General features: G+C 65.2%; 52 protein-coding genes, 1 tRNA gene, 1 pseudogene and 1 riboswitch (2 of these 55 running past the window's edge). Of the genes and pseudogenes, 22 read left to right on the top strand and 32 right to left on the bottom strand.

Features of this window, described 5'->3' with window-relative positions; genetic code table 11:
• The 12 genes in view from ACO056_RS18765 to ACO056_RS18710 are tightly spaced (at most 20 nt apart) and all read right to left on the bottom strand, a layout consistent with a single transcriptional unit that may run on beyond the window.
• On the bottom strand, window positions 1-123 hold the start of the coding sequence (locus ACO056_RS18765; protein WP_421849918.1) for a histidine phosphatase family protein. The gene continues 429 nt to the left of window position 1, outside the view; 123 of the gene's 552 nt are visible here — the first part of the coding sequence; it begins with the start codon at window positions 121-123; its stop codon lies off the left edge, out of view.
• Window positions 108-890, bottom strand: a complete 783-nt coding sequence (locus ACO056_RS18760) for an adenosylcobinamide-GDP ribazoletransferase (protein ID WP_421849915.1) — start codon at window positions 888-890, stop codon at window positions 108-110. Before ACO056_RS18760 ends, ACO056_RS18765 begins: the two co-directional genes overlap by 16 nt.
• Window positions 887-1,900, bottom strand: coding sequence for a nicotinate-nucleotide--dimethylbenzimidazole phosphoribosyltransferase (gene cobT / locus ACO056_RS18755; RefSeq protein WP_421849913.1), 1,014 nt, complete (start codon window positions 1,898-1,900; stop codon window positions 887-889). Before cobT ends, ACO056_RS18760 begins: the two co-directional genes overlap by 4 nt.
• Window positions 1,897-2,535 carry a 5,6-dimethylbenzimidazole synthase gene (gene bluB / locus ACO056_RS18750; protein ID WP_421849910.1) on the bottom strand — a complete coding sequence of 213 codons (639 nt, stop codon included), beginning with the start codon at window positions 2,533-2,535 and terminating at the stop codon, window positions 1,897-1,899. Before bluB ends, cobT begins: the two co-directional genes overlap by 4 nt.
• Complete coding sequence (locus ACO056_RS18745) at window positions 2,532-3,977, bottom strand: cobyric acid synthase (protein ID WP_421849907.1); 1,446 nt, start codon at window positions 3,975-3,977, stop codon at window positions 2,532-2,534. The genes bluB and ACO056_RS18745 overlap by 4 nt, the downstream gene beginning before the upstream one ends.
• Window positions 3,965-4,888 carry an adenosylcobinamide-phosphate synthase CbiB gene (gene cbiB / locus ACO056_RS18740; RefSeq protein ID WP_421849904.1) on the bottom strand — a complete coding sequence of 308 codons (924 nt, stop codon included), beginning with the start codon at window positions 4,886-4,888 and terminating at the stop codon, window positions 3,965-3,967. The genes ACO056_RS18745 and cbiB overlap by 13 nt, the downstream gene beginning before the upstream one ends.
• Window positions 4,885-5,637: an ABC transporter ATP-binding protein gene (locus ACO056_RS18735; protein WP_421849901.1), complete on the bottom strand. Its 753-nt coding sequence runs from the start codon at window positions 5,635-5,637 to the stop codon at window positions 4,885-4,887. Before ACO056_RS18735 ends, cbiB begins: the two co-directional genes overlap by 4 nt.
• A 20-nt stretch (window positions 5,638-5,657) precedes the next feature.
• Window positions 5,658-6,617: a FecCD family ABC transporter permease gene (locus ACO056_RS18730; RefSeq protein WP_421849898.1), complete on the bottom strand. Its 960-nt coding sequence runs from the start codon at window positions 6,615-6,617 to the stop codon at window positions 5,658-5,660.
• The gene (locus ACO056_RS18725) at window positions 6,614-7,477 is read right to left on the bottom strand and encodes an ABC transporter substrate-binding protein (RefSeq protein ID WP_421849895.1); all 864 of its coding nucleotides are present in this window, start codon (window positions 7,475-7,477) and stop codon (window positions 6,614-6,616) included. The genes ACO056_RS18730 and ACO056_RS18725 overlap by 4 nt, the downstream gene beginning before the upstream one ends.
• Window positions 7,474-8,097, bottom strand: coding sequence for a cob(I)yrinic acid a,c-diamide adenosyltransferase (cobO, locus tag ACO056_RS18720; RefSeq protein ID WP_421849892.1), 624 nt, complete (start codon window positions 8,095-8,097; stop codon window positions 7,474-7,476). The genes ACO056_RS18725 and cobO overlap by 4 nt, the downstream gene beginning before the upstream one ends.
• Window positions 8,094-9,068 (bottom strand): aminotransferase class I/II-fold pyridoxal phosphate-dependent enzyme, encoded by a 975-nt coding sequence (locus ACO056_RS18715; RefSeq protein WP_421849889.1) that lies wholly within the window; start codon window positions 9,066-9,068, stop codon window positions 8,094-8,096. The genes cobO and ACO056_RS18715 overlap by 4 nt, the downstream gene beginning before the upstream one ends.
• Before the next feature lie 14 nt (window positions 9,069-9,082).
• Window positions 9,083-10,972 carry a TonB-dependent receptor plug domain-containing protein gene (locus ACO056_RS18710; RefSeq protein ID WP_421849885.1) on the bottom strand — a complete coding sequence of 630 codons (1,890 nt, stop codon included), beginning with the start codon at window positions 10,970-10,972 and terminating at the stop codon, window positions 9,083-9,085.
• 141 nt (window positions 10,973-11,113) lie between these two features.
• Window positions 11,114-11,314, bottom strand: a riboswitch (cobalamin riboswitch).
• A 33-nt stretch (window positions 11,315-11,347) separates the two neighbouring features.
• Here ACO056_RS18710 and cobU point away from each other — a divergent pair.
• Window positions 11,348-11,860, top strand: coding sequence for a bifunctional adenosylcobinamide kinase/adenosylcobinamide-phosphate guanylyltransferase (cobU, locus tag ACO056_RS18705; RefSeq protein WP_421849882.1), 513 nt, complete (start codon window positions 11,348-11,350; stop codon window positions 11,858-11,860).
• A gap of 128 nt (window positions 11,861-11,988) precedes the next feature.
• Here cobU and ACO056_RS18700 read toward each other — a convergent pair.
• Window positions 11,989-12,063: transfer RNA gene (locus ACO056_RS18700), tRNA-Val, on the bottom strand.
• Between the two features lie 104 nt (window positions 12,064-12,167).
• On the opposite strand from ACO056_RS18700, the gene ACO056_RS18695 reads away from it, so the two are divergent.
• The gene (locus tag ACO056_RS18695; protein WP_421849879.1) at window positions 12,168-12,500 is read left to right on the top strand and encodes a DUF3297 family protein; all 333 of its coding nucleotides are present in this window, start codon (window positions 12,168-12,170) and stop codon (window positions 12,498-12,500) included.
• Between the two features lie 45 nt (window positions 12,501-12,545).
• On the opposite strand, the gene ACO056_RS18690 is transcribed toward ACO056_RS18695, so the two are convergent.
• Window positions 12,546-13,436: a LysR family transcriptional regulator gene (locus ACO056_RS18690; protein WP_421855590.1), complete on the bottom strand. Its 891-nt coding sequence runs from the start codon at window positions 13,434-13,436 to the stop codon at window positions 12,546-12,548.
• Window positions 13,437-13,528: 92 nt separating this feature from the next.
• Between ACO056_RS18690 and ACO056_RS18685 the strand changes: the two genes are divergently transcribed.
• Complete coding sequence (locus tag ACO056_RS18685; RefSeq protein ID WP_421849876.1) at window positions 13,529-15,025, top strand: CoA-acylating methylmalonate-semialdehyde dehydrogenase; 1,497 nt, start codon at window positions 13,529-13,531, stop codon at window positions 15,023-15,025.
• A 3-nt stretch (window positions 15,026-15,028) separates the two neighbouring features.
• Entirely contained in the window at window positions 15,029-15,412 is a 384-nt protein-coding gene (locus ACO056_RS18680; RefSeq protein ID WP_421849873.1) for a RidA family protein, read from the top strand.
• A 13-nt stretch (window positions 15,413-15,425) separates the two neighbouring features.
• Here the strand turns inward: ACO056_RS18680 and ACO056_RS18675 are convergent, their stop codons facing one another.
• Both ACO056_RS18675 and ACO056_RS18670 read right to left on the bottom strand, forming a co-directional pair.
• Entirely contained in the window at window positions 15,426-16,247 is an 822-nt protein-coding gene (locus ACO056_RS18675; protein ID WP_421849871.1) for a sterol desaturase family protein, read from the bottom strand.
• A 93-nt stretch (window positions 16,248-16,340) separates the two neighbouring features.
• Window positions 16,341-17,441 (bottom strand): helix-turn-helix domain-containing protein, encoded by a 1,101-nt coding sequence (locus ACO056_RS18670; RefSeq protein WP_421849868.1) that lies wholly within the window; start codon window positions 17,439-17,441, stop codon window positions 16,341-16,343.
• A gap of 101 nt (window positions 17,442-17,542) precedes the next feature.
• Between ACO056_RS18670 and ACO056_RS18665 the strand changes: the two genes are divergently transcribed.
• The 5 genes from ACO056_RS18665 to mmsB all read left to right on the top strand — a co-directional run bounded on the left by ACO056_RS18665 (window position 17,543) and on the right by mmsB (window position 21,945).
• Window positions 17,543-18,688, top strand: coding sequence for an acyl-CoA dehydrogenase family protein (locus ACO056_RS18665; protein WP_421849865.1), 1,146 nt, complete (start codon window positions 17,543-17,545; stop codon window positions 18,686-18,688).
• Complete coding sequence (locus ACO056_RS18660) at window positions 18,685-19,098, top strand: VOC family protein (protein WP_421849862.1); 414 nt, start codon at window positions 18,685-18,687, stop codon at window positions 19,096-19,098. Before ACO056_RS18665 ends, ACO056_RS18660 begins: the two co-directional genes overlap by 4 nt.
• Window positions 19,095-20,141, top strand: a complete 1,047-nt coding sequence (locus ACO056_RS18655) for an enoyl-CoA hydratase/isomerase family protein (protein WP_421849860.1) — start codon at window positions 19,095-19,097, stop codon at window positions 20,139-20,141. Before ACO056_RS18660 ends, ACO056_RS18655 begins: the two co-directional genes overlap by 4 nt.
• A complete protein-coding gene (locus tag ACO056_RS18650) occupies window positions 20,138-20,920 on the top strand; it encodes an enoyl-CoA hydratase-related protein (protein WP_421849857.1) in 783 nt (260 codons plus the stop codon). Before ACO056_RS18655 ends, ACO056_RS18650 begins: the two co-directional genes overlap by 4 nt.
• A gap of 155 nt (window positions 20,921-21,075) precedes the next feature.
• Window positions 21,076-21,945, top strand: coding sequence for a 3-hydroxyisobutyrate dehydrogenase (mmsB, locus tag ACO056_RS18645; RefSeq protein WP_421849854.1), 870 nt, complete (start codon window positions 21,076-21,078; stop codon window positions 21,943-21,945).
• A gap of 140 nt (window positions 21,946-22,085) precedes the next feature.
• Here mmsB and ACO056_RS18640 read toward each other — a convergent pair whose 3' ends face one another.
• Window positions 22,086-22,877, bottom strand: a complete 792-nt coding sequence (locus ACO056_RS18640) for a CHAP domain-containing protein (protein WP_421849851.1) — start codon at window positions 22,875-22,877, stop codon at window positions 22,086-22,088.
• Window positions 22,878-23,011: 134 nt separating this feature from the next.
• On the opposite strand from ACO056_RS18640, the gene der reads away from it, so the two are divergent.
• Together der and ACO056_RS18630 are read left to right on the top strand one after the other, a co-directional pair.
• Window positions 23,012-24,400, top strand: a complete 1,389-nt coding sequence (gene der, locus ACO056_RS18635; RefSeq protein WP_421849847.1) for a ribosome biogenesis GTPase Der — start codon at window positions 23,012-23,014, stop codon at window positions 24,398-24,400.
• Between the two features lie 8 nt (window positions 24,401-24,408).
• A complete protein-coding gene (locus ACO056_RS18630) occupies window positions 24,409-24,834 on the top strand; it encodes a DUF983 domain-containing protein (RefSeq protein ID WP_421849844.1) in 426 nt (141 codons plus the stop codon).
• 189 nt (window positions 24,835-25,023) lie between these two features.
• Here ACO056_RS18630 and ACO056_RS18625 read toward each other — a convergent pair whose 3' ends face one another.
• The 7 genes and pseudogenes from ACO056_RS18625 to ACO056_RS18595 all read right to left on the bottom strand — a co-directional run bounded on the left by ACO056_RS18625 (window position 25,024) and on the right by ACO056_RS18595 (window position 32,311).
• Window positions 25,024-25,434 (bottom strand): hypothetical protein, encoded by a 411-nt coding sequence (locus ACO056_RS18625; RefSeq protein ID WP_421849842.1) that lies wholly within the window; start codon window positions 25,432-25,434, stop codon window positions 25,024-25,026.
• Window positions 25,398-26,147: a hypothetical protein gene (locus tag ACO056_RS18620; protein WP_421849839.1), complete on the bottom strand. Its 750-nt coding sequence runs from the start codon at window positions 26,145-26,147 to the stop codon at window positions 25,398-25,400. Before ACO056_RS18620 ends, ACO056_RS18625 begins: the two co-directional genes overlap by 37 nt.
• 52 nt (window positions 26,148-26,199) lie before the next feature.
• Window positions 26,200-27,375, bottom strand: coding sequence for an acetyl-CoA C-acyltransferase (locus tag ACO056_RS18615; protein WP_421849836.1), 1,176 nt, complete (start codon window positions 27,373-27,375; stop codon window positions 26,200-26,202).
• A 21-nt stretch (window positions 27,376-27,396) separates the two neighbouring features.
• Complete coding sequence (locus ACO056_RS18610) at window positions 27,397-28,962, bottom strand: class I adenylate-forming enzyme family protein (protein ID WP_421849833.1); 1,566 nt, start codon at window positions 28,960-28,962, stop codon at window positions 27,397-27,399.
• Between the two features lie 13 nt (window positions 28,963-28,975).
• Window positions 28,976-30,217 (bottom strand): annotated as a pseudogene (locus ACO056_RS18605) (3-hydroxyacyl-CoA dehydrogenase NAD-binding domain-containing protein); the annotation flags it as partial.
• Window positions 30,218-30,254: 37 nt separating this feature from the next.
• Entirely contained in the window at window positions 30,255-31,481 is a 1,227-nt protein-coding gene (locus ACO056_RS18600; RefSeq protein ID WP_421849830.1) for a serine hydrolase domain-containing protein, read from the bottom strand.
• Window positions 31,478-32,311: a thioesterase family protein gene (locus ACO056_RS18595; protein ID WP_421849827.1), complete on the bottom strand. Its 834-nt coding sequence runs from the start codon at window positions 32,309-32,311 to the stop codon at window positions 31,478-31,480. The genes ACO056_RS18600 and ACO056_RS18595 overlap by 4 nt, the downstream gene beginning before the upstream one ends.
• 232 nt (window positions 32,312-32,543) lie before the next feature.
• Here ACO056_RS18595 and ACO056_RS18590 point away from each other — a divergent pair, with 232 nt between their 5' ends.
• The 4 genes from ACO056_RS18590 (at window position 32,544) to ACO056_RS18575 (ending at window position 37,228) form a co-directional block, all read left to right on the top strand.
• Complete coding sequence (locus ACO056_RS18590) at window positions 32,544-34,301, top strand: class I adenylate-forming enzyme family protein (RefSeq protein WP_421849824.1); 1,758 nt, start codon at window positions 32,544-32,546, stop codon at window positions 34,299-34,301.
• A gap of 57 nt (window positions 34,302-34,358) precedes the next feature.
• Window positions 34,359-34,787, top strand: coding sequence for a GFA family protein (locus ACO056_RS18585; protein WP_421849821.1), 429 nt, complete (start codon window positions 34,359-34,361; stop codon window positions 34,785-34,787).
• A gap of 210 nt (window positions 34,788-34,997) precedes the next feature.
• On the top strand, window positions 34,998-36,425 hold the full coding sequence (locus ACO056_RS18580; protein WP_421849818.1) for an aromatic ring-hydroxylating oxygenase subunit alpha: 1,428 nt from the start codon (window positions 34,998-35,000) through the stop codon (window positions 36,423-36,425).
• Entirely contained in the window at window positions 36,425-37,228 is an 804-nt protein-coding gene (locus ACO056_RS18575) for an SDR family NAD(P)-dependent oxidoreductase (protein ID WP_421849816.1), read from the top strand. The genes ACO056_RS18580 and ACO056_RS18575 overlap by 1 nt, the downstream gene beginning before the upstream one ends.
• Window positions 37,229-37,377: 149 nt before the next feature.
• Here ACO056_RS18575 and ACO056_RS18570 read toward each other — a convergent pair whose 3' ends face one another.
• The 4 genes from ACO056_RS18570 to ACO056_RS18555 all read right to left on the bottom strand — a co-directional run bounded on the left by ACO056_RS18570 (window position 37,378) and on the right by ACO056_RS18555 (window position 40,685).
• On the bottom strand, window positions 37,378-38,310 hold the full coding sequence (locus tag ACO056_RS18570) for an SDR family oxidoreductase (RefSeq protein ID WP_421849813.1): 933 nt from the start codon (window positions 38,308-38,310) through the stop codon (window positions 37,378-37,380).
• Window positions 38,311-38,376: 66 nt separating this feature from the next.
• Window positions 38,377-39,147, bottom strand: a complete 771-nt coding sequence (locus tag ACO056_RS18565) for an SDR family NAD(P)-dependent oxidoreductase (protein WP_421849809.1) — start codon at window positions 39,145-39,147, stop codon at window positions 38,377-38,379.
• A gap of 3 nt (window positions 39,148-39,150) precedes the next feature.
• Window positions 39,151-40,299 (bottom strand): thiolase family protein, encoded by a 1,149-nt coding sequence (locus ACO056_RS18560; protein ID WP_421849806.1) that lies wholly within the window; start codon window positions 40,297-40,299, stop codon window positions 39,151-39,153.
• Complete coding sequence (locus ACO056_RS18555) at window positions 40,296-40,685, bottom strand: Zn-ribbon domain-containing OB-fold protein (protein WP_421849803.1); 390 nt, start codon at window positions 40,683-40,685, stop codon at window positions 40,296-40,298. The genes ACO056_RS18560 and ACO056_RS18555 overlap by 4 nt, the downstream gene beginning before the upstream one ends.
• 185 nt (window positions 40,686-40,870) lie before the next feature.
• On the opposite strand from ACO056_RS18555, the gene ACO056_RS18550 reads away from it, so the two are divergent.
• From ACO056_RS18550 to ACO056_RS18540, 3 genes are all read left to right on the top strand, one after another.
• Window positions 40,871-42,160 (top strand): spinster family MFS transporter, encoded by a 1,290-nt coding sequence (locus ACO056_RS18550; protein ID WP_421849800.1) that lies wholly within the window; start codon window positions 40,871-40,873, stop codon window positions 42,158-42,160.
• A 31-nt stretch (window positions 42,161-42,191) separates the two neighbouring features.
• Entirely contained in the window at window positions 42,192-43,766 is a 1,575-nt protein-coding gene (locus tag ACO056_RS18545) for an aromatic ring-hydroxylating oxygenase subunit alpha (RefSeq protein WP_421849797.1), read from the top strand.
• A gap of 282 nt (window positions 43,767-44,048) precedes the next feature.
• A complete protein-coding gene (locus tag ACO056_RS18540) occupies window positions 44,049-46,589 on the top strand; it encodes a TonB-dependent receptor (RefSeq protein ID WP_421849794.1) in 2,541 nt (846 codons plus the stop codon).
• Window positions 46,590-46,943: 354 nt separating this feature from the next.
• On the opposite strand, the gene ACO056_RS18535 is transcribed toward ACO056_RS18540, so the two are convergent.
• On the bottom strand, window positions 46,944-49,097 hold the full coding sequence (locus tag ACO056_RS18535; protein WP_421849791.1) for a molybdopterin-containing oxidoreductase family protein: 2,154 nt from the start codon (window positions 49,095-49,097) through the stop codon (window positions 46,944-46,946).
• A gap of 61 nt (window positions 49,098-49,158) precedes the next feature.
• Between ACO056_RS18535 and ACO056_RS18530 the strand changes: the two genes are divergently transcribed.
• Both ACO056_RS18530 and ACO056_RS18525 read left to right on the top strand, forming a co-directional pair.
• On the top strand, window positions 49,159-50,262 hold the full coding sequence (locus ACO056_RS18530) for an NADP-dependent oxidoreductase (protein WP_421849788.1): 1,104 nt from the start codon (window positions 49,159-49,161) through the stop codon (window positions 50,260-50,262).
• A gap of 134 nt (window positions 50,263-50,396) precedes the next feature.
• On the top strand, window positions 50,397-51,998 hold the full coding sequence (locus tag ACO056_RS18525; protein WP_421849785.1) for a S10 family peptidase: 1,602 nt from the start codon (window positions 50,397-50,399) through the stop codon (window positions 51,996-51,998).
• A 140-nt stretch (window positions 51,999-52,138) separates the two neighbouring features.
• Here ACO056_RS18525 and ACO056_RS18520 read toward each other — a convergent pair whose 3' ends face one another.
• From ACO056_RS18520 to ACO056_RS18510, 3 genes are all read right to left on the bottom strand, one after another.
• A complete protein-coding gene (locus ACO056_RS18520; protein WP_421849782.1) occupies window positions 52,139-52,930 on the bottom strand; it encodes a sugar phosphate isomerase/epimerase family protein in 792 nt (263 codons plus the stop codon).
• A 14-nt stretch (window positions 52,931-52,944) separates the two neighbouring features.
• On the bottom strand, window positions 52,945-53,685 hold the full coding sequence (locus ACO056_RS18515) for a glucose 1-dehydrogenase (protein ID WP_421849779.1): 741 nt from the start codon (window positions 53,683-53,685) through the stop codon (window positions 52,945-52,947).
• 128 nt (window positions 53,686-53,813) lie between these two features.
• A complete protein-coding gene (locus ACO056_RS18510; RefSeq protein WP_421849777.1) occupies window positions 53,814-54,278 on the bottom strand; it encodes a nuclear transport factor 2 family protein in 465 nt (154 codons plus the stop codon).
• A gap of 89 nt (window positions 54,279-54,367) precedes the next feature.
• Between ACO056_RS18510 and ACO056_RS18505 the strand changes: the two genes are divergently transcribed.
• Both ACO056_RS18505 and ACO056_RS18500 read left to right on the top strand, forming a co-directional pair.
• Complete coding sequence (locus ACO056_RS18505; RefSeq protein WP_421849775.1) at window positions 54,368-55,141, top strand: SDR family oxidoreductase; 774 nt, start codon at window positions 54,368-54,370, stop codon at window positions 55,139-55,141.
• Window positions 55,142-55,193: 52 nt separating this feature from the next.
• Window positions 55,194-55,978, top strand: the 5' portion of a protein-coding gene (locus ACO056_RS18500; protein ID WP_421849772.1) for an aromatic ring-hydroxylating oxygenase subunit alpha. Its footprint extends 505 nt past the window's final position; the window shows 785 of its 1,290 coding nt (coding positions 1-785); its start codon is at window positions 55,194-55,196; its stop codon lies beyond the right edge, outside the window.

Raw genomic sequence — 55,978 nt, 5'->3', positions numbered from 1 at the left:
GACCAGCGCACGCGCCATCGCCTGCCCCGCGCGGGAGAGGCCCATGTCGCTCTGGCCATAACAGCGCCCGGCCCAGGCTCTTGCCACAGGCGGGTGGCGCACGAGGATCAGGCTGCGGGCCATGCAGCCGTCATGCAGAGCAGCACGATCAATTGCCCGACATAAACCGAGAAGCCCAGGCAATCGCCAGTAACCCCGCCCAGATGCCGGTCCAGGAAGCGGAAAAACCAGCCCATGAATGCGGCTGAAAGGGCGCATGCCAGCAACATCGCTTCGGGTCGTAGCCACAGGATCGGGAGGATGAACGGCATAAGCACACCAGTGGCGATGGCCAGTTCGCGGGTGCCGGTGCCTGAAACGATGTCACTCGCCATGCCGCGAATGCCGGGCGGGGATGACAGCAGGGCCTGCGGCACAACCGCATGCCAGCGGCCAAATGCCGCCGAACCGATCAGCGCGGGCACGACAAGCCCGGCGGGAACCGCACAGAGCAGCGCCGCGCGCAGGCCGATCGCCAGAATCAGCCCGACGCTGCCATAAGCACCGACCCGGCTGTCCTTCATGATTTCGTGAATGCGCTGAGCTGTCTGACCGCCCCCGAAACCGTCGCAAAAATCGGCGACAGCGTCTTCGTGGAAGGCCCCGGTCAACCGGGCTTCGACGATCAGGGTTATCAAGACAGCCACGCTGCGCGGCCAAAGGGCTTCGCTCAGCGTCAGGACGCCCGCGCTGACCATGCCGACAAGGCCGCCAGCCAGAGGATACCAGCCAGCAGACCGCACCATTCCAGCCGCAACATCATCGGCATGCAGCCTCGATAGGCCGGGCACGGGAATGCGCGTCATGAACTGGATCGCCAGCAGGGGCGGCATCCACCAGCGCAAGCTCATGCCGGCAGCTCGCCCATGATTTCGGCCAGCGTGGCCACATCGTTCAACAAGGCGGCGGCGCTATCGAGCAGCGGAAGCGCGGTAAGCGCTCCGCTGCCCTCGCCCAGCCGCATCCCCCAATCGAGCACCGGTTCCAGTCCGAGATGAGCAAGTGCGGCGCCGTGCCCCGGTTCGGCGGAGCGATGCGCCGCGATCATCCGGCGGCGCGTGCCCGGGGCAAGCTCTTCGGCAATCAACGCGGCAGCGGTCGTCACGTAGCCATCGAGGAGCAGCACCGCGCCCAGCGCCGCGCCTTCGGCATAGAAGCCTGCCATGGCCGCGATCTCGAAGCCGGCCACGGCGGCGAGTGCTGCCTTGTCTCGCCGCCCATCAAGCCGCGCGACCGCGTCTGCCACGATGCCGCGCTTCACAGCCCGCATGGCCGCATCCGCGCCCGCGCCGCTGCCGGTGGCGGTATCGGCAGCGATGCCGGTGAGCGCGTGGGTGATGCAGGCGGACGGGGTGGTGTTGCCGATCCCCATTTCGCCCGCGATGAGCAGGCGAAACCCCTCGGCCACGGCGCGGCGGGCCTCATCCGCGCCCAGCGCCCAGGCGGTATCGAACTGCGCTTCGTCCATCGCCGGGCACCGGCTGAGATCCGCCGTTCCGCGTGCCACCGCCGCCGCGCGGTAATGCGACGGGTATGGGCGGGCTGGCGGTTCGGCCATGCCGGCATCCACCACCCGCAAGTCCGCGCCGTGCGCCCCGGCCAGCGCGGTGCTGCTGGCGCGGCCGTTCAGGATGGTTGCGACCATCGCAGTGGTGACGGCAGATGGCCATGGGGTGACCCCTTGCGCCACGACCCCGTGGTCGCCCGCAAACAACACGATCCGACGCGGGCGGATGACCGGGCCAAGCGATTGCTGCGCGACAGCCAGTTCAACCGCCAGCGCCTCCAGCCGCGCCAGGCTGCCGGGGGGCTTGGCCAAGGCATCGAGCCGGGTCTGGACGGTATCGGGTGTGATTGTCATCGGACAAACCTCGTGCGCGAGGGGGGAAGCGGGGCCTGCCAGCCATGGCGGACCAGTTCCGGCGTGAGGCTCTCCGTTTCGGGATAGCCAAGGCAGAGCAGCGCAACGAAGCGCCAGTCTGGCGGAACGCTCAGCATCGTGTTGACGGCGGCGGGCTCAATAAGCGAAACCCAGCCCAGCCCGATCCCCCGCGCGCGCGCCGCCAGCCACAGCGTCTGGATCGCGGCGATGACCGACCAGCACAGCGTTTCGGGCATGGTCGCGCGGCCAAGGCCGTGGCCGGTTTCGGCAGTCTCGTCGCAGAAGACCGCAACGATTTCGGGCGCTTCCCGCAGGCCGTGGGGCTTCAAACCAGCGTAGATCGCGCCGCGCTCTGCTGCATAGGCCTGGCCCGCAGCCTGCTTGCAGGCGTCTGCAGCCCGCGCCAGCGTTTCGCGCCGTTCGGAACTTTGCACCCGAACAAAGCGCCAGGGCTGGGCATTGCCGACCGATGGCCCGTGGCAGGCCAGTTCGAGCAGTTCCTCCATCGCGCCGACCGGCAGGGGCGCAGGCTGAAAATGGCGCACATCGCGCCGCCATGCGAACAGCAAGTCCAGGTCGCGGCGGAAGTCTGCGCTGAACACGGGGCCGCTCATCCGGCTTCGCCGGCAATGGCCAGCAGCCTGTCTGCGCTCACATGGCGTTCCAGATCGGCGGCCAGGCGATCGAGCGCGGCATCGACGGCCACATCCTGATCCAGCCCGGCAGACGGGCCACCGATCCAGCCGGGCCGCTGCTCGGCCAGATTGAACAGACCATGGACATAGCAGCCCGCGATCCGGCCATTGGGGCTCACTGCGCCTTCCGCCCGGCCATCAGCCATGCGCAGCAGCGGCGCGGCATCACCCGCGGTAACGCCGCAGTGGATCTCGTATCCGGTGAAGGCACAGCCATCGGCAATGCGGGTGCCGCGCACTTCGCGCACTGTCTTGTCGTCGCGCATCACCGTATCGACCGGCAGCAGCCCAAGGCCCGATACGGTCTCGGGCGGGCCTTCCACTCCGCCGGGATCGGCAATGGTCCGGCCCAGCATCTGATAGCCGCCGCAAATACCCAGAACCCGCCCGCCCCGCCGGACATGCGCGGCGATGTCGATATCCCATCCTTGCGCACGCAGGAATTTCAGATCGGCGATCGTCGCCTTGGTGCCGGGCAGGATCACCAGCGCCGCGCCGGCCGGGATCGGATGGCCGGGCGGCACCATCGTCAGCTTCACCCCCGGTTCCTGCGCCAGCGGATCGAAATCATCGAAGTTGGCGATGCGCGAAAGCATGGGGATAGCCACTTCCACTGCGCCCACGGTGGCAACTGGTGTATCGAGTGTCACGGCATCCTCTGCGGGCAGCAGGCGCGCTGCCGCCAGCCACGGGATCACGCCAAGGCCCTCCCACCCGGTCAGGCGTGCAATCGCCGCATAACCTTCATCGAACAGGGTAACATCGCCGCGAAACTTGTTGATGAGAAAGCCGCGGATCATGGCGGCATCATCGCGGTCCAGCACGGCCTGCGTGCCGACGATGGAGGCGATGACCCCGCCCCGGTCGATATCGCCCACCAGCACCACCGGCACATTGGCGGCGCGCGCAAAACCCATATTGGCGATGTCCCCCGCGCGCAGGTTTATCTCGGCCGGGCTGCCTGCCCCTTCGACGAGCACCAGATCGGCGGCGGCGCGCAGGCGCTGGTATGACGCCTGCACCGCTTCCAGCAGTTCGCCCTTGCGGGCCCGGTAGTATTCCGCGCCGAACGTGCCGTGAACCTTGCCGTGCACGATCACCTGCGCGGTGCGGTCGCTGTGCGGCTTGAGCAGCACCGGGTTCATATCGACCGACAGCGGCACCCGCGCGGCCACTGCCTGCAAGGCTTGCGCCCGCCCGATCTCGCCGCCATCGGCGGTGACGGCGGCGTTGTTGGACATGTTCTGCGGTTTGAACGGCAGAACTTTGAGCCCGCGATTGGCGAACAGGCGGCAGAGCCCGGCAACCAGCACCGATTTGCCGACATCCGATCCTGTGCCCTGCAACATCAGCGCAGCCATGCCAGCACCCCCACACTCAGCCACAGCAGAAGAACCGCCCGCAGGAATACCCGCAATGCGCGGCGAAGATCGGCGGGGCCGGGACGCGGGCCTTCGCCCAGCGTCTGGCGCGCGTTCCATTCCCCGTCATAGAATGCGCCGCCGCCCAGCGTTACGCCCAGCGTGCCTGCCATTGCGCTTTCCGGCCAGCCTGCATTGGGGGAAAGGTGATTGCGGCCATCGCGCCGCAGGATCCGCCAACCGCCGCCGCCCGCGAGGCAGATCAGCACCGCTGCAATCCGGGCCGGAACCCAATTGAGCACATCGTCCATCATGGCGCTCGCCTTGCCAAACAGTTCGTAGCACGCGTCGCGGTGGCCGATCATGCTATCCGCCGTGCTGATACATTTGAACGCGAACAGACCGGGCAGGCCGAGCGCCAGAAACCACACAGCGGGCGCTGCAATGCCGTCGCAAAAGCTTTCGGCCAGCGTTTCGATGGCGGCAGCAGCCACGCCGTTTTCATCCAGCGCGGCGGTATCGCGCCCGACGGTGCGCGACAGGGCCGTGCGCCCGGCGTCAAGCTGGCCGCGGTCCAGCGGATCGGCAACGGCGGCAACGTGGTTCCACAAACTGCGCTGGGCAAGGCCAGTCGTGGCGATCAGGATCACCACCGGCGTTCCGGCCCAGCCTGGCGTAAGGCATTCAATCGCCAGACCGAACCCTGCGCCGACCAGGAGCAACACCAGCATGGCCGCAATTCCGCCGCCCGACTGATACCCCTCGCGGTTCCAGCGCCGGTCCATCGCCGCGATCAGGCGGCCCGCCCATGTCACCGGGTGGCCCACACGGCGCAGCAGCCACTCCGGATAGCCCAGCGCGGCTTCGACCAGCAAAGCGGCCAGCAACTGTTCGGGCCGGTCCAGTATCATGAGAGCCTCGCCACAGGCACGATCAGCGGTGCGCCATCCTCGTCGTGCCCGACATGGACCCGCACGCCGTAGGCAGCCGCGAGCAGCGCCGGGGTCATCACCTCGGGCACCGGTCCGGCAGCGAGCACCTGGCCGTTCTTCATCACGATCACGCGGTCGGCCAGCCGTGCGGCCTGGGTCAGGTCGTGCAGAACCACCGCCACCCCCGCGCCCTGGCCTGCTGCGGCGCGCAGGCACGCGGCGGCATCGAGCTGGTGCGCGGGATCGAGGCTGGCAAAGGGTTCGTCGGCCAGAATCCAGCGCGGTTCACCCGCCAGCACCCGCGCCAGCAGCACGCGCGCCTGCTCTCCGCCGGAAAGTCGTTGTGCCTTGCGGCTTGCCAGATGGACGCAGTCCGCCGCGGCAAGCGCGGCGCTGATGGCGCGCTCGTCATCCGCGTGCAATCCCCAGCGGCCGCGATGGGGCAGGCGGCCCAGCGCGACCAGCGCCCGGACGTTGATGTTCCAGTGGATGTCCGCCTGTTGGGGCAACAGGCCGATCAGGCGTGCGCGGTGCGGCGGGGAGAGCGAGGCCAGCGGCTGCCCACCGAGCGAGACCTGTCCGGTATCCGGTTCGCGCAGGCCCGCGAGACAGGAGAGCAGCGTGGATTTTCCGGCACCGTTAGCGCCAAGGATCACCGTCACCGCGCCAACCGCCAGAGTGCCGGTTACCGAGCGCAGGACGGGCCGGTCGCGCAGAGTGAGCGACATGGATTCGAAGGACAGGTCCATCACGCCAGCTCCCGCCGCATGCGGAACAAGAGCGCGAAGAAGAACGGCGCACCAAGGCTCGACATGGCGATGCCGAGCCGCAGTTCGGAGACGGAGGGCAGCAGGCGCACCAGGCTGTCGGCCAGCACCACCAGAATGGCCCCGGCGAGCGCGGAGGGGATAAGCAGCGCCGAGGGGCGATCGTCCACCAACGGACGGACCATATGCGGGACCATCAGGCCGACAAAGCCGATGATCCCGGCCAGCGCCACCGATGCGCCCACTGTCAGCCCCACGCCCAGCACAATGAGCCACTGCAGCCGCGCCATATCAACGCCCAGCGATTGCGCGGCCGGTTCGCCCAAGGTCAGCGCATCCAGCGCAGGCGCGGCGCGCAGCAATGTCGCCATGCCCAGAAGTGCTGGCAATACCGCAAGGCGCACGTCATCCCAGCTGCGATCGACCAGCGCGCCCATCAACCAGGTCACGATTTCGGACGAGGCAAACGGCGTCGGGGCGAGGCTGATCAGCAGGCTGGTGAACGATCCGGTGAGGCTGGCGAGGATCACGCCCGCCAGCGTAAACAGGATCAGGCTGCCCGAACGGCCCGCCAGCAGCGCCAGCGCGGCCATCCCCGCCGCTGCGCCTGCCAGCGCAAACAGGGGCAACAGCGAGGCCTGCACCGCATAGCCGAAGAACAGCGAAATCACCGCGCCCAGCGCGGCGCTGGAGGAAACGCCGAACAGCCCGGGATCGGCCAGCGGATTGCGCAAGTAGCCCTGCATCGCTGCCCCCGACATGCCAAGGCACAAACCCACCAGCGCACCCGCGCAAGCGCGTGGGCCGCGCAGTTCCATGACGATCAGCGATTGCAGATCGCCCGTGAACCAATGGTCGAACGCGATCCAGTGCCGCCCGGCCAAAAGCGAGAGCAGCAATGCCGTGCAAAGCGAGGTGAGCAGCGTGAGGTTGAGCTTCACAGTGCGTTGCCCAATTCGCGGCGCACTGCGGCCAGACGGGCGACCGACCGGATGATCACCGGGCCGCCGCAATGCAGCAGATCCGATGGATAATCCGCGATGCGGAAATGTCGTCCCGCCTTCTTGAGCGCCGGGTGCGCCAGCATACGGTTGGCATCGCCGTCTCCTGCGCCCATGTCGGCCCGGCCGGCCAGCAGCACACGCGGCGGGTTCAGGAACATCCCCTCCAGCGGCAGAACGTCCCATTTGCGCAGGCCCGCTTGCGGGCTGAGATTGCGAAAACCGGTGCGGGTCAGCAGTTCATCGGCCAGCGTGCCCTTGCCCGGAACCAGCCCGCTGCCCTGCCAGATCAGCGCGGATGCAGCGGGACCTGTCCAGCGGCCTTTCGTAAGCGCGGAATCGATGCGCTGGTTCAGCGCGAGCCCCGCTTCCGGCTGGCCGATCCGCGCGGCGATTGCCGTAATCTGCGCCTTGTTTTCGGCGACTGTTTCGGGAACCGTGGTCTGCAACAGGGGGATGCCCAGTCGCTTCAGCGCGGCGATCGTCTGCACGGCTACATGGGGCCCGGCGATCACCAGATCGGGCTGGGCCGCGATGACATCTTCGGCGCTACCGCCCACGGCGGGATAGCGCATCGCCCAGCTTAACGGCACCGACGTGGCACGCGGATCGTGCGAATAGGCGCTGATCGCTGCGATTTGCCCGGGCGCCGCCACGTCTTTGAGCACCGCGTCCACGCACGGGTTCATCGAGACGATGCGCCTTGGCGGGCCTTGCGTTGCAGGCGCAGTACGCCCACCCGCCGCACCGCACCCCGCCGGCAGAGCAACGAGCGCAAGAAGGGCGGCCAGCCGGATCAATATTCGACACCCTTTTGCGCCATGAACCCGGCCTTGAAGGGGTGCTTCACTTCTTCGAACTCGGTCACCAGATCGGCGATCTCGATCAGGTCCGGCTTTGCATTTCGCCCGGTGATGCAGATGTGCTTTTCCAGCGGACGAGCCTTCAGGAATTCGACAATCTCGGCGATAGGAAGGGTATCATCGCGCAGCACGATGTTGAGTTCGTCAAGAATGATGAAGTCGTAGGCAGGATCGAGGATCAACGCCTTCGAACGCTCCCACGCGGCCCGCGCCGCTGCAATGTCGCGCGCGCGGTCCTGCGTGTCCCAGGTGAAGCCGTTGCCCATCACTTCGAAGGTCAGAAGGTTCGGGTTGGCGGCGAAAAACGCCTTCTCGCCGGTGTCCCAGCTGCCCTTCACATATTGCAGGATGCCCACTTTCATGCCCCAGCCGAGACTGCGGATCGCCATGCCGAAAGCAGACGAGGACTTGCCTTTCCCGTTGCCGGTATGAACGATAAGCAGCCCGCGTTCGATGGTCTTGCGCGCCTGGATCTTGTCCTGCGCGACTTTCAGTTTTTTCATGCGCGCGTTGTGGCGGGCGTGCCCGTCGTCGTCCGCTATGCCGTGTTCGCTCATGCCGCTGTCCTCCATGTTTGCAGGGACTGGGCCAGTCGTGCCCAGTCCGCATCCGTGCCGGGAATGCCCAGCCGCAGCTGACCGGGTCGGTCGGCGAAGGGGCGCACCAATATGCCGTCGCGGCAGAAGTGGCTGAACAGGCCGGCAGCGTCCGCTTCATCGCACAACCTGAAATTGGCAGTGCCGCCCGCATCCTCGAGCCCATGTCTGGATAATAGCGCCGCCAGGCGCGCGCTGCCCTGTTGCAACCGCTGTCGCTGCAAATCCTGCCAGGCAAGGTCGCGGTAGGCCGCCGTCCCGATAGCTATCGCCGGCCCGGAAATCGGCCAATCCCCCAGCAAATGGCGAAGCCCTCGGATCACCGGCTCGTCGGCGATGACAAAGCCCAGTCGAACACCGGCGAGGCCAAAGAATTTGCCGAACGAACGCAGCACGATCGCACCGCCGCGATCGGGCAGGATGCTGACCTCAGGCATGGCATCGGCAAACGCCTCGTCGATTATCCGGATGCTGCGCAGTTCCCGCAGTCCTTGCGGCTCGATCACCGCGCCATCGGGATTGTTGGGATTGGCGCAGACCAGGAGATCCGAACCGCGCGCCTCTTCGAACGAAAGCACGCGTGCACCGGGCCAGGCTGCCCGATAGCCGGAGTAGCTCTGCCCGATGATCGCCTCCCCCTCGGCCGGCAGAAGTCGGGCCAGCAAGCGGATGGCAATATCGCTGCCCGGAACCGCAGCGATTTGCCGGGCATCGTCGACGCCGAACACGCGCGCCGCTGCAAACTCCAGCTGTTCCAGTGCACTCTGCAGAGGCAGTGATTGCCAGGTCTGTGGCTCGATGGCCGGCAGCGGCCAGGCCCACGGGCTGATACCCGTCGACAGGTCCAGCCAGGGGCGAGGTGCAGCCGGATAAAGCTCCGCCGCCGCCGTTGTCTGTCCGCCGTGCCACATCAGTGCGGTGTGTTGGTCCATGGCGCTTTTCCGGCTCAGAACGCCAGCCGGACGCCGGCGTAGGCGGCGCGCCGGGGCGTGCCATAGCGGAAGCTGGTTTCGTACTGCGCGTTGAACAGGTTCTCGATCCGGCCATAGACCTCGATGCCTTGCTTCACCGGCAAAGCGGCGCGCAGATCGACCAGTACATAGCCTGCGAGCTTGCGGGTGTTGGCGGCGTTGTCGAAACTCGCGCCCACGTGCGTGATCGTCGCACCGGTCTTCAATCCGAATGCCCAGTCATAATCGATCGAAGTGTTGACGCTGTGCCGGGGCCTCCGCACGAGATCGCGCCCGGTGGCAACATTGGTGGCTTCGACATAGCCATAATTGGCCTGCACCCGCAGCGCATCGACCGGCTTCAGCGCAAGCGCGAATTCAAGCCCTTGTGCCCGCGCCCTGGCCACGTTGTCATAGGTGCCATTTGGCCGATTGGCGCAAATGCCCGCCAGCACGGTGCAGCCGACGAAGTTGATCAGGTCCAGCGTATCGCGGTGAAACCAGGTCGCAGCCACCTCGATCTTTCCGCCGAGCAGCTGCTGGGTGACGCCCGCATCCCAGCTGCGCGAGGTTTCGGGCCGCAGGCCGGTGTTGCCGTATTCGCTGAACAGCTGGAATAGGGACGGTGTCTTGAAGCCTTCGCCATAGCTGGCGCGCAAGGTGGTTGCGCCGGCATTGGGCGTGAGCACTGCGTTTGCCGAGAACGTGGTCTTGCCGCCGAACGTATCGTGATGATCGTGGCGCAAGCCTGCGCTCAGGGTCAGGCCGGTTACCGGTTTGGCACTGAGCTGGCCGTAGACGCTGTTGATCCGAGCCTCGGCCCGCAAAAACGGGCTGCCATAGCTTGAGGAACGGAAGCTGGCCTTTTCCGTCTCCGCCCCGAAGATCGCGCTCACCGCCTCGATCAAGGCAAGATTGCCCTGATATTCGAACCGCTCGTTGCGGCCTTTGGCGTTGAAGGTTTCGAAGGGCGTGCCGCCCGTCAGGTCGGTATTCCGCCGGCGCGTGTCGGTCAGTGTATAGGCGAAGCGGTTGCGAAAGCGGCCGTCCAGCAGGGCTGCGTTCAGCCCGGCATAGCCGACCAGTTCCCTGGCCCGGGCAAATTCGGGAGTATCGCCAAAGCTGAAGCTGGGCGGCGGAAAGCCGTCGATGCCCGCCTTGCCATCGGAATACCAGCCGCGCAGATCGACCGAGATGGCATCCGACACGGCGATGTTGAACTTCGCATTCGCCCCGAAGTTGCGATAGCCGTCGCGCTCCTTGCCGCCGCGCGCTTCGTTGAACGCCGAAAAGCCATCGGTGCGCAGATAGCCTGCACCAAGACTGGCAGAAACGGGACCGAACTGGCCCGATACATTGCCGACAACGCGCGCCGTATTGCGCCAACCGTACTCTGCAGCGACATTGGCAGCGAGCTTCTCGGTCGGTGCGCGGGTCACGATGTTCACCACACCGCCAATGGCCTGGCTGCCCCACAACACCGACTGCGATCCGCGAACGACTTCGATCCGTTCGATATTGCCGGTCAGCAGGTTGCCGAAATTGAATCCGCCGCCAGGCGCCGAGGGATCATTGATCTTGACCCCGTCGATCAGCGCAACGGTCTGGTCGCTTTCCGCCCCGCGAATATTGACCGAAGTGGTGGTGCCAAGTCCGCCATTGCTGGTGACGGTAACGCCGGGCACCGAGCGGAGCAAATCGCTCACCGCAACCGATTGCCGCGTGGCGATATCATCGAGCGTCAGCACAGTCACCGACTGGGCGACTTCGGCAGTGGTCTGCGCGGAGCGGTTGGCAGACACGATGATGGTGTCGGCCTCTTCAGCGCGCACTATTGCAGGCACGGACGCCGCCGCGATGAGTAGAACGGATTTGATCAGACGCACGGGTTTCCCCCTTTTGAACAACTTCAAAAGAGCCGCACGGCAGCGATCACACGCAGGATACGAATCCCCACGCATGCGACTCTGGCTAAGTCGTCACGCGAGGAATTCCTCGATCATCGCCCGGCACACCCCGTCCGCGCGAAAGAACGACTGTTACGGGCAGGTCTCCTGGCTCTCGGGTCAATGCGGCCGCTTCACCTTCCCGGCCCGAACGGACCAGTGGCATAACGAAGCGGCTACTCGCCGATCACAGTTGCGGGGGCAGCTCCGGATCATGGCGCAGTGCCATTCCCGAATTCCCTATTCATCCCATCTCTGGGAACCTGTAACGGCGGCAAGTATGTCGAAGGCCGGCGCGTCTGGCAAGGGGAAGCAATGACGGGCAGAGTGGTTCTGGTTCTCGGCGGAGCACGATCAGGCAAGAGCAGCTTTGCAGAACAGCTTGGGGATGCCCTGGCGGGCCAGCACATCTATCTCGCCACCGCGCAAGCGCTCGACGATGAAATGACCAGCCGCATCGCGCGCCACCGCGCTGACCGCGCCAGTCACTGGCACACGGTCGAATGTCCGCTGGAACTGGAAGAATCCATACGGGAACATGACGGCAAGGACGCCGTGCTGCTGGTCGATTGCCTGACCATTTGGCTCAGCAATCTGATGCTGGGCGACCATGACGTGGCGGCCGCGCGGGACAGGCTTGCGAAGTTGGTTGCCGATATTCAGGGCGTGCTGCTGCTGGTTTCCAACGAAGTGGGCCAGGGTATCGTCCCGGACAACGCGCTTGCCCGGCAGTTTCGCGATGAGGCGGGCTGGCTCAATCAGGCAATGGCGCGCGCCGCCGACGAAGTCTGGTTTGTGACTGCGGGCCTTCCCCAACGGCTGAAATAGGAAGAGCGAGCCCCGTGTTCACTGGCCCGGGCTGATCCCGCGGAAATCGTTGGTCCGCCGCCGTTCACCTCAGCTTTTCATGGTTTTTCGTGAAGAGTGCCACCATCTCTTCCAAGTCTTTGAAAAGATGGTGGGCGCGGCAGGGATTGAACCTGCGACCCCACCCGTGTGAAGGGTGTGCTCTACCACTGAGCTACGCGCCCGTGCGGCGGGCCTATGCGCTAGGCATGGCGGCCGAACAGGCGGGCGCCTCTGCCATGGCGGCGCTTGATTGACAAGTGGGGCGATCAAGATATTTGCGGCGACCATGACCGAAGAAGCATCCCCTCTCGAATCAGGTGGGCCCGAATCCGCCGCTCCCGCACCCGCTGCCGGACCGGACGTGCCCCCCGATCACCTCGCGATCAATCCGCGCAGCCCGTTTTTCGATGCGGAGAAGCTGCGCCGTGGCATCGGCATCCGCTTCAAGGGCACGGTGCGCCGCAATGTCGAGGAATACTGCATTTCCGAAGGCTGGGTGCGCGTGCAGGCGGGCAAGACCATGGACCGCAAGGGCAATCCGCTGACGCTCAAGCTCTCCGGCGCGGTCGAGGCATGGTACGAAGATCTGGGCGAGGACGCGCCTGTCGCCAAGCTTTAGTTCGCCATTTGGGCGCCTCGATGGCGCGGTTTATGAGTTTACGGCCTAGTGGGGCAGCAGCCGCCCCCGTTCCTGCTCCACCAGGGCCGTCAGCCATGTCTTGAAGGCCTGCACTCTGGCCAGGCTGTGCGTATCCTTGTGCATCACCAGCCAGAACGATCTTGTGATGCGGCGGTCCGGCAGCACAGGCATGAGGCGTGGGTCGGCATCGCCGATGAAGCACGGGAGCACGCCGATGCCGGCGCTCGCCGCGATCAGGCGGTGCTGCGCGTTGATCGAGGAAGAGCGCACCGTTGCGGCGAGGCCCGGTTCGATTTCGGCGAGATAGCGCAGTTCGGGGGCATAGAGCAGATCGGGTACATAGCCGACGAGCGCGTGGCCCTTTGCCAGATCCCCGGGGCGGCGCAGCGGGGCGTGGCCTGAGAGATAGTCCGGCGAGGCATAGAGCCGCAGGTGATAGTCCGAGAGCTTGCCGGCAATGACCGGCCCGGCGCGCGGGCGCGAGAGCGTGACCGCTAGATCCGCCTCGCGCTTCGAGGGGCTGAGGAAGCCGGAGTTGGCGACGAGATCGATGACGAGTCGCGGGTGCGCGGCGGTGAAAGTGTTCAGCGCGGGGGCGACGATCCAGCTGGCAAAGCCTTCGGACAGGCTGACGCGCAAAAGGCCCGCCGGGCCGCCGCCGCCGTGTTCGGCAATGCGGCTGGCAGCGCGTTCCATCGCTTCGACTTCGACCAGCAGGGCCTCACCCGCCTCGGTGAGCACCTGGCCTTCACGCGTCTGTTCGAACAGGGTGGCGCCGATGCGCGTTTCGAGCCTGCGCAGGCGGCGGCCCATGGTGGTGGCATCGACGCTCATGGCCTGCGCCGCGCGGGCAAGCTGCCCGGCGCGGGCAATGGCGAGGAAGGTCTGGAAATCGCTCCAGTCGGGAGGCTGCATCATTGCAGGCCTCCCTCGCATTTTCTCACCTTGCTTGCAATTGATCCGGGGTGCAGTGAGCTTCACAAATTCGTCAGGAAAGGATTCCGTGCATGCGCCAGATCGATCATTTCATTGTCGGCGGTTCGGGCGGCGCCCCGGCGCGCAAGGGTCCGGTGTTCGATCCCAATACCGGCGCAGTGCAGGCCGAAGTCGCGCTGGGCGATGCCACCACGCTGGAGCGTGCGGTGCAGGCCGCGCTGGCGGCGCAGCCCGCCTGGGCCGCAGTCAACCCGCAGCGCCGCGCCCGCGTGATGTTCGAATTCAAGCGTCTGGTCGAAGCGAACATCGACGAACTGGCGCACCTGCTGTCCTCCGAGCATGGCAAGGTCATTGCCGATTCGAAGGGTGACATCCAGCGCGGGCTGGAAGTGATCGAGTTCTGCTGCGGCATTCCGCATGTGCTCAAGGGGGAATATACGCAGGGCGCCGGGCCAGGCATCGACATCTATTCGATGCGCCAGCCGATCGGCATCGGCGCAGGGATCACCCCGTTCAACTTCCCGGGCATGATCCCGCTGTGGATGGCAGGCGTGGCCATTGCTACCGGCAATGCGTTCATCATCAAGCCTTCCGAGCGCGATCCTTCGGTGCCGGTGCGCTTTGCTGAACTGTTCCTTGAAGCGGGGCTGCCCGAGGGTATCTGCCAGGTCGTCCACGGCGACAAGGAAATGGTTGACGCGATCCTCGATCACCCGGCCATCGGCGCGGTGAGCTTCGTCGGCTCGTCTGACATTGCGCACTATGTCTACAACCGCGGTGTCGCAGCCGGAAAGCGCGTGCAGGCCATGGGCGGCGCGAAGAACCACGGCATCGTGATGCCGGATGCCGATCTCGATCAGGTGGTCAACGATCTGGCGGGCGCTGCCTTCGGTTCGGCAGGCGAGCGCTGCATGGCGCTGCCGGTGGTCGTGCCGGTGGGCGATGAGACCGCCGAACGGCTCAAGGCCAAGCTGATCCCGGCGATCGAGAAGCTGCGTGTCGGCATCTCGACCGACAAGGACTGCCACTACGGCCCGGTGGTGACCGCCACGCACAAGGCGAACATCGAGCGCTGGATTGATCGCTGCGAGGCGGAAGGCGGCGAGATCATTATCGATGGGCGCGGCTTCACCTTGCAGGGCCACGAGAACGGCTTCTTCGTCGGCCCGACGCTGATCGATCACGTGACGGCAGACATGGAAAGCTACCAGAACGAGATCTTCGGCCCCGTGCTGCAAATCGTGCGCGCCAAGGATTTCGAGGAAGCGCTGGAGCTCCCCTCGAAGCACCAGTACGGCAACGGCGTCGCGCTGTTCACCCGCAGCGGCAATGCGGCGCGCGAATTCGCGGCGCGGGTCAATGTCGGCATGGTCGGTATCAATGTGCCGATCCCGGTGCCGGTTGCCTATCACACCTTCGGCGGCTGGAAGCGCTCTGCCTTTGGTGACACCAACCAGCACGGTGTCGAAGGCGTGAAGTTCTGGACCAAGGTCAAGACCGTGACGCAGCGCTGGCCCGATGGCCTGCCTGACAGCGGGAATGCGTTCGTCATCCCGACGATGGGGTGAGGCATGACGAAGGTGCGCGTCTCCAGCGGATCGCCGATGGAGCCAATTATCGGCTTCTCCCGGGCGATCCGCACGGGCAAGCAGATCATGGTGGCAGGCACGGCGCCAATCGAGCCGGATGGTTCGAGCACGCCGGGGGATGCGGCGGCGCAGATGGAGCGCTGCTGCGCCATCGTGGCAAAGGCGATCGCGGACCTTGGTGGCGATATCGCCGACACGGTGCGGACCTGCATCTACCTCACCGACCGGGCCGATTTCGATGCAGTGGCGCGGGTCCATGGCAAGTGGTTCGGCGTGGCACGGCCTGCAACGACAACGCTTGTTGTTTCGGGTTTCATCCGGCCGGAATGGAAGGTCGAGATCGAAGCCGAGGTGATGGAGGCATGATCGGCGGGCAAGGTCAGGAATGAGCCGCACCATGCACCGGCACTTCTTGCCCGGCGGCTTCGCGGCTGCGGCTCACCACCGCCTCGAAGCGTTCATGGTAGCGCGGATGTTCGGTGCCCAGCCAGCGATCCCACCAGGTGAAGTAGAGCCCGAAGTTGTAGCGCCCCTCGCTGTGGTGAAGATCGTGGTGCGTTGTGGTGGTCAGCCAGCCCGTCCACGGCGAACGGGTGAAGCCCGGCCAGGCAAGTTCGAAACCGGCGTGGCCGAAGGCGTTGCGCGCAATCTGGTGGCCAAGGAAAATGAACACGGCCCATGGCTCTGCGGGTGCGACAAGGGTGATCGCGGCGATCATCAGCGGGACTATCACTGCCTCGAACGCGGCCTCGCCGGTGGCGAAGCTGTAGGCGGCCCAGCTGGTCGGCGTGCGGCTGAGGTGGTGGACCGCGTGAAGCATGCGGAACATCGTCTTGTGATGCATCCAGCGGTGCATCCAGTAGAAGTAGGCATCGTGCATCAGGATCAGGGCGGCGGTCTGCCACAGGATCGTCGTGAGAACGGGCGCGCCATCGTTGAACGCGATGGCGCCCAGCGCGATCAGTACCACCGTGATCAGATCGACGACGGCGAACACCGCCATCGACCACATCGACTGACGCATTTCGCGCAGGCGGTCGGCATGGGTGGCGCGGCGCGCCTGGATGCGGCGATCGGCGATGCGGCTGGCCAGCAACCAGCACAGCAGCGCGACACCGGCGGCGCCGATGAAGTATCGCAGGCTTTCGATCCAGATGCTGTCGAGCATGCGGTGAACGAGGAACAGAAGCGTGATCGGCATGGGGCTCTCCGGGAAGGGGATGCCCGTGGTGTGTCAGAGCCGCGTCATGCTGGCTCCGCGCGGCCCGAAAATGCTGATGCTTTCCGGAATCGATCAGGGTTTTTCAGGATCGGCAAACGCGGCGCGGCGGTACTCGGTGGGGGTCTGCCCCACGCTCTCGCGAAAGGCGCGGTTGAACGTGGCGAGCGAGCCGTAGCCGAGGTCCATCGCGATAGTGAGGACGGGCAGATCGACGCGCGCCGGATCCGCCAGCACAGCTCTCGCCTCGGCGATGCGGTGCGCGTTGAGGAAAGCCGAGAAGTTGCGGTGGCCGAGGCGGCGGTTGATCAGGGCTCGCAGGCGGTGCTCGGGCACATCGAGCTTGGCGGCGAGCGTACCGATGGTAAGGCCAGGCTCGAGCCAGACACGGCCCGCCATAACGGCATCGAGCTTGCCCTTCAGGACGCGTTCGGCCGGGCTCCAGTCATCGCCCGCAAGCGGTGCGCCCACTCCGCGCGGCGGTGCGAGCAGCGCGGGGTCGGCTTCCAGCATGGCGGTGCCGATTCCGAGTATCGCCAGCGCGATCACCACCGACTGGCTGACCAGCATCCACGCCGGTTCGTGGCCGAAACCAAACCACGCCTCGCTTGCGAGCACGCCGATCGAAAGTACCGCGACGACCAGCACGAAGCCCACGCGGAACCGGCGGCGCTGCTCGACGAGATCGTCGTCGCGTTCACGGACCGCGATGATGATGGCGTGGATCACCAGCGCTGCGGCGGTGAGGTGGCCCACGGCATCGGCCAGCGGGATCAGTGGTGCCGTCCAACGGCGCAGCACGAAGACCATCACACTGGCGACGATCAGGCCAAACCCGGCAAGGCCGATGCGCCTATCGACCGGGCGGTCGAACACGACATGCGCGAAAAGCCACAGGAACAGTGGCGCGAGATTGCTGGCAAGCACGACAGCAAGGCGCAGGGGCATCGCGAGCGCCATGAACTGCGGGCCGGAATTGATCAGATAGCCAATCACGCCGATCAGCAGCGCCACTGTCACGCGGCGCACCGCTGCCCAGGCAGCGCTGCGCCAGACAACAAGCGCCACGAGTACGAGCTGGCCGATGCCGATCAGGCGCAGGGCAATGTCGAGGCTGGCGGTATCGAGGCTTTCCATGCGCGGCCGGTTATGGCCCGCGCTCGCCCCAAGGTCCATGGCCTGCGCCAAACCTTGCCTGCCCCCGCGCATCGGCTAGGACCCGTAGTGGCCCCGTGGCGCCTCTCGTTTTCACCCTCCCTGCAATGCAAGGCCAGAGCATGACCGACCAGTTCGCCCTTACCGACGACCAGCTTGCCATCCAGGAAATGGCGCGGCGGTTTACCGCCGATGCGATCACCCCGTTTGCAGCGCAGTGGGACGAGGAGCACAGCTTTCCGCTGGACACGATCAAGGCAGCTGCGGAACTCGGCTTCGCCTCGATCTACGTGAGCGAGGAAAGCGGCGGAATCGGGCTCGGGCGGCTGGACGCTGCGCTGATCATGGAAGCCATGGCCTATGGCTGCCCGACGACCAGCGCCTTCATCTCGATCCACAACATGGCTTCGTGGATGATCGACCGCTTCGGCGGGGACGAGATCAAGGGCCGCTATCTCCCCGAACTCGTCACCATGGACAAGATCGCCAGCTACTGCCTGACCGAGCCGGGTTCCGGATCGGACGCGGCAGCACTGCGCACCACGGCGCGGCTTGAAGGCGACCATTATGTGGTCAATGGCACCAAGCAGTTCATCTCGGGCGGCGGGGTGAGCGATATCTACGTGACGATGGTGCGCACCGGCGATGCCAGCCCCAAGGGCATTTCGTGTCTGGTGATCGACAAGGGGACGCCGGGTCTCAGTTTCGGCGCGCCGGAGCGCAAGCTGGGCTGGAATGCCTCGCCCACCGCGCAGGTGATCTTCGAGAATGTCAAAGTGCCGGTAGCGAACCGCGTGGGCGCGGAAGGCGATGGGTTCCGCTTTGCCATGGCCGGGCTCGATGGCGGACGGCTCAATATCGGGGCCTGTTCGCTCGGCGGTGCCCAGCGCTGCCTCGATGAAGCGATCAAGTATGCCAAGGACCGCAGCCAGTTCGGCCAGCCGATCGCCGATTTCCAGAACACCCAGTTCCAGCTTGCCGACATGGCGACCGAGCTCGAAGCGGCGCGCGCGCTGCTTTATCTGGCGGCGGCCAAGGTGACGAGCAACGCGCCCGACAAGACGCGGTTCTCGGCGATGGCCAAGCGCTTTGCCACCGATACCGGCTCTTCCGTGGTCGACCGCGCGCTGCAGGTGTTTGGCGGCTACGGCTATCTCAAGGACTATCCGATCGAGCGCTTCTGGCGCGACCTGCGCGTCCACCGCATCCTTGAAGGCACCAACGAGGTGATGAAGCTGATCATTGGCAGGGATCTGCTGCGGCAATGATTGCACGCAGCCTCGCCATGGTGACGATTGTCGTGCCCGACTATGACGCGGGGCTGGCGTTCTTTGTCGGGACGCTGGGCTTCGATCTGATCGAGGACACCGATCTCGGCGCGGGCAAGCGCTGGGTCGTCGTCTCCTGCGGCGAGGGCGCGAAGCTGTTGCTGGCGCGCGCGGCGGATGATGCGCAGGCCGCCGCGATCGGCAGGCAGGCCGGCGGGCGGGTCGGGTTCTTCCTCCACACCGACGATATTGCCGCGAGCGAAGCGTTGCTGCGCGAGCGAGGCGTGATGATTGAGGCGGCACTGCGCCGCGAGAGCTATGGCGCGGTGCTGGTGTTTCGCGATCCCTTCGGCAACCGCTGGGATCTGATCGAACCTCTGGCTCCGCAGGAGATGGGAAAGGCCGCATGACAGACGATATTCTTGTCCGCACCGAAGGGGGGATGGGCGTGCTTTCGCTCAACCGGCCCAAGGCGATCCACGCGCTCAACCGGGCCATGGTCGATGGCATGACGGCCGCGCTGCTGGCGTGGCGTGATGACCCCGCAATCGGCGCGGTGATCATCGACCATTCCGAAGGACGCGGCTTCTGCGCGGGCGGCGATATCGCTTTCCTGCGCAATTCCGCGCTGACCGACGAAGGCGCTTCGGGCCGCAAGTTCTTCTTCGACGAATACCGCCTCAACCACCTGATCATGACGTATGAAAAGCCCATCGTGGCGTTCATGGACGGGATCACAATGGGCGGCGGCGTCGGCATCGCCGATCCGGCACGCTACCGCGTCGCGACCGAGAACACCCGGCTCGCCATGCCCGAGACCGGTATCGGCCTGTTCCCCGACGTGGGCGGCGGCTGGTTCCTTTCGCGCATGAAGGGGCGGCTGGGCCAGTACCTTGCGCTCACCGGGGCGCGGATGGACGGCGCGGAATGCCTCTGGGCGGGCTCTGCGACGCATTACCTGCCGGCCGCCGCGCTCGCGGAAGCCAAGGCGAAGATTGCGGCGAATCCGGGCGATATTCCGGCGATCCTGCACGGCCTTGCCGCCGTGCCGCCTGAGCCCCGGATTGCGGCTCAGGCGGACGATATCGCCCGGCTGTTCGCCTCGGACCGCTACGAGGACATCCTCGCCGCGCTCGCCGCCGATGGCAGCGAATTTGCCGCCGCCACGCTGGCAACGCTCCACACCAAGAGCCCGCAGACCTGCAAGGTTGCGCTGCGCCAACTGGCGACCAGCCTCACGCTGCCCGATTTCGCCGCGAACATGGTGATGGAATACCGCATCTGCAGCCGCGTGCTGGTGCGCCCCGACTTTGCGGAAGGGGTGCGCGCGGTGATCGTGGACAAGGACAATGCCCCCAAGTGGAACCCGGCGACGCCCGAAGGCGTGACCGACGAAATGCTGGACGCGATCTTCGCGCCCCTCACTGATAGCGCAGAATGGAGCCCCCTATGACGTACGAGACGATCCTTGTCGAACAGCGCGGCGCGGTCACGCTGATCACGCTCAACCGCCCCAAGTCGCTCAACGCCTTGAATTCGCAGGTGCTTGAGGAACTGATCGTGGCGTTCGGCGCCTATGAAGCAGACCCCGGCCAGCGCTGCGCCATCCTGACCGGTTCGGGCGAAAAGGCCTTTGCCGCAGGCGCAGACATCAAGGAAATGGCCGACAAGGCCACGACCGATTTCTACACCGGCGACTTCTTCTCGCGCTGGACCAGCCATATCGTGAAGGCCACGCGCAAGCCGTGGATCGCGGCGGTGAACGGCTTTGCGCTAGGCGGCGGGTGCGAGCTTGCCATGATGGCCGATTTCATCATCGCCTCGGAAAACGCCAGGTTCGGCCAGCCCGAAATCAAGCTCGGCGTTGCGCCCGGCATGGGCGGCTCGCAGCGTCTGACCCGCGCGGTCGGCAAAGCCAAGGCGATGGACATGTGCCTCACCAGCCGGATGATGGACGCGGTGGAAGCCGAGCGTTCGGGCCTCGTCAGCCGCGTCGTGCCGCTCGCTTCGCTGATCGATGAGGCGGTTGCTGCAGCTGAAGCCATCGCGGCGATGCCGCCGGTGGCCGTGATCGCCAACAAGGAAATGGTCAACGCCGCGTTCGAGATGACGCTCGACCAAGGCGTGTTGTTCGAGCGCCGCGTGTTCCAGGTGCTGACCGCGACCGATGACAAGGCCGAAGGCATGGCTGCCTTCATCGAGAAGCGCCCCGGCGTGTGGAAGGGGCGGTAATTTTGTAGCCCTCTCCCCTTCAGGGGAGAGGGTTGGGAGAGGGGGCGAACGTCGCAAACCCCTCTTCAACTTCGGCTAGGCGTCCTTCGACAAGCTCAGGACTGCCAAGCCTTCGTATCCTCTCCCCTCAAGGGGAGAGGGCAAGGAGAGTGGGTATGAAAATCGCATTTATTGGCCTCGGCAACATGGGCGGCGGCATGGCCGCAAATCTCGTCAAGGCGGGGCATGACGTCCACGCGTTCGATCTTGCCGAAGCGGCGCTGGCGCGCGCGCAGGAGAACGGCTGCACGACCTATACCTCGGTGAAGGAAGCCGTGCAGGGCGCGGATGCCGTGGTTTCGATGCTGCCAAACGGCGCAATCGTGAAGGCGGTCTACACCGCCGACGTGATCGGCCAGGCGCCCGCATCCGCACTGCTGCTCGATTGCTCGACGATCGACGTCGCCACCGCGCGCGAAGTGGCCACGCTGGCGGCGGATGCCGGCTATGCCATGGTCGATGCGCCGGTTTCGGGCGGGATCGCGGCGGCCAACGGCGGCACGCTGACGTTCATGGTCGGTGGCAGCACCGATGCCTTTGCGCGCGGTGAGCCGATCCTTGCCGCCATGGGCAAGGCGGTGATCCATGCCGGTGATAGCGGGGCAGGGCAGGCGGCAAAGATCTGCAACAACATGCTGCTCGGCGCCTCGATGATCGCGACCTGCGAGACCTTCGCCATGGCGGAGAAGCTGGGGCTCGATCTTCAGACCTTCTTCGACATCTCGTCCAAGGCTTCGGGCCAGTGCTGGTCGATGACGAGCTATTGCCCGGTGCCGGGTGTCGGCCCGACAACCCCGGCGGACAACGGCTATCAGGGCGGCTTTGCCACCGCGCTGATGCTGAAGGACCTCAAGCTCGCGATGGAAGCGGCCAAGGGTGCCGGGGCCGAAGTACCGATGGGTGCGCGCGCGGCGGAGCTTTATGCGGCCTTCGCCGATGCGGGCAACGGTGGCCTAGACTTTTCGGCGATCATCAAGACGCTTTGAGGTCTAGGCCTCCAAAATGCGCCCAACCCCGCTCACCCTGAACCTGTCGAAGGGTGCTGACGCGACCGTCGTGCTGTGATGCTTCGACAAGCTCAGCATGAGCGGGGCTGGTATCAGGGCGTAAGTGTCGGAACCGTAGCTCAGCGCACGCGGCTGGCGATGATGCGGCCGATCGGGTCGCGGGCAAGGCTGGGGGAGACCGCGAGGGTGCGGTCTTCCCGCTCCTCTATGCGTGGCTTTCCATTGTCACGCGCGGCCAGCGGGCGGCGCGTCGGCGTGCGGGTCGTCTCGGGGACGATTCCCTTGAGGAAATCGGGGCCGATGCGCGAGGTGTAGGCCGCCTTCGGTGCCTCTGCCGAAGCAAGCACGGTCAGGCGTTCATTGGGAAGCGGCTTGCGGTTATAGATGAAGCCCTCGACCGGCCAGTGCGTCGTGCCGAGGCCGCCGAGCGGGGCATACCACACGCGAACTTCGCTCCAGTCGTTCGCCGGGGAAACGTCGACCGCGCGGACGTTGTCCTCAGGCTGGCCGCGCCGCCCATCGATGGGCGACCAGTTGGCATGGCGCAGCAGCACCGTGCGCGAATCGATCACCCGGCTGACGGCGGCAACATGGCCGAGCTGCATGGCGCCATAGGGGCGGAAGGCCATGACCGCGCCGGCTTTGGGGCGCGTGCCGCGGGCATAGCGACCGGCCGCCTGATCCCACCAGGTATGCGCATCGCCGTAGAGCTGGATGCCGGAAACCTGCCTCGCATACGGCACGCACTGGATGTAGGGGAGCGCAAAATCGCGCCCGACATTTCCGGCACCGTCATCCGCGCTATCATAGCTTGAACCGGCCAGATCTGGCGCGATCGGACGCGCCTGGGCCACGGGGGGCACTGCGGCGAGCAGAAAGAGGAGTGCGATTCGCAGAGGTGCCGTGCTCATGCAGCCACCATTGCCGCCGTGTGGTTAAAGCGGCTCAAGCGAAGCTGGTTAATGCCCCTTAAGCTTAACCCTTAGCCGGAAGGCCAAGCCACGCTGCGCTTGCGTTCCGGGCGCGTTGGGGCCACGGGAGGGCCATGCTGCCCCAGGTTATCATCATTGGCCGGCCCAACGTCGGCAAATCGACGCTGTTCAATCGGCTGGTCGGCAAGAAGCTCGCGCTCGTCGACGACCAGCCCGGCGTGACGCGCGACCGCCGCTTTGGCGATGCGGATCTGCTCGGCCTGAAGTTTACCATAGTCGATACGGCAGGCTGGGAAGACCTCGATCCCGAGACGCTGCCCGGCCGCATGCGCCAGCAGACCGAAGCCTCGCTGGTGGGCGCGGACGTGGCCCTTTTCGTGATCGACGCGCGCGCAGGCGTGACCCCGCTTGACGAGGAAATCGCGCGATATTTGCGCTCCAGCCGCATTCCGATCGTGCTCATGGCCAACAAGGCCGAAGGGCGCGCGGGCGATCCGGGTCTCTATGACGCCTTCGCGCTGGGCTTTGGCGAGCCGGTGGCGTTTTCCGCCGAGCACGGACAGGGCCTCGCCGATCTGTTCGAGGCGCTGCGCCCGCATATCGAAGGCACGGACGACGAGGACGACATGCTCCCGCCAGAGGGCGAGGAAGACGAAGAGGAGTTCGATCCCGAATCGGTCCTCAAGCTCGCCATCGTCGGGCGGCCCAATGCGGGCAAGTCCACGCTGATCAACAAGATGCTCGGCGAAAACCGCCTGCTGACGGGGCCCGAGGCGGGGATCACGCGCGATTCTATCGCGATCGACTGGCAGTGGTTCGATCCCGCCAGCGACGCCTACCGCCCGGTGCGGCTGATCGACACCGCGGGCATGCGCAAGAAGGCGCAGGTCGTCGAAAAGCTGGAGAAGATGTCCGTCGCCGATGCGCGCCGCGCGATCGACTTTGCCGAAGTCGTCGTGCTGCTGCTCGATGCGACGCGCGGGCTGGAACATCAGGACCTCAAGATCGCCTCGATGGTGCTCGAGGAAGGGCGTGCGCTGATGATCGCGATCAACAAGTGGGACGTGGCGGAGGATCCCTCCGGCCTGTTCAACGGCGTGCGTGCCGCGCTCGAAGAAGGCCTTGCACAAGTGCGCGGAGTACCGCTGCTCGCGGTTTCGGCGCGGACGGGCAAGGGGCTCGATCAGATGCTCAGCGCGGCGTTCGATATCCGCGCGGCTTGGTCCAAGCGCGTGCCGACCTCGGCGCTCAACCGCTGGTTCGACGATGCGCTCGCCGCCAATCCGCCGCCGGCACCGGGCGGCCGCCGCATCAAGCTGCGTTACATCACGCAGGCCCGCATCCGCCCGCCGAGCTTCGTGATGTTCGGCACGCGGCTCGATCAGCTTCCCGAAAGCTATCGGCGCTATCTGGTGAACGGCATCCGCCGCGAACTGGGTTTCGATGCGGTGCCGATCCGGCTGACCTTGCGCAGCCCGACCAACCCGTTCGCGAAGAAGTAGTCCGCGCCATGCCCGATACCGCCCTGCCGCTTGACCCTGCGATCCTGCCGCACAGCGCTGGCAGCGCGATCCTGCGCGGCATCCGGGGCAAGTGCCCGCGCTGCGGGGGTACGCATCTGTTTACAGGCGGGCTCAAGCCGGTCGAGCGGTGCCGGATGTGCGGGCAGAACTGGACGCTGCACGCGGCCGACGATTTCCCGCCCTATATCGCGATCCTTCTGACCGGCCACTTGATGGCGCCGGTGATCATCGGCCTCGGCAAGATCGAGAGCCTGCCGGAATGGGCAATGATGCTGATCGCGCTGGTCCTGGCCGCATCACTGATCGCCGCGATCCTGCGCCCCGCCAAGGGCGGCGTAATCGCGCTGCAGTGGTGGCTGGGGATGCAGGGCTTTGCCGGGCATTCGGGGAAGGTTGAGGCTGGGGTGGCGTAGTCCTCCCCATTTTCACGAAGTGCAAATGGGGAGGTGGCAGCCCGCAGGGCTGACGGAGGGGCCTCTACCCCTCCACCACCCGCTACGCGGGCGGTCCCCCTCCCCGTTTGTCCTTCGGAAAAACAGGGAGGACCAGACATCACACGCATTTGGCGTAAGGCGGTAAATGGTTCGGCATGAGCGCATGGATTATGGCCGCCGCTTAACGTCGACACATCGCGCCAGCTTTTCGTGGTTCGGATAGTCGATGCAGTAGCCGAGTTTCTCAAGCTGCTCTTCCTTGGCGGTGCCCGCGTCGCAATCGGGCGAACCACTGACGCCGCCGCCCGCATTCACACAAGCAGCATTTAGCCGCTTGATCGCCTCGTAGAGTTCCACCGCCGCACTTGTAAGCTTGTGCTCGGAGACCGAATTCTGGGCGGGCGTAACGGAGGCCGGGACCGTCGCCGAAATGCTCGGGGTCGGCTGGCTTGTCTTCGTTTCTTGCGGCTCTGTCTGGTTGGCAGGCAAACTGCAACCGCTCAGGAGCAGTGCAAACACCCCTCGTTTATAGGCGAACCCCCTCACAAAAAGTTGTTCGGCCAGATCATCGTGCGCCACATATGCGCTGATGGCGAACCATCATAGCCCAGCCCTTCCTCCGGCTCCTTGAAGTTCCGTCCGATCACGTCTTCCAGTTCCTCCGGTTGCACCACCGGGAAATCGTCGAAGAAGTAGGTGTCGTAGAGCGTCATCTGCCGCGCGGTCATGTACCACTTGTGGTTCTTCGCGTACTCGGCGTCGCGCAGCAGGTAGTCCGGCACCTGATAGTCCGGGCCGAAGAAGGCGTGGTAGCTTTCGGGGTAAGCATAGCCGGCGGCTTCATCGGGCACATAGCGCAGCGCCTGGTGGTACTTCACCGCGAAGGCCACTTCGGGATCGACATAGGGCTCGACCAGCTGCGCGCTCCAGTAGCCGTGGTCGCAGCGGATCAGGCAGCCGTTGGAAATGTCGTGGAGCAGGCAGGCCATTACGACCTTTTCCGGCAGCCCATCATCCAGCGCGCGCTTGGCGCTGACAAGGAGGTGGCGCACGGTGATATCGCCGAAGCGGCAGCGGAAGAAATCCAGCAGGCGCGGGCGCTCGGGCATGCGCGGGAGCGCGGGGTTGTCGCCCATCATGAACACCGTCTTGGGGTTCAGGCGCTTGAGCAATTCGCCCTCGTTGTCGACGAAATCGGTGCCCTTCCAGCCAACGGGCGAGGGGTAGATCAGGCGTTCGCGGCCATCCTGCGGCCACTCTCTGTCCTTGGGGGGTCTGGTGTCGTCGGTCATGTGCGGGAGGGTAGGCGCGGCGCTGCCACTGGGCAAGCGCCGCGCCGATGCCTCAGAGGACTTCGAACAGCCCCGCCGCGCCCATGCCGCCGCCGACGCACATCGTCACGACGACATGCTTCGCGCCCCGGCGCTTACCCTCGATCAGCGCGTGCATCACACCGCGTGCGCCGGTCATGCCATAGGGGTGGCCGATCGAGATGGCGCCGCCGTTGACGTTGAGCAGCTCGTTGGGGATGCCCAGCTTGTCACGGCAATAGAGCACCTGGACAGCGAAAGCCTCGTTGAGTTCCCACAGGCCGATGTCATCCATCTTCAGGCCGAAGCGCTTGAGCAGGGCGGGGACTGCAAAGACCGGGCCGATGCCCATTTCATCCGGCTCGGTGCCAGCAGCGGCCATACCGACATAGCGGCCCAGCGGGGCGAGGCCCTTCTGCGCGGCAACCCCGGCTTCCATCAGCACGACGGCGGCCGAACCATCCGAAAGCTGGCTGGCATTGCCGGCGGTCACGATGCCACCTTCGATCACGGGCTTGAGCGCCTGCAGGTTTTCGAGCGTGGTCGAGGGGCGGTTGCCCTCGTCCTTGGTGAGCGTCACGTCGTGCATCGTGATCTCGCCGGTTTCCTTGTTCTGCACGCCCATCGAGGCGCTGGCCGCCACGATCTCGTCATCGAACTTGCCCGCAGCCTGCGCGGCGGCGGTGCGCTGCTGCGATTGCAGGGCGTATTCGTCGCAGGCTTCGCGGCTGATGTTGTAGCGCTTGCCGACGGTTTCAGCGGTCTGCAACATCGGCATGTAGACCGCGTTGTGCATGGCAATGAGGCTGCGATCAGGCGCGACGCGCATGTCCTTGGTCTGGACGAGGCTGATCGATTCCTGACCGCCCGCGGCGACGACATCCATGCGGTCGACAATGATCTGCTTGGCGGCCGTGGCGATGGTCATCAGGCCCGATGAGCACTGGCGGTCCATGCTCTGGCCCGAGACGGTGACGGGCAGGCCCGCACGCAGCGCGACCTGGCGGGCGATGTTGCCGGCCTGCGTACCCTGCTGAAGCGCCGAGCCCCACACGACGTCGTCGATCTCGGCGCCTTCGACCCCGGCGCGGGCGACGGCAGCTTGCAGCGAAAGCGCGCCCAGCGTCGCCCCGGGGGTGGCGTTGAACGCGCCCTTGTAGGCGCGGCCGATGGGGGTGCGGGCGGCAGCGACGATAACGGCATCACGCATGGTTGGTCTCCTTGGAACTTGTCAGAGGGGGGCTTGAGCAATGGGATTGCCGCCGAAGCGGTCGCGCAGTTCGCGTTTCAGCACTTTGCCGATCGGGCTGCGCGGCAGTTCATCGATCACTTCGATGCGGGAAATGCGCTGGGTCTTGCCGAGTGCGCGGTTGGCTTCGACGCGGATGGCTTCGGGATCGGCGGCAGGATCGGCGAGGACGACGACGGCCAGCGGGGTTTCGCCCCATTGGTCGGAAGGGATGCCAACAACGGCCGCTTCCTTCACCGCGCTCTGGCGGGTCAGTTCGGCCTCAAGGTCGGTCGGGAAGATGTTGAACCCGCCCGAGATGATCATGTCCTTGGCGCGGTCCATCAGGATGAGGAAGCCGTCCTCATCGAACCGGCCCACATCGCCATGGCGCAGGTAGCGGTTGCCCTCCGTGTCGTACCATTCCATCTCCCGCGTCTTGGCGGGCTGGCCGTGGTAGCCGTTCATCATGATCGGCGAGCGGCCGACGATCTCTCCAACCGCGCCTTGCGGCAGTTCGTTGCCGTCCTCGTCGATGATCTTGATGACGTGGCCGGGCGAAGGCTGGCCGACGGTGTGGAGCTTGTCGGGATGCTTGTGCGCGACAAGGTTGGTGGTCGCGCCGCCCTCGGTAAGGCCGTAGCCTTCGACCAGGCCGCCCGGCCAGCGCTTCAGCACATCGGCTTTGAGCCAGGCGGGGAACGGCGCGGAGGTGCAGGACTTGAGCCGGTAGCACGAGAGATCGAAGCTATCGAAATCCGGGTGCTCCATGATCCGGCGGTATTGCACCGGCACGAGCATGGCATTGGTGACCCGCTCGCGCTCGCTGAGTTCCAGAAAGGCGCGGGCATCGAACTTCTTCATCAGCACCACTTTGCCCGCTGCCGTGAGCGTGGGGAGGAAGCTGACGAGCGTGGTGTTCGAATAGAGCGGCGTCGAGCAGATCGTCGCGCTGTCGTCGTCAAAGCCGGAACCGAGCCCGCGGCGGACATATTCGTGGCGCATCTGGTGCGACTGGACGATGCCCTTGGGAACGCCGGTGGTGCCCGAGGAATAGATGATGTTGAAGGGGTCTTCCGGGGCGGGCAGGCGTTCCTCCGGCTTCGCGCCTGCGGGGGCGATCCACTCGGAAAAGGGAACGCCCGCCGCGCTGTCATCGAGCGCGATGCGCTTCACGTGATCCGGGAAGGGCAGGCCCGCGAGCCCCTCCGCCATGGCGGCGTCGAGCAACAGCACGCGGCTGGTGCTGTCGGCCAGCATGGCGAGCACGGTGGGCGGCGCGGCGGTCGAGGTGAGCGGTGCCGCGACGGCCCCGGCGCGCAAGGCGCCGAGGAAGGCGAGCCCGGTGTTCACCGAATTGCTCGCCGCGATGGCGACAGGCTCGTTCGCCGCCACCCCTTCGCGCTGCAATGCTGCGGCCACGCGGTCGAGCATGGCGTCGAGACCGGCCCATGACAGGCGCGTGGTCTCGTCCGCCAGGGCGATGGCCTCACCCCTCCGCGCCGCGTGAGCGCGCAGGATCACGCTCAGCGGAATGAACGGGGCTTCGACGATATCCTCAATACGCATGGCCTGATCGCCCTCAGTCGAACGTTTCGCCGGCTGCGGCCTTCTTCGCCAGCAGCGGGGCAACGGGGAGGCCGTGCTTTTCAAGGCCGGCGACGACCGTGCCAAGGCCGATGTGGCTTGCCCAGAACATCGGGCCGCCGGTCCACGCGGGCCAGCCATAGCCATTGAGCCAGACGGTATCGATATCGGAAGCGCGCTGCGAGATGCCTTCCTCGAGGATGAGCGCACCTTCGCTGATCATCGGATAGAGCAGGCGTTCGAGGATTTCTGCCGCGTCGATCGTGCGCTGCGGCTTGCCGGCCTTCGCTGCCCATTCGGCGATCAGGCCGCGCGTGACCGCAGCCGGCGTGCGCTGGCGGTTCTCGTCGTAATCGTAGTAGCCCTTGCCGGTCTTCTGGCCCCAGCGCCCTTGCGCGCAGAGCGCATCGCGCAGGGTTTCGATGCGGCTGGGGTCGCGGTGCCAGCCGATGTCGAGGCCCGCAAGGTCCGCCATCTGGAACGGACCCATCGGGAAGCCGAATTCGAGCAGGGCGTTGTCAACCTCGGCGAAGTCCGCGCCTTCCATGATGAGGGCATTGGCCTGCTCCTGCCGCTTGCTGAGCATGCGATTGCCGATGAAGCCGTCGCACACGCCCGAGACGACGGGGACTTTGCCGATCTTCACCGCGAGCGCCATCACCGTGCCGAGCACATCTTTGGCGGTGGCCGAGCCGCGCACGACTTCGAGCAGCTTCATCACGTTGGCGGGGGAGAAGAAGTGCATGCCGAGCACGGCTTCGGGGCGCTTTGTGCAAGCGGCGATCTGGTTCACGTCGAGGTAGCTTGTGTTGCTGGCAAGGATCGCGCCCTGCTTCACGATGCCATCAAGCTTGCCGAAAACCTCCTTCTTGACGTCCATGCTTTCGTAGACCGCCTCGATCACCAGATCGGCATCTGCAAGCGCGCCGAACTCGAGCGTCGGGGTCAGGCGGCCCATCGCAGCTTCGGCGAGGGCGGCGTCCAGCTTGCCGCGCTTCACGGTGTTCTCGTAGTTGCGGCGCATGGTGGCAACGCCGCGGTCGAGCGCTTCCTGCGTCATTTCGACGATGGTGACGGGAATGCCGGCAGTGAGGAAGTTCATCGTGATGCCGCCGCCCATGGTGCCCGCGCCGATGACGCCGACCTTGTTCACGGGAAGCAGCGCAGTGTCGGCGGGAATATCGTCGATCGTCGCGGCGAGTTTGCGCGCCGCATCGATGTGCTCTTTCGCGCCGGAAATGGGATCGGACATCGTGGTATCTCCTTGGGTAGGCTCAGGCGTGACTGCGCGTCATCGCTGAATAGACCAGCGTTTTGAGCTGGCGGCGGATGGGATAGCTGGATGAGGGGAAAAGCTGGGTCATGAAGACCATGTGCAGCTTCTCGACCGGATCGACGAAGAAGGCGGTCGAATGGATGCCGCCCCAGTGGAATTCGCCGCGTGAGCCGGGAATCAGCGTTTTGGCCGGATCGATCACGACGCCGAAACCGAGGCCGAAGCCGATGCCGGCATTGCCGGATTCGCTGAACAGCGCTTTGGAAAGCGTCGTAAGGTCCGCTCCGCCGGGGAGGTGGTTCGATGCCATCAAGGCCAGCGTCTTGGGCGAGATCAGCGGCGCACCGCCCTTGGCGAGCGCGGCGCAGAAGCGGTGGTAGTCCGTCGTCGTCGAGAGGAGGCCACCGCCGCCGCTTTCGAAGCGCGGCGCGCGCAGGGTGTTCGACTTGTCCGCATGGTCGATCAGCGTCGGCGCGCCCAGCGGATTCCAGGCCCAGCTATCGGTAAGGCGGTGCGCCTTTTCGGGTGGGCAGTGGAAGCCGGTATCGACCATGCCGAGCGGGGCGAAGATGCGGGCCTGGAAGAATTCGCCGAGGCTCATGCCGGAAAGCCGCGCAACCACCACGCCCAGCACATCGGTGCTGACCGAGTAGTTCCAGCTCGTGCCCGGATCGAATTCTAGCGGGAGCTTGGCGAGTTCGGCAATGAAGTGATCGCTGCCGGGAAGCGAGGCATGCCCGTCAAGCCGGCCCTTGCGGTAAGCGGCATCGACATTGGTGCGGTTCTGGATGCCGTAGGTCAGGCCCGACATGTGGGTTAGCAGGTCGACCATGCGCATCGGATTGGTCGCTGCGCGGGTGGGGAAGAACGGCGCATCGCCGCCGCCGCCGTTGTAGATGCCGAGCCCGGCGAACTCCGTGATCACCTTGGTGACGGGATCGTCGAGCGCGACTTTGCCCTCCTCCAGCAGCATCATGAATGCGGTGCTGGTGAGCGGCTTGGTCATCGAGGCGATGCGGTAGATCGCATCTTCGGCGAGCGGCGTGCCATCAGCGCGGGCCTTGCCGAGCGTGATGCGGTGAATGGGCTGGCCTTCGCGCGCGATCAGCAAGTCGCCATGGGGCAGCAGGCCGGGGGCGACATAGCGCTCGTCCAGAAATGCAGCGATGCGGGCAAGGCGGCCGGCATCGAAGCCGTGGGCGGCAGGATCAGCAAGCGCGATCATCCGAACACCGCCACCGATTGCAGACCGTGCATGACTTCGACACCTTCACTGTTCCACAGGCGCAAGGTTTCGCTGCTGAAACCGTTGCCCATGTGGTTCGAGCTGGTTTCGAGCAGCCACCAGCCTTCGCGCGTTGCGGGCACTTCGCCGAGGATCGTCAGCGCCCAGGTGATCGAGCTGATCGGGCCAAGGCGCTCCATCGCGCGGGCCGAGCCGGGGGGCAGCGCATCGCCGATACCGACAAGTTCGGCGACAGGATCAAGGTCTGCGCGGTCCTTCAGACGCACCCAGCGGCGGATCGTGCCGTGGGGCGAGCCGCCGGCCGGATCGGCGCGGCGCATGTCCATCCGCGCGGTGAAGGCGGGGGCCATGTCAGTGGAGCCGAGGCTGGGGGAATCTTCCGGCTGGACGAGCTCCGGCTCGATCCTGGCCGCCACGGAGCCGTTGCTGCCGCGCCCGGCGCCAAACAGCCAGAGCGTGCGCTGGACGAGTGCGCCGTCGCAATACAAGGAGGTTTCGACTTGCGCGACACTGCGGCCCTGCCGGAGCATCACGGCTTCAGCTTCCAGATGTTCACCCACCGGCGCGACGAAGCCGACTTGCGCTGCGCGCAGCGGGGGCAAGCCCGGAAAAGCTTTCACGGCGGCGGCATAGGCGATCGAGGCAGCGGCGCCGCCATACATCGTGCGGCCCTGCATCCAGCCAGCCGCGCCATCGAGCTTGAAGCGCCCTTCACCCAGCGGAACAAGCCGGGCCGCGAGCGCGCCGAGGCCCATGTCTGCTTCGTGCAGCGCCGGTTCGACCGGGTCCGTGCCATCGGCTGGCGGCAAATTCTGTCCCCTCTCGCGAATCTTCTCGGTGGCGCCGGATTAGGTCATCAAGGGGGATCAGGGAAGCGCTTTGCGTGGGCGCGCCAGCCGGAAAAACACAGCAATTCCCACGGATTTGGTGGCTTCCGCTACGGCATCGGGCGGTTTGGCGGGCCTTGCTGCAAGGCGGGGCTGACACTAGTCTTGCCCGCAACCAACTGCCGCCGATCCGAGCGGCCCCCCTGAGGATGTCATGACCGAACCGAACCCCGAACCAACTTGCGCACTTCCCACGATTCCCGCCGGCTGGCCCGTGCATACGCTGGCCGAAATCCGCGCGGAACTTTGCGCGCCCGGCCAGCCGTTCGAGATGGAAACCGTGACGATCCGCGGTGTGCCGACGCGCGTGTGGAAGAATGCTCTGCCCGATCTGCGCGGCGTGCTGGCGGCGGCGCGCACGCACGGCGCTGCCGATTTCCTCGTCTACGGCGAGGAGCGAGTGACCTTCGATGCCTTCCACCGCGCGGTGGCAGCTCTGGCGGCGGCGCTGGCCGCGCGCGGCGTGGGCAAGGGCGACCGGGTGGCGCTGGCCATGCGCAACCTGCCGGAATGGCCGGTCGCGTTCATGGCCACCTGCGCGATCGGGGCGATCATCGTGCCGCTCAACGCGTGGTGGACGGGCGAGGAACTGGCGTTCGCGCTGGAGGATAGCGGATCGCGGGTGCTGATCGCCGATGCCGATCGCTGGGCGCGGATTGCGCCCCACGTTGAAGGGCTGCCGCTGCAGCAGGTGGTCGTATCGCGCGGTCAGGGCGAGGGCGCCGAACGGCTGGAGGATCTGATCGGCGCACCTGCCAGCTGGCCTGAGTTGCCCGATGCGGAACTGCCCGAGGCGCAGATCGCCAGCGACGATCCCGCCGGCATCTTCTACACCAGCGGCACGACCGGGCGGCCCAAGGGCGCGCTTGGCACGCATCGCAATCTCACCACCAACATCATGACCAGCGCGTGGAGCGGCGCGCAATCGGCGCGGCGGCGGGGTGAAGGACTGCCTGAGCCGCGCCCGCGCGTCATCCTGCTCGCGGTGCCGTTCTTCCACGCCACCGCCTTTTCCGCGACCCTGATGGGCTCGCTCGCCGGTGGCAGCCGGCTCGTGCTTCTCCACAAGTGGGATACGCTCGCGGCCATGCGCCTGATCGAGCAAGAGCGCGTGACGATGACCGGCGGCGTGCCGTTCATCGCCTGGCAGCTGATCGAACATCCGGATCGGGAGAAGTTCGATCTCTCGAGCCTCGAGGCCATCGCCTATGGCGGCGCGCCTTCCGCGCCCGAACTCGTTACGGCGATCTGGCAGACCTTCGGCGCGCTCCCCGGCAACGGCTGGGGCATGACCGAGACCTCTGCGACGGTGACCCACCATATGGCCGAGGACTATCTCAACCGGCCATCGAGCTGCGGCCCGGCGGCTCCGGTCGCCAGTCTGGAAATCCGCGCCGACGATGGCGTTACCGTGCTGCCGCCGAACACGGTGGGCGAGCTTTGGGCGAGCGGGCCGATGATCGTCGCAGGGTACTGGAACCGCCCGGAGGCGACCGAGCAGACGTTCGTGGACGGCTGGGTGCGGACGGGCGATCTGGCACGGCTCGACGACGAAGGCTTCTGCACCATCGTCGACCGCGCCAAGGACGTGATCATCCGGGGCGGCGAGAACATCTACTCGATCGAGGTCGAGAACGTGCTCTACGAGCATCCCGCCGTGACCGACGCGGCGCTGGTGGGCATCCCGCACCGCACTTTGGGCGAGGAACCGGCGGCGGTCGTTTATCTGTCGCCCGGCACGGAGGCGAGCGAGGAGGAACTGCGCGCCTTTGTCGCGGCGCGGCTCGCGGGCTTCAAGGTGCCGGTGCGGATTGCCTTCATCGCCCAGACCCTGCCGCGCAACGCCAACGGCAAGGTCCTCAAGAACGAGCTCAAGGCCATGCTGGCTGATTCCGGGCTGGCAGAAACGTGAGATGGCGCCGCCATGCGTGCATGCGATGATGGCGGCGAGGATAAGGGAGAGCAGGACATGACTGAAGAAGCAACCGCAGGCGAGCGGCGCACGGGTGGATGCCTGTGTGGGGCGGTGCGCTATGAAACTTCGTGGCCGCCGCTGCTGACGGGCGTGTGCCACTGCCGCCATTGCCAGAAACAGGCGGGCACGGCCTTTTCGGTGCTCGTCGCCGTGCCGTTTGCCGCGCTGGAGCGCAGCGGCGAGCTCACCGTCTATGAGGACGGCAGCGAATCGGGCAATCCGGTCATGCGCAAGTTTTGCGGCACGTGCGGTTCGCCCGTGTTCAGCGAAACGCGCGACGGGATGGCGCAGGGCATGATCTTCATCAAGGCCGGCACCCTCGATAACCCGGACGAACTTGCGCCCACGGTCCATTTCTGGACGACCAGCAAGCAGAACTGGGTGACGCTCCCCGAAGGCGCGGCCTTGCTGGATAAGCAGTAACCGCGCCCGCCAGTCCCGGGCCTGATCCGGGCCTGATCCGGGCCTGATCCGGGCCTGATCCGGGGTGGCGAAGCGGGCGGCTGTGCCTCTTCCTATTCAATGCGCCAGCTTGTTGGAGGACGGCAGGATGGCAATATGCTGCGTGCAAGACCAGCGCGTAAGGTGAGGTTTGCCTTGCCGAACCTGCGCCGCTCACATTCAGGATCCGCCATGGCTGACATTGACCCCCAGATCGACCGTTCCGACCGCTGCCCGGGGATCACCTATACCGATATGCTGGCAGCCGACACGCGCCCCGCGCCCGATTACCTCGTGATGGAATCGACGCAGGAACTGGGCGACGAGCCGCTCGATCCGGATCGCTATACCAGTTCCGCGTTCAAGGCGCTGGAAGACGAGAAGATGTGGCCGAACGTGTGGCAGTTCGCTGCGCGTGAGGAAGACATGCCCGATCCGGGCGATACCGTGGTCTACGAGATCAATGACAAGTCGTTCCTGCTGGTCCGCCAACCGGACGACAGCGTGCGCGCGTTCTACAACGTGTGCCTCCACCGCGGGCGCAAGCTGCGGCTGGAAAGCGGGCGCGCGATCAACTTGCGCTGCCCGTTCCACGGCTTCACCTGGAACAACGACGGCAGCCTCAAGGAAATCCCCTGCTCGTGGGACTTCAAGCACCTCGAAGACAAGGACCTTTCGCTCCCCGAAGTGCGGGTCGAGCGCTGGCAGGGCTTCATCCTCATCACCGAGAACCCGGATCTGCCGGGCTTCCGTGAGTGGATCGGCCCCGGCGTCGAGCATTACGACAACTGGCGGCTCGACGAATGCACCACCGGCGCGTGGGTCGCCCGCATCGTGCCGGCGAACTGGAAGGCCGTGTCCGAGGCGTTCATGGAAGCGTGGCACTCGGTGGTCACGCATCCCCAGATCCTGCCGTTCACCGCAGATGCCAACACGCGGTATGATCTTTACGGCGATCACATGAACCGGGCGATCACGCCCAATGGCACGCTTTCGCCCCACCTCAAGGGCAAGGACCAGCTCTATGTGATCAACAAGCTGGCCGAATTCCTCGGCGCGGGCGATGGCCGCGGCCGCCGCAATGCGAGCGATCCGACCGACATCAAGGGCTTCGATCCGGCCGATCCGCTGCTCGCGCGCAAGGTGCTGGCAGAGGCCAACCGCGAAGGCTTCGCGGCGATGAACGGGCATGATTACTCGCAGGCCTCGGACAGCGAGATGCTCGACAACCTGACCTACAATATCTTCCCCAACTGGAGCCCGTGGGGCGGCTTCGTGCCCAACATCGTCTATCGCTGGCGGCCGTGGAAGGATGCCGATCACTGCCTGATGGAAGTGCGCATCCTGATGCGCGCGCAGAAGGGCGAGAAGCCGGCGCGCGGCCCCGAGATGTTCATGATCCCCGATGACCAGCCCTTCGCCTTTGCCGGCCACCTCATCGGTGCAGCGCTTGCGGGCGTGTTCGATCAGGATATGGAAAACCTGCCGCACGTGCAGCAGGGGATGAAGGCATCCAAGAACAAGCGGCTGGAACTCGGCCACTATCAGGAAACGCGCATCCGCCAGTTCCACCGCACCATGGACAAGTACATTTCCGGCGAATTGCCCAAGACCGCGTGATGCATCGGCTTGAAGGGCGCGTCGCGCTGGTGACGGGCGCGCTGCGCGGCATAGGCCTTGCGGCGGTGGAGCGGCTGCTGGCCGAGGGCGCGTCGGTGGTGCTTACCGACCTTCCCGATCCCGGTGCGGCGGACGTTGTCGCAGTGCTCGGCCGGTTGGGGCCTTCCGCGCACTACCTGCAGCTCAACGTGACGCAGGAGCCTGATTGGCAGGCGGCCGCCGAGCAAGTTCGCGCCGATCACGGGCGGCTCGATGTGCTTGTCGCCAACGCCGGCACCGATTGCACCGCGCGGGTCGAGGAAATCAGCCTTGCCGATTGGCACCGCGTCATGGCGGTCAATGTCGATGGCCTGTTCCTTGGCGTGAAGCACTGCGCGCCGCTGATGGAAGAAAGCGGGCGGACCACGCGCGGCGGCGCCTCGGTCATCGCGATCAGCTCGATCATGGGGATCGTCGGCATCGCCGATGCTTCGGCCTACAACACCTCCAAAGGCGCGGTGCGATTGTTCTGCAAGGCAGTCGCGATCGAGTTTGCGCAGAAGCGCATGCCGATCCGCGTCAATTCGGTGCACCCCGGCTTTGTGCGCACGCGGCTGCTTGAGGAAGGCATGGCGGGCTGGGTGGAGAAGGGCATGGGCGCCTCGGTCGAGGCCTTGATGGAAGGGCTCGGCGCGAGCACGCCGATGGGGCGGATTGCCGATCCTGATGAAATAGCACCGGCCATTGCGTTCCTCGCCTCGGACGACGCGAGCTACATCACCGGCGCCGAACTCGTCGTCGATGGCGGGTGGACCGCGCAATAGGGTAAACCACGCACTCCCCTCGTCCTTGCTCCGCTACGCTCGCCATGACGAAGTTGGAGCATTCGCCTGGCCCAAGCGTTCGGCGTTGGGAGCGAAACCAAGCAGTCCGGAGCGGCGAACAACACCGCTCCGGATCACTCAAACCACACTCACCCCGCCGAAGGCCGGTGCGCCGTGTCGGACCAGTCCTGCCGCGCAACCCACTGGGCCAGCGTTTCGAGCTCGATGCCCGGCAGGCGCTCCATCATCGCTTCGGTGTTCACCTCGAAGGGCTTGGTCGGCGCGTTATTGTTGTAGTTGTAGAACGCGGCGATGCCGGCGGAGAAGGGCTTGCGCTCGGCCTCAGACATCGAATCGCCCAGCGCTGCCACCAGCAGATCGCCGAATTCCTCGGGCGTGCAGGGATCGTACTTTACCGTGTAGCCGAAGTGATCGGACAGAATCTGCGCGACCTGCGGCGGCAGCAGCCGCTCCGGCCCGCCGATATTCATCCATGTGCCTTCCATGTCCGGCCGGTCCATGGCGTGGATCATGATCTTGGCGACATCGTCGAGGCTGATCCAGTTCGCGCCCAGGGTTGGCTTGTGCGGATAGACGTAGCGCTTCTCGTGCATGATGAACGGCCGCGCCCAGTTGGTGAGCAGGTTGTCCATGAACAGCACCGAGCCGAATACGGTGGCCGGAACCCCGGAGCGGAACAGCGCGTTGATGCCCGCGGTGTTGCCGGCATAGGTGAAGGCATCGCCCGGCTTGTCCGGAATCCAGCTCGAGGTGTTCCAGACGAAGCGCTTGGCGTCGACTTCCTTGGCCGCCTCGCCGATCCAGCCGGCGAGTTCGGCGCGGGAATCCCTCAGTTGCAAGGGGTGGTTGTAGAACACCGCATCCGAACCCTCGAGCGCCTTGGTGTAGGTCGACCGATCATAGAGATCGATCACCCGCGTCTCGATATCGGCGTTGGTCGGCCCGAGATCGGGCTTCTCGTTGCGCGAAAGCGCGCGGACCTGATGCCCCGCGGCGACAAGCTGGCGCACTTGTGCCAGCCCTTGCCGACCGGTTGCGCCCACGACGGATACCAGTGCCATTTCGCATCTCTCCTTTGGGTGGAAGCTGCCCGGCTCTCGCGTCCGGTGCAGCTGGAATTTCTGGACTCAGCTGCGGATCGCGCTGGCCCCGTCGACATTGAGGTCGGTGCCGCTGGTAAAGCTCGAGTCCTCGCAGGAGAGGAACAAGATCGCGCGCGCCACTTCGTCGGGCTCGCCCACGCGGCCCATCGGATGCGCCGAGGCCATCACCGCCTCGATCTGCTCCGGCGTCGCGCCGCCCGCGTTGAGGTAGCGGTTGTACATCGGCGTGCGGATCGCGCCGGGATGCACGGTGTTGGCGCGGATCGTGAGGCCCCGCTCGGCGCAATCGAGCGCCACGGTCCTGGTAAGGTGCGTGACCCCCGCCTTGGAGGCGCAATAGGCCGCCATGTTGCCCGAAGCGCGGTGCGCCAGCATCGAGCCGACGTTGACGATCGTCGCATTCTCGCCCGATGCCGCCAGCGCCGGGATCGCCGCGCGGCAGCCATAGAACGAGCCCGTCAGATTGATATCGATGTGGCGGTGCCAGCTATCGAGATCGACATCGACGGTATTTCCCGGTTCGGAAATGCCCGCGATATTGCACAGCGTGGTGAGCTTGCCGAAGCGCGCCAAAGTCGCTGCGACCGCCGCTTCCCACTGCTCCAGATTGCGCACATCAAGCTGCACCGCATCGGCATTCGGGCCGAGTTCGGCAGCGTAGGCCTTTGCCTTGTCCACTTGCAGGTCGCCCAGCATCACGCTGCCGCCCTCAGCCACGAACAGCGCCGCAACCGTGCCGCCAATCCCTTCCGCACCGCCCGAAATGAGCGCGACCTTGCCGGTCATCTTCCCCATGAACTAGCGCTCCAGAATGCACACACCGGAAAGGCCGGGTGCGCCGTAGACGTGGCTGTAGGCGGCCTTGGGCGCGCCCGGCACCTGCCGCCCACCGCCGCGCCCGCGGAGCTGCACGGTGTTTTCATAGACCTGCCTGAGGCCCGAAGCGCCGATCGGCTCGCCGCAGGCCAGGCATCCGCCATCGGTGTTCACCGGCAGCTTGCCGGTAACCTCGGTGCGGCCTTCACGCAGCCACTGCTCCTGATCGCCGTCCTTGCAGAAGCCGTTCTCGGCCATGTGCATGATCTCGGCGCCGGATTCGGTATCCTGCAGCTGTGCGACCGAAATGTCCTCCGGCCCGATGCCGGCCTGCTCGAAAGCGGCCTTCGAGGCGAGGATCGTAGGCTTGCCGCCGTTCTCGATATCGACTGAAGGCGCGAAGACTTCGAACGAGCCCGGCGGGCGCGTGCGCACCGCAACGCTGGCGATCCTGACCGCATCCGCGCCCAGTTCGCGCACTTTCTTGCCGCTCGCCAGGATCAGCGCCACCGCGCCTTCGGCGGGGGCGCAGAACATGTATTTCGTCAGCGGATCATTGACCATCGGCGCGTTGAGGATCGTTTCCAGATCGACCGGCGAACGCCGCCAGGCATGATCGGCGTGGACACCGTTGCGGAAGGCCTTCTCGGCCACGCGGCCCAAGGTTTCGCGGCTGATCCCGTAGAGCTGCATATAGCGCTGGATCTTCAATGCGAAGAACTGCGTCGTCAGCATCATGCCGGTCTGGCCGTACCATTCGGGCAGGCCGTAATCGCGCGGCTTGGCATTGAACGCGCCGCGCGGGTGCTTGTCGAAGCCGACAGCCAGCGCCACGTCGAACTCCCCCGCCGCAATCGCATTGCGCGCCGAGGCGAGCGCAGAGCCGCCGGTGGCGCAGCCGTTGGCAACGTTGATGAACGGCAGGCCGGTGAGCCCCAGCTCATTGACCATGATGTCCGCGCTGCCCGCTGCGGCCGAGCCGCCATAGGCGCAGCCCACATCGGTCCATTCGATCCCGGCATCGGCCATCGCCTGCCGTACCGCGTAGACGCCCTGATCGCGGCCCGAACGTCCGTCAGTGCGGCCGAAGGGGTGGATGCCCGCCCCGATGATATAGACGTCTTCCATCACGCTTTCTCCGGACGAAACGCATAAGTCGCGCGGGTCGCGTCAAATGGCGCAACCACGAATTCCATCGGCATGCCGAGCTTCAGATCCTCGAGCTTCGCATCCACGATGCGCGTCTCGACGATCACCTCGCCGGGCAGCTCGACATAGCCGAGGAGGTAGGGCTCGAACGGTTCCGGCCCTTCGAAGGGCTCCTTCGGCTGGAAGTCCTGCCGGGTCCACGACCACAGCGTGCCCTTGCGCGAAAGGCGCCAGGGCTCGACGCCTTCCGCCGCATCGCCGCTGGGGTAGGGGAACACGATCTTGCCGGAGGGAAGCCGCCCGCCGATCAGCGCCGGCTCCGCCTCGTTGGTCCACAAGTTTGCCGCGATGGGCTCAAGCTGCACCATAATGCCTTTCCCGCTGGGTCGGACCGGTTCTCGTAAGGTCCCGTTATGCCGGGCATCGTGGCACCAAATCCCGGGACCGACGATCATTGAAAATGGTAGGCGCGCGGCTGGCCCCTCCCCCTTTGTGTTAGTCGCCGCGGGTGCAGCGAATGCCTAGCCCTATGCAACAAGAAGGAGCGAGCGTCTTGGGAGAGCATCGCCACTATCGCCAACTCGTGCTCGCCGTCATCACCTTCGGCGGGATGCTCAATATCGCCGACCGGCTGATTCTCTCGATCATGATCGAGGATATCAAGCACGCGTTCTCACTGACGGATACCGAGATCGGCCTCGTCACCGGCTTTGCCTTCACGCTGCTCTATGTCGTTTGCGGTTTGCCGCTGGCCTGGCTGGCAGACCGCATGAGCCGCCCCCTGATCATTTCCCTCTCCATCGCCACGTGGAGCCTGATGACCGCGCTGTGCGGGACGGCGACCGGCTTCTGGACCTTCTTCCTCGCGCGGATGGGTGTGGGCATCGGCGAATCCGGCAGCGGCCCCGCGGGCACTTCGCTCCTCACCCAGACATTCAAGGGTCACGAACTTGGCCGCGCCATGGGCATCTATTTCCTTGGCCCCACGCTCGGCACTGCGGCCGGGCTCATGCTGGGCGGCGTGCTCGCGCATGCGGTCGGATGGCGGATGACCTTCCTGCTGCTCGGCATTCCCGGCGTGCTGTTCGCGATGTTCGTCTATTTCACCGTCAAGGAACCGGGCGGCCGACCCGTCCCGCCCAAGGTCAGCGTCGCCGAGGGCATGGCCGCATGGCTCGCCGGCATTCACGCGCTCCTGGCGAACCGCGTGTTCCTCGCCGCTTCGGCCGCCTTCGGATGCATGATCGTGACGGGCTACGGCTTTGCCACCTGGCTTGCCGCGATCATGCTGCGCAATTTTGCAGTCTCCACCGCCGATGTGGGCTTCTACCTCGGCCTTGCCTTCGTCCTCGGCGGCATTCCGGGGCCTTTGCTCGGCGGCTACCTCACGGACTGGCTGGTGCAGCGCGATGCGCGCTGGCGTGCGTGGCTTCCCGCCTTCGCCACACTCGCGTGCTTGCCGATCTACCTCGCCGCGCTGCAAAGCACGAATTTCTGGACGTTTCTCGGCCTGTTCTCGTGTGGCTACCTCGTGTTCCTCACCGCGCAGGCGCCGACAGTCTCGCTGATCCAGCTCGCCGTGCGGCCCGACGAGCGCGCGATGGCGATGGCGGTCGCGATGATCTTCAACAACTTCATCGGTCAGGCGCTCGGCCTGTTCCTCATCGGCCTAGCCAGCACCACCCTCACTCCGATGTTCGGGACCAAGGCGCTCACCTGGGCGGTCATCGGCGTCAGCGCTGCCTTCGCCGTCCCTGCGGCGCTGTTCTACCTCTATGCCGCCGGCGGCATGGCCAAGGGTCCCCTCAAAATGATCAATGGCCCCGACTCCCTGCACGCGTAAACTGTTGGTAAGTCCTAGGGAGAGCGGACAAATGGTGGAAACCAAGACCGGGCACGACCGCACTGCCGGCGTGACCTACAACGATGTGATCAAGGCGGACACTGTTCCGCCGCCGCCGGTCTATCTTGAGGATTCGCCTTATCCGGGCGGCGTGACCACGGTTGCCACGCACCGCTACTGGAGCAAGGAAGAGCACGAGCGCGAAGTCGAACGGCTGTGGAAGCGCGTCTGGCAGATGGCCTGCCACGAGGATGACATCCCCAACGTCGGCGATACCTATGTCTATGAGATCGCGGGCCTTTCCTTTATCCTGGTGCGCAATGAGCCCGGCGACGGGCCCGGCGCGGTCAAGGCATTCCCCAACGCCTGCCTTCACCGCGGCCGCCAGCTTTGCGAAGCGCACAAGAAGGGCCTCAAGGTGCTGCGCTGCCCGTTCCACGGCTGGTCCTGGCACCTTGATGGCAAGCTCAAGGAAGTGCCCAGCCACTGGGATTTCCCCAGCGTCACCGAAGAGGAATACTCGCTTCCTGCCGTGTCGGTCGGCCACTGGGGCGGCTTCGTATTCATCAATCCGGATCCGAATGCCGAACCGCTTGCCGATTTCCTCGGCGATATCGACCGCCATTTCTCGCTGCCGTTCAAGCGCCGCTACAAGGCCGCCCACATGGTCAAGCGCCTGCCGTGCAACTGGAAAGTGGCGCAGGAAGCCTTCATGGAATCCTACCATGTCGTCGGCACGCACCCCGAACTGCTGCCGATGTTCCTCGATACCGGCTCCAAGTACGACGTCTGGCCGAACATCTCGCGCGCCATGTCCGCCTCGGGTCCGCCGAGCGCGCACACCGATCTCGATGCGCCCGATCCGTCCGCGTTCCCCGAAGGACAGGCCTTCACCAGCTTCCGCCACCCGCTGTCCGGCCACGTCTATCGCCGGATCGAGGAAAACCGCGTCGAAGTGACGCACCCGAATGGCAAGACCGGGATCTTCGACATGACCGGCACGCATGTCTCGGGCGAAGTCGTCAGTGCGGACGCGCATATGTGCAACTGGATCGGTGGCAAGATCATCCCGGGTGAGGAAAACATGCCCACCCGCTTTGCCTCGGCCTCGACGGAGGACTTCCGCGCCGATGCCGCGCGCGATCGGCGCGAGCTCATGCGCCCGCAATGGGGCGATGCGATCGACCAGTTCAGCGACGCCGACATGATCGACGCGATCTTCTACTCGGTATTCCCCAACCTCCACCCGTGGGCGGACTTCAATCCGATCTTCTACCGCTTCCGGCCGGACGGGGATAATCCCGAGCAATCACTGCACGAAGTCATGTACATGGTGCAGGTGCCCGAGGGAGCCGAACGCCCGGCACCTGCCAAGTGCACCTTCCTCGACCTTGAGGACGACTACACCAAGGCGACCGAATTCGGCAGCTATCTCAACAAGATCTTCAACCAGGACGGGCTCAATCATGCCGCCGTCCAGAAGGGCCTGCACAACCATCCCAAGGGCGAGGTGATCTTCGCGAGCTATCAGGAAAGCAAGATCCGCGATTTCCACAACAAGCTGAACCGCTGGCTGGAAAGTGAAACCCCGCCGAAAAGCCGCTAGGAAATTCACGGTAGCGGCCTCCTCGCGCAGTGCAGAGGGGGCCGCTTTTTTGCGCTCCTGAAGTGCCGGAAAACACCGCAGCGGGGTTGCTGCGAAGCCGTGCCCGCCGCTACGGAATCCGTGCGTTTTTGCAGTCACACTGCGCACAAAATGCGGCGGCCTGTCACCCTTTTTGATAGTTGCTGTTCGCCCCCCTTACCCTAGCCTAGCAATCGGGATTGTGGGCGCAAAATCAGGCAAAAACAGCATGATATGCCCCCACCGACAGTTGGGAGGATTTCTATGGGGTTGAGGACAATCGCGTCGCCATTTCGCGCCGCGCTTTTTGCGGGCGTAGCGGCAGCATCACTGGCAGTTCCGGGGCTGGCGCATGCCGCCGATGCTGCGGCAGCAGGGGCCACTGGTTCCACCACCGCGGATGATGGCAACGCGATCACGGTTATCGCGCGCAAGACCACGGAAACGCTGCAGAACGTGCCGGTGACCATCTCCGCGATCAGCGGTGAAGCGATCAACCGCGATCAGGCGACCAAGGCCGAAGCGCTTGGCACGCACATTCCGACCCTGAACATCTACACCGGTGGCTCGGGCTCGGGCGGCTCGATCGCACTGCGCGGCGTCGGCTCGTCGGCCATTTCGGCTGCGTTCGACTCTGCGGTTGCGCTTGATATGGACGGCGTCCAGCTCAGCTCGATGCGTCTGCTTCAGGCCGGCTTCTTCGACATCAAGCAGGTCGACGTGCTCAAGGGCCCGCAGTCGCTGTTCTTCGGCAAGAGCGCGTCAGCCGGTGTGCTTTCGCTGCGTTCGGCTGATCCGACCAAGACCTGGGAATTCGGCGGCAAGGCCTCGTACGAATTCGAAGAGCACGGGTATGTGGTGGGTGGATACCTCTCGGGTCCGGTGACGGATACGCTCGGTATCCGCGTGGCCGCCCAGTATAACGACATCAGCCAGTACACCAAGATCCAGCCGGGCATCGCGGCACAGATCCGCAATCGCGGCATGCGCGATTTCGTCGGCCGGCTGACCTTGCAGTACGATCCCTCCAGCGCCTTCACCGCCAACCTGAAGGTCAACTACGTCCGCAACCGCAACGACGGTGCTATCGGCCACCAGGACATCTACTGCGGCAAAAATGGCCGAGCTGACGAGGTTGTTCTGCTCGGCGGCGCGGTCGCCGTGCCTTCAGGCGCGAACTGCAACATCAACGACCGCTACTATGCGATCAGCGACCCGTCCCCCACCCAGAACAGCAACTACCCCACCGGTAGCGCCGCGGGTGACGGCAAGTATCCCGGCCATCCCTTCGGCAAGACCGATATCTGGCTGACGCGCCTGAAGATGGACCTTGATGTTGGTGCCGGCCTGAAGGTCAGCTCGGTGACCGGTTATTTCGCCATCAAGTCGATCGATTCGGACACCTACAGCACGGTCGGCACCGGCCCTGCGTTCAACCCGAACGGCATTCCGCTGGCGCTTATTGCGCCCCGGCTTGCGGCCAACAATGCGCCCGGTTCGGCGCAGGGCTTCGGCTCGAGCGACCCGCTTAACGCCACCAAGCAGTTCACACAGGAACTGCGCCTTTCAAGCAACTGGAGCGGCCCGTTCAATTTCATGGTCGGCGGCTTCTACGAACACCGCAATATCGATTTCGACACGTCGCAGCAGGGTGTGAACATCTCGATCATCGCGCTTGATCCGGTTACGGGCAGCGCATTCGACTGGTTCAAAAAGCACCACACGACGACCTCGGCGTACTCGTTGTTCGCCAGCGGCTCGTATGACATCACCGAGCAGCTGGAGCTTTCGGGTGGTGTTCGCTGGACCAAGGAAGACAAGGTCAACACGATCTCGGTGCCCTATGTGCACGCCTTCCTCGCGGCCACCCCTGCCTTCATCAGCAGCGGGTTCTTCTCGGGGCCGATCCCGTTCAAGGATCAGAACTGGTCGCCGGAAGTCACGCTGCGCTACAAGGCCTCGGATGACCTCAACATCTATGCGGCGTACAAGACCGGCTACAAGTCGGGCGGTATCGACAACAGCGCGCTGCCTTCGAACAGCCTCCTCGGCTTCAACAATCCGGCAACGCGCGATGCGGTGGCGGCAGGCCTGAAGTTCAAATCGGAACGGACCAAGGGCGGCGAAATCGGCGTGAAGTCGCAGTTCCTGGGCCGCACGATCACGCTCAATGGCTCGCTGTTCTACTACAAGTTCACCGATCTGCAGCTGCAGGTGTTCGATGCGACGAAGGTGCAGTTCCGCACCTTCAATGCCTCGGAGCTGACGACCAAGGGTGTTGATATCGACTTCACCTGGCGCACCCCCCTCGAAGGCCTGCGCCTTAACGGTGCACTGGCCTACACCAAGGCCTCGTTCACCAAGGACCTGATTTCGGCAATCACTGGCGAAAATCTCAAGGGCCGCAATGCAGCCCGCGCGCCGGAATGGGCCGGAAATGCTGGCTTCGATTACAACGTGCCGATCGGAAGCTCGCTTGAATTCGGTGCTCACGGCAACTTCCAGTTCTCGGGAAGCTACTATACCGACACCACGAGCTTCAACGATTACAAGCAGAAGTCCTACGCAACTGTCGATGGCGGCATCTCCATCGGCCAGCCCGACGGCAAGTGGAAGCTGGCGCTGGTCGGCATCAACCTTGCCGACAAGCGCTACGTCGTCTCCAGCGGCTCGCGTCCGTTCCTGGCCCCGCCGGGTGGCTATGGCACCCCCGGCAGCGCGACATATGTTCCTCAGGGCGACGACCTCAACGTCAACCTGAACCGCGGCCGTCAGGTCTTCGTGGAAGCCAGCTTCAAGTTCTGATCTCCACACGTCAGAACGTGCTGAGGAAAGGCCGTCCCGGGAAACCGGGGCGGCCTTTCCTCTTGAGGGCCGGGTGCTTGTCCCGGCAGAGGCGCACGCCTGCTCTGGATTCCCGCCTGCGCGGGAATGACGAAGGTATGGGACAAACAGCTGGTCACCCGCGCGCCCTTCGGCCAGCCGCTTGCAGCAGCCGCTCAGGATAAACCAAACGAAGCAATCCAGAGCGGCACAGAGCCGCCCCAGGATTGCTTCGTCGCTTTGCTCCTCGCAATGACGAACTGTTAACCGCTTTGTCTCGTCATCCTCGCGCAGGCGGGGATCCAGAGCGGCAAATCGTCGCGCTACCAGCTCCGGTCAGGCCGCCACCACCCGCACCGGGATCGCGCTTTGCAGCACCATGCCGGTGATCGGATCGGCATCGTCGGCATCGTCGATCAGGCGGTTGGTCGATGCGCCAACGGTCATCACATCATCCTTGCCGGAATCGTCGTTACCCCAGGCGTGCGACATCGAGATCACCCCGCGCCGCACCTTGTCGCTCGCGCTGGCGACCGCGTGGATCGAGGCAACGCGCGAGGCGATCTCGATCACTGCGCCGTCCTTGACGCCAAGCTCGGCAAGATCCTCCGGATTGAAGTAGGCCGGGTTGGTCGGCATCTTCTTCTTGAGGAATTCGGAGATGTGGCCGTTGCTGTTGTAGCGGTGCTTCGACCGGCGCGAGATCAGCCGGAAATCGAATCCGTCCTTCTCCGGCCGATGCGCCGCATAGCCCGCGAAAGCTAGCGGCATCGCACCCGCAGCCAGCTGGAACCTGTTCGCCGCATCGGGATCGGCAGGTTCGATCACCGCGTGCACCTCGGGATAGAACATCGCGCCGCCCGGGGTCGCGCTCTCCAGCGAATCCGCGCGCGCCTTGCTCGGCTTCACGAGGCAGCCGTGCGAGATGAGGTCGAGCATCGTCATCTTGTCCGGCACTGCGTCCATCGAGCACGGCCCGCCCGGCAACTGGAGCTGCAGCCCAAGGTGCTTGGCGAGCCACCACAGCATCTCGTACTCGTCCATCGTATCGCCCGGCGGCGGCACCATCGCCTCCCCGTAATGCGCATAAGGCTCCTCGCAGAACGGCTGCGAGACGTTGTTGATGTCCTCACGCTCAAGGCACATCGAAGGCGCAAGGATCACGTCGGCGCGCTTGGCGCTGGCCGACATGTAGGGATCGACCTGGACGAACATGTCGAGCGTTTCGAGCGCCTTGCGCACCTTGCGCTGGTTGGGGAAGGCGATCTCCGGGTTGCCGCCGATCGAGATCAGCACCTTGATCTGCCCCTCGCCGGGGGTGAGGATCTCGTCCGCCAGCACCGGGCACGGCATTTCCTGCCCCAGCTTGCCGATGCCGCGAATGCGCGATTGGGCAAAGCCTTCGCCGAACATCGGCATCGGCGGCGCGACCTGGGCCTTCTTGGGGCCAGCGGCGAAGGGCATGAACACCATCGGGTTCGCCACCTTGTCACCCGCCTGGTTGAACCGCGCACAGACCACGTTGAGCGCGGTCACGAGGTATTCGGTGAGCGTGCCGCGCCCCGCCATTTCAGGCCCTGTCCCCGTCACCACGCGGCCCTTGGCGGCGCGGGCAAACATGCGGGCGGCCGCGACGATCTGCTCCGCCGGAACCCCTGCGCGCGTTTCGGCGATCTCTGGCGTGAAGTCCTTCACCGCATCGGCCAGCGCATCAAACCCGTCGACATGCGCCGCCACGAAATTGCGGTCGTAGAGCCCTTCCTTGATGATCACGTGCAGCATGGCGCCAAGCAGCGCCGGATCCTCGCCCGGCTTCACCTGCAGGTAGAGGTCGGCGAGATTGCCGGTGTCGCTCTGCCGCGGATCGGCAACGATCACCTTCATGCCCCGCGCCTTGGCATCGCGCAGGCGGCGCGAGGGCGAGAACGGCGGGACGCCCCCGCTCGGCGTGTAATGCGATACCAGCGGGTTGTTGCCGACGAACATGACCACGTCGGACTCCTCGAAATTGTTCGGCCCGCCCATCCACTGGCCGTAGCGCGCGGTGGTGAACACCTTGGCCGGCTGGTCCACCGTCACGCTGGTATAGTAGTTGCGCGTGCCGATCGCCTCCGCCAGCGCGTAGGAGGTGCCCAGCACTGCGCTGTTCTGGAACGCGTTGGTGCCGCAATAGAGCGCGACGGCATGGGGCCCGTGCTCGGCGATCACCGCCTTGATCTTGTCGGCCACCAGCTTGAGCGCATCGGCGGTCGAAGTCTCGACGAACTCCGCGCCCTTCACCCCGCCCTTGCGCACCAGCGGGCGCAAATGCCGTTCGGGCAAGTTGTGCATTTCGGGCATCTGACGGCCCTTCACGCAAGTATAGCCATTGAACAGCGGGTTCTCGGGATCGCCCCGCACCGCCGTCACCTTGTCGCCCTCGACATCGACCAGCATGGCACAGCTGGCGTGGCAGAAGCGGCAGAAGGTACGCAGGGTCTTATCGGCCAAGACACATCTCCCTAGTGTTTTGAGCGCGAAAGCTATCGGCAATCCGGAGCCGGGCACACTGATGAAAGAGAGGGTAGGCCGGTCAATTCCGCCAGTACCCAAGACTGGCGATCTGGGCTTCAACGAGGACCAGCGACGCAAGAGGATTACCGCGATGACCACCGAAAACCGCCACTGGATCCTCGCCCGGCGCCCCGTCGGCAACGCCTATGCCGATGCGTTCGCGCTCAGCACCGAAACGCTGCCCGCGCTGGCAGATGGCCAGATCCTCGTTGCCAACAAAGTTCTCTCGATGGACAGCGGCACCCGCATGTACATGACCGACCGGCAGGATAGCTACCAGCCCGGCACACCGCTCGGCGCCAAGCTGATCGGCACGGTGCTGGGCGTGGTCACCGAGAGCCGCCATCCGGATTACACGGCCGGAGACCGCGTGCGCTGTTATGGCCAATGGGCAGACTATTCGGTCGTCGAGCCCGGCGCGACTTACTGCACCGTGATCGACCACGCCCATGCCGATCTCAAGGAATACGTCGGGATCTATGGCGCCAACGGGTGGACCGCATGGGTCGGCGTCGTCGAGACCGGCGCGGCGCAAGCGGGCGAGACCTTCGTCGTTTCGGCTGCCGCGGGCTGCACCGGGCTGATGGCAGGCCAGATCGCCAAGGCGCGCGGCTGCCGCGTGATCGGCATCGCCGGAGGTGCAGCCAAGTGCGACTTGCTGACGCACGAATATGGGTTTGACGGCGCGATCGACTACAAGTCCGCCAACGTCGAAGCCGAACTGGCGCGGCTCTGCCCCGATGGCATCGACGTCTATTTCGACAATGTGGGGGGCGAAATCCTGGACGCGGCGCTGGCCAACATGGCGCTGTTCGGGCGTGTCGCAGTCTGCGGGCTGATCACCAACTATATCGCCGAGGGGCCTGTTCCCGGCCCCTATCGCTTCGATCAGGTGCTGATGAAGCGCCTGCGCATCGAAGGCTTCTTCTCGCCCGACTTCTACGCCCGCGAGCCGGAGTTCAATCCGGAGCTCTCCCGCCTCGCCGCCGCCGGCCAGCTGCGCCTGCCGTTTGAAGTGAGCACAGGCCTTGCGGAAACCCCCGTCGCCTTCACGAAGCTCTTCACCGGCGCGAATATCGGGAAGGTTGTGGTGGAGCTATAAGTTCCTCTCGTCATTGCGAGCGCAGCGCAGAAATTCAGGGCCGTTATGCACGGCTTCCCCTTGTAATCGCTGGACAAGAAGCCGGCGCGGTGCGACCAACCGCGCCGGTTTCAATTTGCACGTGGGGCGCTTTCATGCGGTTGCTTCGGGGAATATCGGTACTGGCTCTGAGCTTCGGGCTGAGCACAGCGGCGCTGGCGGCGGACAAGCCCGCTGATCCTGCTAAGCCGGCCGAGACGGCAAAGGTCGCCCCCGCCGCACTGTTCCAGCCTGAGGAAGTGGCAAGCGAGGGCTCGGTCACCGTGCGCGGCGCGCGGATCGACTACAAGGCGGTTGCGGGCACGCTGGTCGTGCATCCCAAGGGCTGGGACGATGCAGCAAAGCCCAAGGCCGATGCGGCCGGCGATGATGCTCCGGCAGAAGCCTCGATGTTCTACACCGCCTATTTCAGGAAAGGCGCGCCCGCGGCGGATCGCCCCATCATCTTCGTGTTCAACGGCGGGCCGGGTTCCTCCACCGTGTGGCTCCACATGGGCGCCTTCGGTCCGCGCCGGGTGGTGACGGCGGACGGCAGCCACACCGCACCGGCGCCCTACAGCGTGGTCGACAACGCGGACAGCCCGCTCGATGTGGCAGACCTCGTTTTCATCGATGCACCGGGGGCGGGTTTCAGCCGGATCGCGGGAAAGGACAAGGAAAAGGCGTTCTACGGCATCGATCAGGACGTCCATGCCTTTGCCGATTTCATCAAGCAGTTCCTGAGCAAGTACCAGCGCTGGAATTCGCCGCGCTATCTCTTCGGCGAAAGCTACGGCACGCCGCGCGCGGTGGCCCTGGCGGCGAAGCTGCAATCGGCGGATGCGGTCGATCTCAACGGGATCATGCTGCTTTCGGTGACGCTCGCGTTCGATTTCTGGGCCGATGCGCCGCAATGGAATCCCGGCAACGACCTGCCTTATGTCGTGACCCTGCCGACCTATGCGGCAACGGCGTGGTATCATAACCGCGTGCCCGGCGGCCGCCCGGCAGAGCTCGCGCCGTTCCTCGCGGAAGCAGAGCACTTTGCGACCGGTGAATATGCAGCAGCGCTGATCGAGGGGAACGACCTTCCGGCCGAGCGCAAGCAGGCGATTGCCGAGAAGCTGGCGCGCTACACCGGCCTGACTCCGGCCTATATCCTGCGCTCGAATCTCCGGGTCAATCTCGGCCAGTTCAACCGCAATCTGGTCGACGATAGCGGGCAGACCCTCGGCCGGCTCGATACGCGCTTTACCGGGCCGAGCCTCGATGTGCTGAGCCGCGAGGCGGAGTATGATCCGCAGTCCACCGCGATCAGTTCGGCCTATGTCTCGGCGTTCAATGATTATGCGCGCACAAAGCTCGGTTATGGCGCGGGCAAGGCGTTCAAGCTGTTTGCCAACGTGGGCGACTGGGACCTCAAGCACACTCCGCCAGGCGCCGGTGGCGCGGTGGAGGGCGCGGCGAACGTGCTGCCGGACCTGGCCTATACGATGAAGACCAATCCTACCCTGCGTGTGCTGGTGCTGGGCGGATACTACGATACGGCGACGCCCTATTTCGAGGGGCGCTTCCAGATGCGGCACTTGCCGGTGCCGGAGAACCTGCGCGGGAATATCTCGTACAAGTATTACCCGTCAGGCCACATGGTCTACGCGCACGAGGATTCGCTCAAGGCGCTGCACGATGACGTGGCGGCGTTTGTGAAGGGGCGCTGATCGAGCGCGTTCCTCCCCTTCGTCTTTGCGAGCGTAGCGAAGCTACCCAGGGCGTAAATGCGTGGCGCTCTGGGTAGCTTCGCTACGCTAGCAAAGACGAGAGTTGGGGGCGGCCTCGGGAGGAGCGTCGAAGCTGGCGGTCAGGTTTGCCCCGCCAGCCACCGCCGGGTGGCATCCGCCACGACCTTGGCGCGCGCACCCGGATCCGGGAAGCCATCGCGCAGCGCCTTGGAGCGCAGTTCGATGCTGAGCGGAATGCCGGGCGGCAGGCCCTTGTACATCTCCGCCAGCGGCAGGGCGCCTGCGCCGCATTGCTCGCGCAGGTCGATGGCGTCCTCGATGATCGCGGCGAAATCGGCAGGATCGGGGCGCTTCGCTGGCGCGTCACAGAACTGGGCGTAGGGCAGGAGATCGCGCGGCACCTTGGCGAGATCGGCGGGCGGGGTCAGCGAGCGGTCGACATGGATCGGATCAATCAGCAGCGCCCGCAGCGGGTGGCCGACCTGATCGAGCACGCCGAGCGCCATCGCGAGGGTCTTCACTTCGGTGAAGATGCCGAACTCCAGCGCCACGCGCAGGCCGGTGCCCTCGGCATGGACGCAAAGCTCATGGAGGCGGGCAGCAGTCGCCCCCATGTCCGACTCGGAAGAAACGCACAGCACGTTCTTCGCACCAAGCTCGGCGCCAACATCGATCACCTTCTTGTGCAGGCCCATGTCGCTGCCCGGCTGGATCCAGATGACTTCGACATCGAGCAGCGGCAGGCCGGTGTCCGCCAGTGCCGCGCGCGCTTCGCGGGTCTGGGTGCCCGTCCAGGTTGCGGGATCGACCCAGAGGCCGACCTGATCGAAACCGCCGGCCAGCGCGGCGCGGATGGTTTCGACGGGGCCGAACTCGGGCACTACGCCCGAGGCGAGGCTGATCGGGTTCATCAGATCGACCACCCCTAGATCGAGCTGCCGCCGTCGATGCGGAATTCGGCACCGGTGGTGAAAGTCGATTCGTCAGAGGCGAGATAGACCGCGATGGCGGCGATTTCCTCGGGCGTGCCGATGCGGCCAATGGGGTGGACGGCGACCCACCCTGCATAGACTTCGTCCGGATTGGGCACCTGCGCCAGCACCTTGTCGAGGATCGGGGTGCGGATCACGCCCGGGTGGATCGAGTTGCAGCGGATGCCGTAGCCGCTCTTGCCGCAGTGCGCGGCGATTGATTTGGTCATGATGGCAACTGCCGCCTTCGCGCCATTGTAGGCCACCAGATCAGCGGTGGCCTTGATGCCGGCGAGCGAGGACATGTTGATGATCGACCCGCCGTGCGCCTTCATTTTCGCAACGGCATATTTGCAGCCAAGGAACACGCCGACGACGTCGATCTCGAATTCATGACGGAACTGTTCGAGCGTGACCTGCTCGATATTGCCCGCGGTGGTGATGCCGGCATTGTTGATCACGCAGTCAAGCGTCTCGATACCATCCATGGCGCCGGCCCAATCGGCTTCCTGTGTCACGTCGAGGTGGATGTAGCTTGCCTTGTCGCCAAGCTCGGCGGCCAGCGCCTTGCCGTTTGCATCATCGATGTCCGCGATGACGACCGATGCACCTTCGGCGACAAAGCGCCGCGACATGGCAGCGCCAAGGCCCGAGGAGCCGCCGGTAACGAGGGCGGTCTTGCCGTTCAGTCGCATTCTCTTTTCCTTCTCTATCAATACGTCCAGCCCACCCCCGCTCACCCTGAGCTTGTCGAAGGGTGTTGGCGCGACCGCCGTGCATGATGCTTCGACAAGCTCAGCATGAGCGGGGGTGGGGAGGTATCCTACGTGTTCGCCGGATCGACCCGTTCCCAATCATGGTAGGCTTGCCGCGTCACGATGATCCATTCGCCATTCCGCTTTTCCATGCGGTCGCAATAGCGGCCCGCGACGATCCAGTCGGTCGCCTTGCCCTGCGTCGGCACCGGGGTGCCTTCGGTGTGGCCAGCCTCGATGAAGTGGTAGGCGACGAAGTTGGCTTCGGTATCGACGCTGAGGCCATCGGGCGCGAATGCGAAGTGGACATTGCCGATGGTGTGATGCGTCGCGGGGATCGTGCCCAGCACGGCACTGGCAAAACCGATAAACTCGTCCGGCGATCCGACGAATGTGGAATGCCGGTGGACATGGTCATCGGCGAAGCACGAGCGCACCAAAGCCCAGTCTTTCCGGTCGATTCCCTTGCAATAGCGGTGGAGCAGATCGCGCACTTCCTCGCGCGCCAAGAGCTCGTCCATCGTCAGCGCCACGGCCCCACCCCTCTCTTTTGCTAGTAACGTCTGCCTAGCATCCGGGGTGAATTGGTGGGAACTTGCATAATTGAGAGGAACGCCGCGTTATGGGCAGGCTAGCCGGAAAAGTCGCGATCATCACTGGGGCTGCCAAGGGCCTTGGCGAAGCAGATGCGCGCATGTTCGTGCGCGAAGGCGCGCGCGTGATCCTGACCGACGTGGACCGCGAAAACGGCGAGCGGGTAGCGGCCGAGATCGGCGAGATGGCCGAGTTCCGCTACCTCGATGTGCGCCACGATGCGGAATGGAAGGCGCTCGTCGATGATGTCGTCGCGCGGCACGGCAAGCTCGATGTGCTGGTCAACAACGCGGGCGTGGTCGAGCTTGGCGATATCGAGACGCAGACCGAGAAGGACTACCGCTTCATCATGGCTGTAAGCGCCGATGGCACGTGGTTCGGCTGCCAGCATGCGGTGCGCGTGATGAAGGAGACGGGCGGCGGTTCGATTGTCAACATGGCCTCGATCGCATCGGTCCAGGGCGAAAGCGCGGTTGCGGCATATTGCGCAGCAAAGGGCGCGGTCGAAGGGCTGACGCGCGCGGTGGCGGTGCACTGTGCCAAGAGCGGCTACAACATCCGCTGCAATTCGATCCACCCGGCCGGCATCCTCACGCCGATGGTGATCGAAGTGGGGCGGCAAGCGGCGCTGATGCGCGGCGCGACCGAGGCGCTGAACGGCGGCGCGGCCGCGACCAAGCTCGGCGAGCCTGATGACATCGCCTATACGGTGGTGTTCCTCGCCTCGGATGAAAGCAAGTTCATCAACGGCGCGGCGATCCGCGTGGACGATGCGAAATCGGTGATCGCAGGCAACGCCTGATATCCGGGCCCGAGCCCGCAGCAGGGCACCCCGACCAAGGAAGGATCGGCACATGATGGATCAGCAGACGGTCGATACGATCAAGCGGCTGATGGAATGGGAAGCGGCGCGGACCGCTCCGCCTCAAGGTTTCCCGCATCTGCCGGACCTGCCCGCCGGGCGCTACACGAGCCAGGAGTATTACGACCTGGAGCAGCAATACATCTGGAAGAAGAGCTGGCTGTTTGCGGCGCACCTCGATGAAGTGCCCGAGCCGGGCAGCTTCATGCAGTGGGGCAATGCGGGGCAGCCGCTGATCATCGTCCATGGCATGGACGGTGTGGTTCGCGCTTTCTACAACACCTGTCGCCACCGCGGCGCGCCGGTGGTGACCGAGCAGCGCGGGCGCAGCCCACGCCTGATGTGCGGCTATCACAACTGGACCTACAAGACCGACGGCGAGCTTGTCGGCGTGCCCGAGGCGCAGGATTTCACCGGCCTCGACAAGAGCTGCCGCAGCCTGATTTCCGTGCGCTGCGAGATGTACGGCAAGCTGATCTATGTAAACCTCGATGAAAACGCGGTGTCCCTGCGCGAGTGGATGGGGCCGATCTGGGACGAATGGGAGGAATTCGCGTTCGACAAGGTGAAGCTCGCCGCGCGCCAGTCGTTCGATCTCAAGTGCAACTGGAAAGTGGCGATGGAGGCCAACATGGAAGTCTACCATGTGCCCTTCATCCATGCCGAAACGGTCGCGCCGCTGGTCGATCACAAGCGCAATGTGAATACGATGTACCCAAGCGGCCACGCGCGGATGATCGCCCCGGCGCCGAAAAACACCAACCGCGAGCACGTGCG

The organism is Novosphingobium sp., from assembly GCF_965228995.1.
Taxonomy (GTDB): domain Bacteria; phylum Pseudomonadota; class Alphaproteobacteria; order Sphingomonadales; family Sphingomonadaceae; genus Novosphingobium.
The sequence above is the reverse complement of the archived record's forward strand: the minus strand, read 5'-3'. Positions and strand labels throughout refer to the sequence as shown.

What these genes read in the sequence shown, in the direction of transcription:
- ACO056_RS18685 (WP_421849876.1), top strand. Translation starts at nt 13,529, where the DNA reads ATGCGCCAGATCGATCATTTCATTGTCGGCGGTTCGGGCGGCGCCCCG.
- ACO056_RS18630 (WP_421849844.1), top strand. Translation starts at nt 24,409, where the DNA reads ATGCCCGATACCGCCCTGCCGCTTGACCCTGCGATCCTGCCGCACAGC.
- ACO056_RS18575 (WP_421849816.1), top strand. Translation starts at nt 36,425, where the DNA reads ATGCATCGGCTTGAAGGGCGCGTCGCGCTGGTGACGGGCGCGCTGCGC.
- ACO056_RS18590 (WP_421849824.1), top strand. Translation starts at nt 32,544, where the DNA reads ATGACCGAACCGAACCCCGAACCAACTTGCGCACTTCCCACGATTCCC.
- ACO056_RS18760 (WP_421849915.1), bottom strand. Translation starts at nt 890, where the DNA reads ATGAGCTTGCGCTGGTGGATGCCGCCCCTGCTGGCGATCCAGTTCATG.
- ACO056_RS18745 (WP_421849907.1), bottom strand. Translation starts at nt 3,977, where the DNA reads ATGGCTGCGCTGATGTTGCAGGGCACAGGATCGGATGTCGGCAAATCG.
- ACO056_RS18545 (WP_421849797.1), top strand. Translation starts at nt 42,192, where the DNA reads ATGGTGGAAACCAAGACCGGGCACGACCGCACTGCCGGCGTGACCTAC.
- ACO056_RS18530 (WP_421849788.1), top strand. Translation starts at nt 49,159, where the DNA reads ATGAAAGAGAGGGTAGGCCGGTCAATTCCGCCAGTACCCAAGACTGGC.
- ACO056_RS18505 (WP_421849775.1), top strand. Translation starts at nt 54,368, where the DNA reads ATGGGCAGGCTAGCCGGAAAAGTCGCGATCATCACTGGGGCTGCCAAG.
- ACO056_RS18735 (WP_421849901.1), bottom strand. Translation starts at nt 5,637, where the DNA reads ATGTCGCTCACTCTGCGCGACCGGCCCGTCCTGCGCTCGGTAACCGGC.
- ACO056_RS18655 (WP_421849860.1), top strand. Translation starts at nt 19,095, where the DNA reads ATGACAGACGATATTCTTGTCCGCACCGAAGGGGGGATGGGCGTGCTT.
- ACO056_RS18695 (WP_421849879.1), top strand. Translation starts at nt 12,168, where the DNA reads ATGACCGAAGAAGCATCCCCTCTCGAATCAGGTGGGCCCGAATCCGCC.
- ACO056_RS18540 (WP_421849794.1), top strand. Translation starts at nt 44,049, where the DNA reads ATGGGGTTGAGGACAATCGCGTCGCCATTTCGCGCCGCGCTTTTTGCG.
- ACO056_RS18555 (WP_421849803.1), bottom strand. Translation starts at nt 40,685, where the DNA reads ATGGTGCAGCTTGAGCCCATCGCGGCAAACTTGTGGACCAACGAGGCG.
- ACO056_RS18570 (WP_421849813.1), bottom strand. Translation starts at nt 38,310, where the DNA reads ATGGCACTGGTATCCGTCGTGGGCGCAACCGGTCGGCAAGGGCTGGCA.
- ACO056_RS18680 (WP_421849873.1), top strand. Translation starts at nt 15,029, where the DNA reads ATGACGAAGGTGCGCGTCTCCAGCGGATCGCCGATGGAGCCAATTATC.
- cobT (WP_421849913.1), bottom strand. Translation starts at nt 1,900, where the DNA reads ATGACAATCACACCCGATACCGTCCAGACCCGGCTCGATGCCTTGGCC.
- ACO056_RS18515 (WP_421849779.1), bottom strand. Translation starts at nt 53,685, where the DNA reads ATGCGACTGAACGGCAAGACCGCCCTCGTTACCGGCGGCTCCTCGGGC.
- ACO056_RS18565 (WP_421849809.1), bottom strand. Translation starts at nt 39,147, where the DNA reads ATGGGGAAGATGACCGGCAAGGTCGCGCTCATTTCGGGCGGTGCGGAA.
- ACO056_RS18665 (WP_421849865.1), top strand. Translation starts at nt 17,543, where the DNA reads ATGACCGACCAGTTCGCCCTTACCGACGACCAGCTTGCCATCCAGGAA.
- ACO056_RS18620 (WP_421849839.1), bottom strand. Translation starts at nt 26,147, where the DNA reads ATGACCGACGACACCAGACCCCCCAAGGACAGAGAGTGGCCGCAGGAT.
- ACO056_RS18610 (WP_421849833.1), bottom strand. Translation starts at nt 28,962, where the DNA reads ATGCGTATTGAGGATATCGTCGAAGCCCCGTTCATTCCGCTGAGCGTG.
- ACO056_RS18690 (WP_421855590.1), bottom strand. Translation starts at nt 13,436, where the DNA reads ATGCAGCCTCCCGACTGGAGCGATTTCCAGACCTTCCTCGCCATTGCC.
- ACO056_RS18675 (WP_421849871.1), bottom strand. Translation starts at nt 16,247, where the DNA reads ATGCCGATCACGCTTCTGTTCCTCGTTCACCGCATGCTCGACAGCATC.
- ACO056_RS18615 (WP_421849836.1), bottom strand. Translation starts at nt 27,375, where the DNA reads ATGCGTGATGCCGTTATCGTCGCTGCCGCCCGCACCCCCATCGGCCGC.
- cbiB (WP_421849904.1), bottom strand. Translation starts at nt 4,888, where the DNA reads ATGATACTGGACCGGCCCGAACAGTTGCTGGCCGCTTTGCTGGTCGAA.
- der (WP_421849847.1), top strand. Translation starts at nt 23,012, where the DNA reads ATGCTGCCCCAGGTTATCATCATTGGCCGGCCCAACGTCGGCAAATCG.
- cobO (WP_421849892.1), bottom strand. Translation starts at nt 8,097, where the DNA reads ATGAGCGAACACGGCATAGCGGACGACGACGGGCACGCCCGCCACAAC.
- ACO056_RS18715 (WP_421849889.1), bottom strand. Translation starts at nt 9,068, where the DNA reads ATGGACCAACACACCGCACTGATGTGGCACGGCGGACAGACAACGGCG.
- mmsB (WP_421849854.1), top strand. Translation starts at nt 21,076, where the DNA reads ATGAAAATCGCATTTATTGGCCTCGGCAACATGGGCGGCGGCATGGCC.
- ACO056_RS18580 (WP_421849818.1), top strand. Translation starts at nt 34,998, where the DNA reads ATGGCTGACATTGACCCCCAGATCGACCGTTCCGACCGCTGCCCGGGG.
- ACO056_RS18640 (WP_421849851.1), bottom strand. Translation starts at nt 22,877, where the DNA reads ATGAGCACGGCACCTCTGCGAATCGCACTCCTCTTTCTGCTCGCCGCA.
- ACO056_RS18660 (WP_421849862.1), top strand. Translation starts at nt 18,685, where the DNA reads ATGATTGCACGCAGCCTCGCCATGGTGACGATTGTCGTGCCCGACTAT.
- bluB (WP_421849910.1), bottom strand. Translation starts at nt 2,535, where the DNA reads ATGAGCGGCCCCGTGTTCAGCGCAGACTTCCGCCGCGACCTGGACTTG.
- ACO056_RS18670 (WP_421849868.1), bottom strand. Translation starts at nt 17,441, where the DNA reads ATGGACCTTGGGGCGAGCGCGGGCCATAACCGGCCGCGCATGGAAAGC.
- cobU (WP_421849882.1), top strand. Translation starts at nt 11,348, where the DNA reads ATGACGGGCAGAGTGGTTCTGGTTCTCGGCGGAGCACGATCAGGCAAG.
- ACO056_RS18585 (WP_421849821.1), top strand. Translation starts at nt 34,359, where the DNA reads ATGACTGAAGAAGCAACCGCAGGCGAGCGGCGCACGGGTGGATGCCTG.
- ACO056_RS18525 (WP_421849785.1), top strand. Translation starts at nt 50,397, where the DNA reads ATGCGGTTGCTTCGGGGAATATCGGTACTGGCTCTGAGCTTCGGGCTG.
- ACO056_RS18520 (WP_421849782.1), bottom strand. Translation starts at nt 52,930, where the DNA reads ATGAACCCGATCAGCCTCGCCTCGGGCGTAGTGCCCGAGTTCGGCCCC.
- ACO056_RS18650 (WP_421849857.1), top strand. Translation starts at nt 20,138, where the DNA reads ATGACGTACGAGACGATCCTTGTCGAACAGCGCGGCGCGGTCACGCTG.
- ACO056_RS18600 (WP_421849830.1), bottom strand. Translation starts at nt 31,481, where the DNA reads ATGATCGCGCTTGCTGATCCTGCCGCCCACGGCTTCGATGCCGGCCGC.